Source organism: Sphingopyxis sp. 22461 (assembly GCF_052044915.1).
GTDB lineage: Bacteria > Pseudomonadota > Alphaproteobacteria > Sphingomonadales > Sphingomonadaceae > Sphingopyxis.
In genome coordinates this window covers 1-57,671 of record NZ_JBQENY010000006.1, presented here as the reverse complement: position 1 = coordinate 57,671, position 57,671 = coordinate 1, and the positions used below count along the sequence as shown (strand labels likewise).

The 57,671-nt window shown below is 65.5% G+C and carries 46 protein-coding genes (1 of these 46 running past the window's edge); 21 read left to right on the top strand and 25 right to left on the bottom strand.

Going from position 1 to position 57,671, the window contains the following annotated elements; genetic code table 11:
* Together ACTJI5_RS11230 and ACTJI5_RS11225 are read right to left on the bottom strand one after the other, a co-directional pair.
* Positions 1-108, bottom strand: partial view of a helix-turn-helix domain-containing protein gene (locus tag ACTJI5_RS11230; protein WP_082639728.1) — the start only. Its footprint begins 516 nt before the window's first position; only the first 108 of its 624 coding nucleotides appear in the window; the start codon lies at positions 106-108; its stop codon lies beyond the left edge, outside the window.
* A gap of 193 nt (positions 109-301) precedes the next feature.
* Positions 302-2,743: a TonB-dependent receptor plug domain-containing protein gene (locus tag ACTJI5_RS11225; RefSeq protein WP_440860366.1), complete on the bottom strand. Its 2,442-nt coding sequence runs from the start codon at positions 2,741-2,743 to the stop codon at positions 302-304.
* A 176-nt stretch (positions 2,744-2,919) separates the two neighbouring features.
* Here ACTJI5_RS11225 and ACTJI5_RS11220 point away from each other — a divergent pair, with 176 nt between their 5' ends.
* The 4 genes from ACTJI5_RS11220 (at position 2,920) to ACTJI5_RS11205 (ending at position 8,366) form a co-directional block, all read left to right on the top strand.
* A complete protein-coding gene (locus tag ACTJI5_RS11220; RefSeq protein ID WP_440860365.1) occupies positions 2,920-4,236 on the top strand; it encodes an amidohydrolase family protein in 1,317 nt (438 codons plus the stop codon).
* Between the two features lie 47 nt (positions 4,237-4,283).
* Entirely contained in the window at positions 4,284-5,852 is a 1,569-nt protein-coding gene (gene amaB / locus ACTJI5_RS11215) for an L-piperidine-6-carboxylate dehydrogenase (RefSeq protein ID WP_439512817.1), read from the top strand.
* A 33-nt stretch (positions 5,853-5,885) separates the two neighbouring features.
* On the top strand, positions 5,886-6,878 hold the full coding sequence (locus ACTJI5_RS11210; protein WP_440860364.1) for a tetratricopeptide repeat protein: 993 nt from the start codon (positions 5,886-5,888) through the stop codon (positions 6,876-6,878).
* Positions 6,879-6,953: 75 nt separating this feature from the next.
* Positions 6,954-8,366, top strand: coding sequence for an amino acid permease (locus ACTJI5_RS11205; protein WP_440860363.1), 1,413 nt, complete (start codon positions 6,954-6,956; stop codon positions 8,364-8,366).
* Between the two features lie 15 nt (positions 8,367-8,381).
* Here the strand turns inward: ACTJI5_RS11205 and ACTJI5_RS11200 are convergent, their stop codons facing one another.
* The 8 genes from ACTJI5_RS11200 to ACTJI5_RS11165 are packed head-to-tail and all read right to left on the bottom strand — an operon-like array spanning position 8,382 to position 16,018.
* Positions 8,382-10,058 carry a GMC family oxidoreductase gene (locus ACTJI5_RS11200; protein ID WP_440860362.1) on the bottom strand — a complete coding sequence of 559 codons (1,677 nt, stop codon included), beginning with the start codon at positions 10,056-10,058 and terminating at the stop codon, positions 8,382-8,384.
* 22 nt (positions 10,059-10,080) lie between these two features.
* Positions 10,081-10,920, bottom strand: a complete 840-nt coding sequence (locus ACTJI5_RS11195; RefSeq protein WP_440860361.1) for a sugar phosphate isomerase/epimerase family protein — start codon at positions 10,918-10,920, stop codon at positions 10,081-10,083.
* Complete coding sequence (locus ACTJI5_RS11190; RefSeq protein WP_405053444.1) at positions 10,917-11,477, bottom strand: gluconate 2-dehydrogenase subunit 3 family protein; 561 nt, start codon at positions 11,475-11,477, stop codon at positions 10,917-10,919. Before ACTJI5_RS11190 ends, ACTJI5_RS11195 begins: the two co-directional genes overlap by 4 nt.
* Positions 11,477-12,304 carry a 3-keto-disaccharide hydrolase gene (locus ACTJI5_RS11185; protein WP_440860360.1) on the bottom strand — a complete coding sequence of 276 codons (828 nt, stop codon included), beginning with the start codon at positions 12,302-12,304 and terminating at the stop codon, positions 11,477-11,479. The genes ACTJI5_RS11190 and ACTJI5_RS11185 overlap by 1 nt, the downstream gene beginning before the upstream one ends.
* Before the next feature lie 11 nt (positions 12,305-12,315).
* Positions 12,316-13,227: a hydroxypyruvate isomerase family protein gene (locus tag ACTJI5_RS11180; protein ID WP_440860359.1), complete on the bottom strand. Its 912-nt coding sequence runs from the start codon at positions 13,225-13,227 to the stop codon at positions 12,316-12,318.
* Positions 13,224-14,522, bottom strand: coding sequence for an MFS transporter (locus tag ACTJI5_RS11175; RefSeq protein ID WP_440860358.1), 1,299 nt, complete (start codon positions 14,520-14,522; stop codon positions 13,224-13,226). The genes ACTJI5_RS11180 and ACTJI5_RS11175 overlap by 4 nt, the downstream gene beginning before the upstream one ends.
* 46 nt (positions 14,523-14,568) lie before the next feature.
* Positions 14,569-15,612, bottom strand: a complete 1,044-nt coding sequence (locus ACTJI5_RS11170; protein WP_440860357.1) for a sugar phosphate isomerase/epimerase family protein — start codon at positions 15,610-15,612, stop codon at positions 14,569-14,571.
* A 16-nt stretch (positions 15,613-15,628) separates the two neighbouring features.
* On the bottom strand, positions 15,629-16,018 hold the full coding sequence (locus ACTJI5_RS11165) for a c-type cytochrome (protein ID WP_440860356.1): 390 nt from the start codon (positions 16,016-16,018) through the stop codon (positions 15,629-15,631).
* Between the two features lie 95 nt (positions 16,019-16,113).
* On the opposite strand from ACTJI5_RS11165, the gene ACTJI5_RS11160 reads away from it, so the two are divergent.
* The gene (locus tag ACTJI5_RS11160; RefSeq protein WP_440860355.1) at positions 16,114-17,316 is read left to right on the top strand and encodes a Gfo/Idh/MocA family protein; all 1,203 of its coding nucleotides are present in this window, start codon (positions 16,114-16,116) and stop codon (positions 17,314-17,316) included.
* A 55-nt stretch (positions 17,317-17,371) separates the two neighbouring features.
* Here ACTJI5_RS11160 and ACTJI5_RS11155 read toward each other — a convergent pair whose 3' ends face one another.
* Complete coding sequence (locus tag ACTJI5_RS11155; RefSeq protein ID WP_440860354.1) at positions 17,372-18,127, bottom strand: helix-turn-helix transcriptional regulator; 756 nt, start codon at positions 18,125-18,127, stop codon at positions 17,372-17,374.
* 183 nt (positions 18,128-18,310) lie between these two features.
* Here ACTJI5_RS11155 and ACTJI5_RS11150 point away from each other — a divergent pair, with 183 nt between their 5' ends.
* The 10 genes from ACTJI5_RS11150 to ACTJI5_RS11105 all read left to right on the top strand — a co-directional run bounded on the left by ACTJI5_RS11150 (position 18,311) and on the right by ACTJI5_RS11105 (position 32,083).
* Positions 18,311-18,976, top strand: coding sequence for a helix-turn-helix domain-containing protein (locus ACTJI5_RS11150; protein WP_197411491.1), 666 nt, complete (start codon positions 18,311-18,313; stop codon positions 18,974-18,976).
* 220 nt (positions 18,977-19,196) lie between these two features.
* Positions 19,197-21,176 (top strand): serine hydrolase domain-containing protein, encoded by a 1,980-nt coding sequence (locus ACTJI5_RS11145; protein ID WP_440860353.1) that lies wholly within the window; start codon positions 19,197-19,199, stop codon positions 21,174-21,176.
* Between the two features lie 181 nt (positions 21,177-21,357).
* The gene (locus tag ACTJI5_RS11140; RefSeq protein ID WP_439512122.1) at positions 21,358-22,404 is read left to right on the top strand and encodes a DUF1611 domain-containing protein; all 1,047 of its coding nucleotides are present in this window, start codon (positions 21,358-21,360) and stop codon (positions 22,402-22,404) included.
* Complete coding sequence (locus ACTJI5_RS11135; RefSeq protein ID WP_440860352.1) at positions 22,401-23,558, top strand: YkvI family membrane protein; 1,158 nt, start codon at positions 22,401-22,403, stop codon at positions 23,556-23,558. The genes ACTJI5_RS11140 and ACTJI5_RS11135 overlap by 4 nt, the downstream gene beginning before the upstream one ends.
* On the top strand, positions 23,555-24,634 hold the full coding sequence (locus tag ACTJI5_RS11130; protein ID WP_440860351.1) for an alpha/beta fold hydrolase: 1,080 nt from the start codon (positions 23,555-23,557) through the stop codon (positions 24,632-24,634). The genes ACTJI5_RS11135 and ACTJI5_RS11130 overlap by 4 nt, the downstream gene beginning before the upstream one ends.
* A gap of 44 nt (positions 24,635-24,678) precedes the next feature.
* Complete coding sequence (locus ACTJI5_RS11125) at positions 24,679-26,304, top strand: N-acyl-D-amino-acid deacylase family protein (protein ID WP_440860350.1); 1,626 nt, start codon at positions 24,679-24,681, stop codon at positions 26,302-26,304.
* A 4-nt stretch (positions 26,305-26,308) separates the two neighbouring features.
* Positions 26,309-27,748, top strand: coding sequence for a serine hydrolase domain-containing protein (locus ACTJI5_RS11120; RefSeq protein WP_440860349.1), 1,440 nt, complete (start codon positions 26,309-26,311; stop codon positions 27,746-27,748).
* Between the two features lie 21 nt (positions 27,749-27,769).
* On the top strand, positions 27,770-28,780 hold the full coding sequence (locus tag ACTJI5_RS11115) for a dipeptide epimerase (RefSeq protein WP_440860348.1): 1,011 nt from the start codon (positions 27,770-27,772) through the stop codon (positions 28,778-28,780).
* A 28-nt stretch (positions 28,781-28,808) separates the two neighbouring features.
* On the top strand, positions 28,809-30,095 hold the full coding sequence (locus ACTJI5_RS11110) for an amidohydrolase family protein (protein WP_440860347.1): 1,287 nt from the start codon (positions 28,809-28,811) through the stop codon (positions 30,093-30,095).
* 2 nt (positions 30,096-30,097) lie between these two features.
* Entirely contained in the window at positions 30,098-32,083 is a 1,986-nt protein-coding gene (locus tag ACTJI5_RS11105; protein WP_440860346.1) for a serine hydrolase domain-containing protein, read from the top strand.
* Between the two features lie 130 nt (positions 32,084-32,213).
* Here ACTJI5_RS11105 and pyrE read toward each other — a convergent pair whose 3' ends face one another.
* From pyrE to ACTJI5_RS11065, 8 genes are all read right to left on the bottom strand, one after another.
* Entirely contained in the window at positions 32,214-32,732 is a 519-nt protein-coding gene (gene pyrE / locus ACTJI5_RS11100) for an orotate phosphoribosyltransferase (protein WP_440860345.1), read from the bottom strand.
* Positions 32,733-32,864: 132 nt separating this feature from the next.
* Positions 32,865-35,573, bottom strand: coding sequence for a TonB-dependent receptor plug domain-containing protein (locus ACTJI5_RS11095; protein WP_440860344.1), 2,709 nt, complete (start codon positions 35,571-35,573; stop codon positions 32,865-32,867).
* A 382-nt stretch (positions 35,574-35,955) separates the two neighbouring features.
* On the bottom strand, positions 35,956-37,362 hold the full coding sequence (locus ACTJI5_RS11090) for an efflux transporter outer membrane subunit (RefSeq protein ID WP_440860343.1): 1,407 nt from the start codon (positions 37,360-37,362) through the stop codon (positions 35,956-35,958).
* Complete coding sequence (locus ACTJI5_RS11085) at positions 37,359-38,531, bottom strand: HlyD family secretion protein (protein WP_440860342.1); 1,173 nt, start codon at positions 38,529-38,531, stop codon at positions 37,359-37,361. Before ACTJI5_RS11085 ends, ACTJI5_RS11090 begins: the two co-directional genes overlap by 4 nt.
* A 1-nt stretch (position 38,532) precedes the next feature.
* On the bottom strand, positions 38,533-40,197 hold the full coding sequence (locus tag ACTJI5_RS11080; protein ID WP_058538955.1) for an MFS transporter: 1,665 nt from the start codon (positions 40,195-40,197) through the stop codon (positions 38,533-38,535).
* 149 nt (positions 40,198-40,346) lie between these two features.
* The gene (locus ACTJI5_RS11075; RefSeq protein ID WP_440860341.1) at positions 40,347-41,315 is read right to left on the bottom strand and encodes an ornithine cyclodeaminase family protein; all 969 of its coding nucleotides are present in this window, start codon (positions 41,313-41,315) and stop codon (positions 40,347-40,349) included.
* Complete coding sequence (locus ACTJI5_RS11070; protein ID WP_440860340.1) at positions 41,308-42,429, bottom strand: dipeptidase; 1,122 nt, start codon at positions 42,427-42,429, stop codon at positions 41,308-41,310. The genes ACTJI5_RS11075 and ACTJI5_RS11070 overlap by 8 nt, the downstream gene beginning before the upstream one ends.
* Positions 42,419-43,798, bottom strand: coding sequence for an amidohydrolase family protein (locus tag ACTJI5_RS11065; protein WP_310252616.1), 1,380 nt, complete (start codon positions 43,796-43,798; stop codon positions 42,419-42,421). The genes ACTJI5_RS11070 and ACTJI5_RS11065 overlap by 11 nt, the downstream gene beginning before the upstream one ends.
* Positions 43,799-44,019: 221 nt before the next feature.
* On the opposite strand from ACTJI5_RS11065, the gene paoA reads away from it, so the two are divergent.
* Genes paoA through paoC form a run of 3 tightly spaced genes read left to right on the top strand, consistent with a single transcriptional unit; the run spans position 44,020 to position 47,813 of the window.
* Positions 44,020-44,661 carry an aldehyde dehydrogenase iron-sulfur subunit PaoA gene (gene paoA / locus ACTJI5_RS11060; protein ID WP_440860339.1) on the top strand — a complete coding sequence of 214 codons (642 nt, stop codon included), beginning with the start codon at positions 44,020-44,022 and terminating at the stop codon, positions 44,659-44,661.
* The gene (locus ACTJI5_RS11055) at positions 44,658-45,608 is read left to right on the top strand and encodes an FAD binding domain-containing protein (RefSeq protein WP_440860338.1); all 951 of its coding nucleotides are present in this window, start codon (positions 44,658-44,660) and stop codon (positions 45,606-45,608) included. The genes paoA and ACTJI5_RS11055 overlap by 4 nt, the downstream gene beginning before the upstream one ends.
* Before the next feature lie 3 nt (positions 45,609-45,611).
* On the top strand, positions 45,612-47,813 hold the full coding sequence (paoC, locus tag ACTJI5_RS11050) for an aldehyde oxidoreductase molybdenum-binding subunit PaoC (RefSeq protein ID WP_440860337.1): 2,202 nt from the start codon (positions 45,612-45,614) through the stop codon (positions 47,811-47,813).
* Between the two features lie 22 nt (positions 47,814-47,835).
* On the opposite strand, the gene ACTJI5_RS11045 is transcribed toward paoC, so the two are convergent.
* A complete protein-coding gene (locus tag ACTJI5_RS11045) occupies positions 47,836-48,411 on the bottom strand; it encodes a nucleotidyltransferase family protein (protein ID WP_440860336.1) in 576 nt (191 codons plus the stop codon).
* A gap of 57 nt (positions 48,412-48,468) precedes the next feature.
* On the opposite strand from ACTJI5_RS11045, the gene ACTJI5_RS11040 reads away from it, so the two are divergent.
* The gene (locus tag ACTJI5_RS11040; RefSeq protein WP_440860335.1) at positions 48,469-49,464 is read left to right on the top strand and encodes an XdhC family protein; all 996 of its coding nucleotides are present in this window, start codon (positions 48,469-48,471) and stop codon (positions 49,462-49,464) included.
* Here ACTJI5_RS11040 and ACTJI5_RS11035 read toward each other — a convergent pair.
* The 5 genes from ACTJI5_RS11035 to ACTJI5_RS11015 all read right to left on the bottom strand — a co-directional run bounded on the left by ACTJI5_RS11035 (position 49,461) and on the right by ACTJI5_RS11015 (position 56,146).
* Positions 49,461-49,874 (bottom strand): tetratricopeptide repeat protein, encoded by a 414-nt coding sequence (locus tag ACTJI5_RS11035; protein ID WP_440860334.1) that lies wholly within the window; start codon positions 49,872-49,874, stop codon positions 49,461-49,463. The genes ACTJI5_RS11040 and ACTJI5_RS11035 overlap by 4 nt on opposite strands.
* An 843-nt stretch (positions 49,875-50,717) precedes the next feature.
* Positions 50,718-52,484, bottom strand: a complete 1,767-nt coding sequence (locus ACTJI5_RS11030; protein WP_231732745.1) for a vWA domain-containing protein — start codon at positions 52,482-52,484, stop codon at positions 50,718-50,720.
* 110 nt (positions 52,485-52,594) lie between these two features.
* The gene (locus ACTJI5_RS11025) at positions 52,595-53,131 is read right to left on the bottom strand and encodes an RNA polymerase sigma factor (protein ID WP_440860333.1); all 537 of its coding nucleotides are present in this window, start codon (positions 53,129-53,131) and stop codon (positions 52,595-52,597) included.
* A gap of 178 nt (positions 53,132-53,309) precedes the next feature.
* Positions 53,310-55,655, bottom strand: a complete 2,346-nt coding sequence (locus ACTJI5_RS11020; RefSeq protein ID WP_082639714.1) for an EAL domain-containing protein — start codon at positions 55,653-55,655, stop codon at positions 53,310-53,312.
* A gap of 77 nt (positions 55,656-55,732) precedes the next feature.
* Complete coding sequence (locus ACTJI5_RS11015; protein ID WP_058538946.1) at positions 55,733-56,146, bottom strand: cupin domain-containing protein; 414 nt, start codon at positions 56,144-56,146, stop codon at positions 55,733-55,735.
* On the opposite strand from ACTJI5_RS11015, the gene ACTJI5_RS11010 reads away from it, so the two are divergent.
* Both ACTJI5_RS11010 and ACTJI5_RS11005 read left to right on the top strand, forming a co-directional pair.
* Positions 56,145-56,357, top strand: coding sequence for a hypothetical protein (locus tag ACTJI5_RS11010; RefSeq protein ID WP_310252639.1), 213 nt, complete (start codon positions 56,145-56,147; stop codon positions 56,355-56,357). The two genes, ACTJI5_RS11015 and ACTJI5_RS11010, sit on opposite strands and share 2 nt — an antisense overlap.
* A partial coding sequence (locus tag ACTJI5_RS11005; RefSeq protein ID WP_440860332.1) for a phosphotransferase occupies positions 56,354-57,671 on the top strand: 1,318 nt, incomplete at its 3' end. The genes ACTJI5_RS11010 and ACTJI5_RS11005, both read left to right, overlap by 4 nt.

Here is a 57,671-nt window from a genome sequence, read left to right as displayed (position 1 = left end):
GCGCAATTGGCGCAAGCGCTCGCCCAGGTGAAAGCCTTCGGATCGAGGCCGCTTCGCGGTACGAACGGCACCCAAAACTTCCGGCTCGTCTCCATTTCTGGGCGGCATAAATCTCCAATCCTTCACTTGCTCGAGATCGCATGGCATCGGCCGATGGGGACGGCTGGGGGAAGAGGTCCGGCCAATCAGCCGCCGCCATCTATAAGGCACAAATTTCCGATAGGCTACGATATTGGCATATCCGCTATGCCAATGCCGTATGTGCCCACCGGAAATACGCGTCGATCTCTAACAGACGAGATCAGAATTTATACTTAGCATTCAAATAATAGAAGCCGCCGGCGACCCCGAATACACTGTGATTGTCATAGATCAGGCCGGCGCGGGCGCGCGCAGGGCCGCGACCCGGCGGGAAGATGTTGAAGATGTTGCGTGCGCCGACGCTCAGCTCGACATCCTGAATGCCCGAATAGGTCACTTCGGCGTCGAACAAAGTCACCGCCTTGCGCGGCAGGAAGGTCGCGCCATCGAGGCGGCGCCACGCGCCATAATGGATCGCGCGCGCCATGAAGCCGAAATCGCCGACCTTGGTCGTCGCCGAGAAATTGCCGCGCCAGCGCGGGGTGCCGCGTTCGAACTCGGTCACGATCGCTGGGCTGAACCCCGGAGGCGGCGCGCCGCGCAGATGCTGTTCATTATAGTTCACGGCAAGGCTGAAATCGGTCGAGGCATTGTCCGACCAGCTGTGGCGATAGGTGCTCACCAGGTCGAAACCGCGCACGCGCGTGTCCATTTCATTCTGGAAATAGCGCACCTGCTGGATGTCCGCGCCGTTCGGGAAATTGATCGCGGCCAGCGCGGCGCGCTCGGCGGCGGTGGTGTTCCGCGACGGCGTCAGCAACAGGCGATCGTCGACGTCGATCTGGTAGAAATCGAGCGTTGTCAGGAAACCGTCGAGGCCGGTGAAGACGACGCCCGCCGACATGTTGAACGAGGTTTCGGGCGTCAGCGCCTCCGAGCCGAAGACCCGCGCTGCGGGCGACCCCGGAACGAGTACGGCGTCGAGGATGAAGCCGCCGACGCCGTCGAGCTGCGAAGTCAGGCTGGTGCCGAAGACCTGTCCGGCGGCCGGCGCGCGGAAGCCGGTGCTGACCGAACCGCGAAGCGCAAAGGCATCGCTCAGCTCAAAGCGCGTCGAGGCCTTGTAGCTGAAATTGTCGCCGAACTGGTCATAATCCTCGTAGCGGGCGGCCGCCGACAGGTTCCACCAAGGCGTGATGTCGGCATCGATTTCGCCGAACACCGCATAGCTGTTCGAATCGAAGCTGCCGGCAAATTCGGGCGAGAAACCCTGGAAGCCGTTCGAGCCCGCGGGCAGGTCCCGCAGTGGACCCGTCGTATAGCTCGCGACGTCGCCCTCGCCGATGACATAGGTTTCCTTGCGGTGGCTGGCGCCGGCAAAGACGAGGATGTCGTTGCTTAGCTCATAGGAGACTTCGGCGTCGAACTGGATTTCGCGCTGGGTGAGCGAACCGGGCTTGAACGCGGTCGGCGACTTGACCCCCATCGACGCGTTGATCGTGCCGGTGATCGTGTAGTCGACGGTGTTCGTGCCGTAGCGCGCCGACAGGTCCCAGGTCAGCGGACCTTCCTGGTCGCGCAGCCCGACAAGGGCGCTGAAATCCTCGAGATGGCCGCGGAATTCCGGCGTGAAGCCGCCCGGATAGACGGCGGCAAGGTTGAACAATTCGGGGTGCGCGGGCGTCAGGTCGAACGCCGAATTGGCATAGGTGCCGTGGCGGTTCAGGCCGCCCGCCGTGACGGGCTGGCGCAGACCGAAGGTGACCGAGCTCTTGCCCGTCATATAGTTGCCGAAGCTATAGAGTTCGAGTTCGTCGCTGAGTTCGATGCCGGCGTTCCACACCGACTTGAACGCCATGTAGCGCGGATCGAGATTACCCTCGGGATGCTCGGGGATACCGGGAGTGCCCATCGCCCGCATCGCCTCGGCGCCCGAATGGGTGGCCTTCTTCGCATAGGCCTTCGCCTGGTCGGTATATTGGGCGGCGATGTTGAAATAGGCATTGTCGCCCACCGGGACGGCCAGATGACCCTGAATGTCATAGGTGCGGCCGCCGGACGTATAATATTCGCCAACCTGGCCGATGATCGAGCCGCCGCTCCTGGCCTTTTTCAGCTCCAGGTTGATCACGCCGGCGATTGCGTCCGAGCCATATTGGGACGACGCGCCGTCGCGGAGCACTTCGACGCTCGACAGCGCGATCGGCGGAATGACGTTGAAATCCTGACCCTGCGAACCCGAGGTCGAGGCATGGCCGGTGCCGATCTGCACGATCGAGGCGCGGTGGCGGCGCTTGCCGTTCATCAGCAGCAGGACATGATCGGCGGGCGAGCCGCGCAGCGTGACGGGGCGCACGAACGACGAGCCGTCATTGCCCTGAAGGCGCTGCGCGTTGAACGCGGGGACGAGCGTGCGCAGCGCGTCGTTCACGTCCGAATAGCCGGTCGTCGCGATCTGTTCGGGCGCGATGACGTCGATCGCGACCGAGCTATCGGTGATCGAGCGGTCCTTGCGGCGCGTACCGATGACGACGATGTCGCTGCCGCCGGCACTGGTCTCTGCGCCATCCTCTTCGGGCGGAGCCGACTGGGCATGCGCCATCGGCGTGATCGCGAAGGCGAGCGCGGACGACAACAACAGGCGTGACACGAACTTCGACATTTTTCCCTCCTTTTGGACCCGTTTCCCCACCGGAAATTCGTTGATTTCCGCAATGTGTCGTAATTTCCAGAATTTTCCTATCATAAAAATTCTTGCTCAACTAGCAAAAACTTCCTATGCAAATGGGGAGTGCTGCACGGGCGGCCTCGCGGCGTGGGCCGGCGGGAGAATTTCGCTTGAGCGGCATTGGGAAATGGGCGGCGCTGGCGATCGGCGTGTCGCTTTCGGGCATGGCCGTCGCGGCGCCTGCTGGCGCCGAGCTTGCCGATACGCTGGTAATCCACGCGGGCGCCGTCGTCGCAATTCCGGGCGAAAAGCCGCTGGGACCGAGCACGATCGTCGTCCGCGGCGGGCGCATCGCCGAAATCCAGCCGGGCTATCTGGAGCGCGCGGACGTGCGGGTGATCGACCTGAAGGACCGGACGCTGCTGCCCGGGCTGATCGACACGCATGTCCATTTCAGCTTCTCGCCCGAAACGAAACTATGGGCGGCGGCGGTCGATACGCCCGAGGATGTCGCGCTGTTCGCTTTTTCCAATGCGAAAAAGACCCTCGAGGCCGGGTTCACGACGGTTCGCGACGTCGGTTCCGACGGCACTTCGATCCACGCGCTGCGCGACGCGGTCAACGAAGGCACGGTCGTCGGCCCGCGCATCTTCCTGTCGGGCACGTCGCTGTCGATCGTCGGGGGGCATGGCGACATGTCGGGGCTCAACCGCAAGACGACCGAGGCGCTCTATCCCTATGACTATACCGGCGCCTGCACCGGCGGCGTCGAATGCGCGCTGCGCGTGCGCGAAGCCGCCAAATATGGCGCGGACCTGATCAAGGTCACCTCGACCGGCGGCATCATGTCGCAACAGGCGCGCGGACTGGGCCAGCACCTGACCGACGAGGAACTGACCGCGATCGTCACCACCGCGCACAGCCTCGGGCTCAAGGTCGCGGCGCACGCGCATGGCGGGGAGGGCGTTGCCGCCTCGGTGCGCGCGGGGGTCGATTCGATCGAGCATGGCACCTATCTCGACGAGGAAACCGCGAAGCTGATGGCGAAGCGCGGCACCTGGCTCGTGCCGACGCTCGGCCTGCTCGATTCGCGGAAAGAAAGCGAGGCCAGCCCCGCCGTGCAGGCGAAGATGACCGAAGCGCGCCGCGTCGCGGGGCGGAATATCCGGCTCGCGGTCCAGCATAAGGTCAAATTCGCCTTCGGCACCGACGCCGGCGTGTCGCCGCACGGACAGAATGCGCGGCAGTTTCGCCTGATGGTCGAGCAAGGTCCGATGACGCCGATGGCGGCGCTGCGGTCGGCGACCGTCGATGCCGCGGCGCTGCTGGATCAATCGGACAATATCGGCACGATCGAAGTCGGAAAATATGCCGACCTGATCGCGGTCGCGGGCGATCCTTATCGCGACATAACGGTGACCGAGCACGTCTCTACGGTGATCAAGGACGGCCGCGTCATCATCCACGATGGCCGCGCGAGCCCATGACGCAAACCTGCCAACAACCTGCATTTCCCCTTTCAACGGACAATTAGATGAACGCTCTTGATAAGATGATTTCTCCCGGTGCCGGCCACAGCGTACAGGGCGGCTTTTCCCGTTCGGTCGCCGATATATTCGGCGCGCTCGGGCTGTCGCTCGATGCCCATCTGGGTTCGGACCTCAAGGTTTTCTCGCCGGTCGACGGTTCGGAACTCGCGGCCCTGCGTACCGACAAGGCGTACGACATGGACGCGATGGTCGCGAATGCGCGGGCTGCTTTCGCGGTCTGGAAGGATGTGCCGGCGCCGCATCGCGGCGAACTCGTCCGGCGCTATGGCTTGCTGGTGCGCGAGCATAAGGAAGCGTTGTCGCACCTCCTGACCATCGAGAATGGCAAGATCCTGACCGAAGCGCGCGGCGAGGTGCAGGAAGTCATCGACATCTGCGAATATGCCGTCGGCCTGTCGCGTCAGCTCTTCGGGCTGACGATCGCGTCCGAACGCGCCGAGCACCGGCTCACCGAATATTGGCACCCGCTCGGCGTGCTGGGGTTGATCTCGGCGTTCAATTTCCCCGCCGCCGTCTGGGCTTGGGGCACCACCGTCGCGCTCGTCTGCGGCGACAGCGCGATCTGGAAGCCGTCGGAAAAGACCCCGCTCACCGCGCTCGCCTTCGCCGGGCTGCTGCAGAAGGCGGCGGCCGACTATGAGCTTGCGCCCGACCATCTGGTGCAGGTCGCGATCGGCGATGCCGCGTGCGGTACGATGCTCGCCGACCATCCCGACGTCGCAATCGTCAGCGCGACGGGCAGCGTTCGCATGGGGCAGGATGTCGGCGTGCGCGTCCAGCGCCGCTTCGGGCGCCCCGTCCTCGAACTCGGCGGCAACAACGCCGCGGTTGTCGCGCCGAGCGCCGATATCGGGCTCGCGCTGCGCGGAACGATCTTCGCTGCGACGGGCACGTGCGGCCAGCGCTGCACGACCTTGCGCCGCCTGATCGTCCACGAGGACATCCGCGCCGATTTCGTGAAGCGCCTGATTGCGGCGGTCGGCAGCCTCAACATCGGCAGTCCGCTCGACGACGCGACGCACGTCGGCCCGCTGATCGACAAGGCGGCCTTCGACGCGATGCAGCGCGCGCTCGAACAGGCGCGCCGCGACGGCGGCATCGTCCACGGCGGCGACCGGATCGAGGTCGCGGGGCCGGACGCCTATTATGTCCGCCCGGCGATCGTCGAGATGCCCGCGCAGAGCGAAATCGTCCGCGAGGAAACCTTTGCGCCGATCCTCTATGTCCTCGCCTACACCGGCTTCGACGAAGCGATTGCACTGCAGAACGGCGTCCCGCAGGGGCTGTCGTCGTGCGTCTTCACCAGCGACGTGCGCGAGGCCGAGAAATTCCAGTCGGCGCAGGGCAGCGACTGCGGCATCGTCAACGTCAATATCGGGACGAGCGGCGCCGAGATCGGCGGCGCGTTCGGCGGCGAGAAGGTCACGGGGGGCGGCCGCGTGTCGGGTTCCGACAGCTGGAAGAATTATATGCGCCGCGTTACCGCGACGGTGAATTACTCGACCTCGCTCCCGCTCGCGCAGGGTGTGAAGTTCGATCTCGATATCGATTGAAGACACAGGATCAGTTCGGAGAGGATGTTTATGATGAAGCCCAGGCATTTGAAATTGCTGGTGTCGGCCGGCCTGTTGCTGATCGCCGCGCCGGTGACGGCGACGGCGCAGGAAGGCAGCTTTCAGGGCATGTCGCTGCTCGGCGAGCGCATGGTCACCAGCCCCGCGCGCAACGCGAACGTGGCATCGACCGAAACGCTCGAACGCGCCGCGCGCGATGCGAAGGCGGCGTTCGAGGCCAATATGACCGTCGATAGCGCGACCTGGTACGGCCGCATCCTCTTCTATCAGGGCTATACGAAAGAATCGGCGGCGGTCTACGATCAGGCGCTGAAGCGCTTCCCCAATTCGGGCAAGCTGCTGCGCCACCGCGCGCATCGCGCCTTTTCGCTGCGCGAGTTCGACAAGTCGATCGAACTGGGGCTGAAAGCGGCGAAGCTTTATGAGAACCAGCCGCTCGAACGCGAAAAGCCGGGCCCCGACTATTTCCCGGGCGACCCCGATGTCGTGCAATATTATCTCTATTACCATCTGGGGCAGGCTTATTTCGGCAAGCATGATTTCGAAAATGCGGCGAAATGGTTCGCGAAATCGGCCGAGTCTGCCGCCTTCACCCATGACGTCGAGGCACGGACCGCGAACGGCTATTGGGAATATCTGTCGCTCGCCCGCGCCGGGAAGCTTCGTGAGGCACAGAAGCTGCTCGACGAGTATGATCTGACCTTGTTCGAAGTTCACCCGAAGGGCGGGTCGGACACCTATTTCGACGGGCTGCAGCTGTTCAAGGGCAACCGCGCGGCCGACAGTTTCTTCAGCGACAAGGACAGTGGCCGCGCTTTCGCGACCGCCGACGGGGTGGCGGCGTCGACCGCTTACAGCCTCGCCAACTATTATATCCTCCGCGGCGAGCCCGAAAAGGCGAAGCCCTGGCTGAAGCGGTCGATCGCCGTCGACAGCTGGAGCTTCTTTGCGCGCATCCAGGCCGAGGCCGACTGGCTGCTGCTGTTCCCGAACGAAAAGCCCTGAAGAGACGCATCGAACTGACGCATTTGGGGTGAGCGGCGGACCCGAACCATCGGGCCGGATATTGGGAGACGCATCGTGAAGAACTGGACCCGCCGCAAACCCATCGCACCGCCCGGCGAACGCAGCGCCGGGGCGCTGCCGCCCAGCCTGTCGTGGCCGCAACTGATGGCGATGGGCGTCGGCGCGATCATCGGCACGGGAATCCTGACGCTGATCGGCGTCGGCGTCGACCGCGCGGGCCCCGCGGTGCTGCTGTCTTTTGCCATCGCGGGCGCGGTCTGCGCCTGCGCGGCGCTCGCCTATGCCGAACTGTCGGCGATGATGCCCGCGGCGGGCAGCGCCTACAGCTATTCCTATGCGGGGCTCGGCGAGGCTTTCGCGTGGATCGTCGGCTGGAGCCTGATCCTCGAATATTCGCTCGTCGTCTCGACCGTCGCGGTGGGCTGGTCGGGTTATGCGTCGCCGCTCCTGATGGGGATCGGGTTTCCCGAGGTGCTGACGCGCGGGCCCGAACTCGGCGGGCTGATCAATCTTCCCGCGGTCGCGATCATCGCGGTCGTCGCGGGCCTGCTGCTGCTGGGGACGCGCGAGAGTGCGCGGATCAATTCGGTGCTCGTCGTCGTGAAGATCGTCACGCTGCTGCTCTTCGTCGGTTACACATTGCCCTATTTCGACGCCGCACACCTCGATCCGTTCATGCCCTATGGCTATGCCGCGCAGGTCGACAGCGACGGCGTCCAGCGCGGGGTCATGGCCGCCGCCGCGATCATCTTTTTCGCCTTCTACGGCTTCGATGCGATTTCGACCGCGGCTGAAGAAACAAAGCGCCCCGCGCGCGACTTGCCGATCGCGATCATCGGTTCGATGGCCGTCTGCACGCTCATCTACATGCTGGTCGCCGCTACGGCGGTCGGTGCGACGCCTTTCACGACCTTTGCCGACAGTCCAGAGCCTCTGGCGCTGATCCTGCGCTCGATAGGGCAGGGCGGCATCGCGCAGATCGTCGCGACAACCGCCGTTGTCGCGCTGCCGACGGTGTTGCTCGCCTTCCTCTACGGGCAAAGCCGCATTTTCCTTGCGATGGCGCGCGACGGTTTCCTGCCGCAGCGCCTCGCGCATATTTCAGGGCGCGGCACCCCGGCGCGCATCACGCTGCTGACGGCGGCGATTGTCGCGGTCCTCGCCGGGTTGCTGCCGATCGGAAAGGTCGCCGCACTCGCCAACGCCGGAACGCTGATCGCCTTCATCGCGGTCGGCGTCTGCCTGCTCGTCCTTCGTCGCCGCGCCCCCGATGCGCCCCGGCCCTTTCGCGTGCGCGCGGCATGGCTGGTCGGGCTTGGAACGATCGGCGGCTGCCTTTACCTGTTCCTCAGCCTGCCCGCCGAAACGCTCTTGTGGTGCCTCGTCTGGAATCTGATCGGTCTCGTCCTCTATGCGGCCTATGGGCAACACCGCAGCACCCTGGGCAAGGCAGCTCGCGGCGGATAATCCCCTTTGGCGCCCCTAGATCGTGCCGGCCTTGAGCAGCTTTACGGCGTGGTCGGCGGCTCGCGCCGTCAGTGCCATGAAGGTGAGCGACGGGTTGACGCACGAGATCGAGGCCATCTGCGCGCCGTCGGTGACGAACAGATTGGCGGCGTCGTGCGCCTGGCCCCATTTGTTGAGCACCGACTGGCGCGGATCGGCGCCCATGCGCGCGCCGCCCATTTCGTGGATCGCGTCGCCGGGGACATGTTCGCGGCGCTCGCTGGTGACGTTCTGCAGCCCCGCCTTGCGCAGCATCGCCTCGCCCTCGGTCCGCGCATCGTCCATCATGCGGATCTCGTTGTCGCGGAAGGTGACATCGAAGCGCATCAGCGGGATGCCGAACCGGTCGACCTTGTCGGCGTGCAGGCTGACGCGATTGTCCTCATAGGGCAGGCATTCGCCGAAGGCGCCCATGCCGAACTTCCACGGGCCATAGCCGCGCATGCCATGCTTCATCGCCGCGCCGAAGCCCTTGGGCGGTAGCGGATCGCGCCGCGCGCTGCCCTGATAGCCATAGCCGCGCTTGAAGCCGATCCCCTCTTCGCCGCCGACATTGCGGAAACGCGGGATATAGACGCCGCCCGGACGCCGGCCATATTCGATAAAGTCGGTCATGCCAGGTATCTCGCCCGAGATGTTCACGCGGAAGATATGGTCCATCACATAGCGGCCGAGCGTGCCGCTGGAATCGAAATGGCTCTTGGCCGTTCCGGGGATACGCGAGTTCATCAAGATCTGGGTCGAGGCCATCGCCGAGGCGCAGAGGAAGACGAGGCGCGCGGGGATCACCTCGGCCTGCTTCGTCTTCGTATCGATCACGCGCACGCCGGTGACCTTCTTCGTCTTCGGATCATATTCGAGATTGGAGACCACCGCGTCGGAACGCAGCGTCAGCCGTCCGGTGGCGCGCGCCGCGGGCAGGGTGACCGACTGCGTCGAGAAATAGGAGCCGAACGAGCAGCCGCGTCCGCACTGGTTGCGGAGCTGGCATTTGCTGCGGCCCTGATCCTCCTTGTCCTCGGTCATGTTCGACAGGCGGGTGTTGATCAGCTTGCGGCCCGGCGAGGTCGTCTCGAGCCGTTCCTTCACCCATTTTTCGGCGACGTTCATCTGCATCGGCGGCTGGAACGCGCTGTCGGGCAGCTGCGGCAGATTCTCGCGCGATCCCGACACACCGATATATTTCTCGACATAATCGTACCAGGGAACAAGGTCGTCATAGCGGATCGGCCAGTCGCCCCCGACATTCTCGCGCTTGTTCGCCTCGAAATCCTCCGGGCTCCAGCGGAAGCTCCAGCGCCCCCAGATCAGCGACTTGCCGCCGACCGCGGCGGGACGGATCCAGTAGAATTTCTCGCCCTCGTCATAGGCATAGGGGTTGAGCCGGTCGTTGTTGTAGAATTTCTGGTTCGACGGCGAGACATAGCCATGCGTGGCGATGAAATAGTCGTTCTTGACCAGCGCCGCGGGCATCCTGTCGCGCGCCGGAATCTCATAGGCCGGCTTGCCGTCATAATCATAATCCTCGCCATGCTCGACCATCACCCCGCGGTCGAGCATCAGGACCTTGAGGCCCTTTTCGGTCAGTTCCTTCGCGGCCCATCCGCCGCTCACTCCGGAGCCGATGACGATCGCATCGAACATGTCGGTCATATCTTGATCCTCGAATATCGGGTTAGGCGCGAAGGCGGCTGAGCGTGGTGAAACTGGTCTGAATGTCGGGAAGATAGGGGGCGGGCGACTGATCATTCTCGACATAGAAATGCTTCACGCCGGCAACAGCGTTGAGCGTGAAGATGTCGGCGAAATCGATGACGCCCTTGCCGACGCTCGTCATCTTGCCGTCGGCGGTGCGATCCTTGACGTGATAGGCATAGATGCGCCCCGGAAGACGTTTGATGATCGCCTTGGGATCCTCGCCCGCTGCGACCGCCCAGAACAGGTCGAGCTCAAGTCGGACGAGCGCCGGATCGGCGTCGGCGATCAGCGTGTCGAACAGGCTGGTTCCGCCGGGCTTCAATATGAACTCGAAATCATGATTGTGATAGGCAAAGCCCAGCCCGGCCTTTTTGAGCCGCTCGGCATAGCGGTTGAAATTGGCGACCGCCGCCTTCCAGCCCTCGGCAGTGCGATGTGCGTCGCCCATATAGGGAACGACCAGCGTGTCGGCGCCCAGCGCCTTGGTCATCGCGACCGCGCCGTCGAAATCGCTGGCGAGCGCCTCATAGGCGACATGGATCGAAGGCGACGTCAGGCCCAGCCGGTCCATCGTCTTGCGGAGCGCGGCATGGTCCATCTTGTCGTAGCCGCCGCCGCCATATTCGACCTCGCGATAACCGATCGCCGCGACCTTTTCGAGCGTTCCCATCGGGTCCTTCGAGAAGAGCTCGCGCACGGTGTAGAGCTGGATGCCGATGGGCTTTGATTTGAGGCTCTTTGCCATGAGCGGTCCCGCTGCCAGTGTCGCCCCGAGCGCGGTGCCGCCCGCCATCCATTGCCGCCTGCCAATCATCATGACGAAAACACCTTTTTGATCTCGGAATAGGGATAGGCACCGTCGTAGCGGCCGGGAACGGGCAGATATTCGCGCTCCTGCGTGATACCGACTTCCGACGTGAAATATCCGGTGAGCACGAGCTGGCGGAACTTGTCGAAGAAGTCCGCGCCGCCGGGCAGCTTGTCTTCCATCGCCAGCGTCAGCAGCGCGTCCTGCTGCGCGGGCGTCGCCTTGTCGGCGGCGATCTTGTAATCGGCCCGGCTGCGCGCCTCGATCGCGTCGAGCCCCGCGAGGATCGGTTTGCGATCGTCGGGCGACGCCCAATCGGCGAGCAGCTTTTCGATATATTCGGGGACGCCAGCGGTAATCGCGCCGGGGGTGTCGGTGGTCGGCATCACGCGCTCGCTGAGCGCGGTCATCAGCGCGCGCTGCTGCGCGGTGAACACCGGCGAGGAGGGCGGGCCGCTGCTGATGAGCGGGGGCGCTTCTGCCGCCGCGGCGCGCGCGATCGGCGCGAACAGGCTTGCGCCGAACATCGCGGCCATCCCGGCCAGCGCGTCTCTGCGGTCGATGATCATTTCACGGTCCCCTCGAAGTCATGGCTCGCCGCCGCTTCGGGCAAAGGGCGCACCCAGATGTTGCGGAACGAAACCGGCGAATTGTGGTCCTGGAGCTGGATCGGCGCGGCATCGCCATGCGCTTCATACTTCGCGACCTTGCGCCAGACGGTGCTGCCGAGCCACGGCTGGCGGTTCTGCACGAGCACGCCGTTCAGGAAGGCGGTGACATAGGCCGGGCGCAGCAGCTTGCCGTCGGGTCCGAAGTGCGGGCGCTCGAAGACGATGTCGTAACTCTGCCATTCGCCGGGCTTGCGCGATGCGTTCACCAGCGGCGGTTTCCAGGCGTAGATCGCGCCGACGGTGCCGTCGGCGTAGGTGGGGTTCTGATAGCCGTCGAGGATCTGGATCTCGTAGCGCTGCATGAACCAGATCCCGCTGTTGCCGCGATCCTGCGAGCTATGATCCGGCGGGTTCGGTGAGCGGAATTCGAGATGGAGCTGGACGTCGCCGAAGCTCGCCTTGCTGATCAGCGCATTCTCGCCGCGGCCGCCGAGCGGTGGGATCGACGTCATCGCGCCATCCTCGACGATCCATGGCCTTGCCTTCGCCCGCCACGCATCGAGCGACTTGCCATCGAACAGCACCACCGCGTCGGAGGGCGGGGCGCCGGGAACGGTGCCCGGGGTTACTACGGTCGGATAAGGGCGGTCGGAATCATGCACCTGCCATTTGCCGTCGGGCAACATCGGCGTGTCCTTGAATCCGGGCTTTTCCTGTGCGGTGGCGGGACTGCCCGCCGCGACAGCGACCGCGATCGCCGTAGCCCCGATGATATGCTTCACTTGTGTCTCCCTCATGCCGCGTCGATCGCGCGATAGGCGGCGATCAGCCGTTCCTCGCCCGCGCGCCCCTCGACCGAATTGCCATGTTCCATGCCGATCACGCCCGCGAAATTCTTCGCGCGCAGCCAGCGGACGATGTTGCGATAATTGATCTCGCCGCTCCCCGGCTCCTTGCGGCCGGGATTGTCGCCGAACTGGACGTAAGCGATCTCGTCCCAGCAGCTGTCCAGCGTGTTGATCAGGTTCCCGGCCTGGATCTGCTCGTGATACAGGTCCGCCAGCACCTTGATCGCGGGGCTGTTGACCGCGCGGGCCATCGCATAGCCTTGCGGGACGGTCGACATGAAGACGCCGGGATGGTTCACCAGCGTATTGAGCGGCTCCATCACCATGACCAGTCCGTGCGGTTCATAGATGTCGGCGGCGCGGCGCAGCACGTCGATCACGCGCGCGGTCTGGATGTCGACCGGCAGCTTGCGGTCCATAAAGCCCGTAACGATCGTCATGTGCTTGGAATTCAGCCGCTTGGCGACATCGACCGAGCTGCGAATATCGGCAAGGAAGCGCTCGCGATCGGCATCGTCGTTGCCGCCCAGCAGCGGCCGGAAATCGGCCCATCGCGGCATGCTCGCGACGAACACGCCCATCGTCATGCCGCGCTGCTGCAACGCGCGCGCCATCGCACTCTGGTCGGCGACCGAGCGCGTGGCCGCCTCATTATCCTCCCACGCAGTGAAGCCCTGATCGGCGGCAAAAGCGATCTGTTCGAGCCGGCCGCCGCGGCTCTTGAAGCTGCCTTCGTGCGGGGCATATTTCATCGAAAAGCGCGCCGCGTTCGACGGTGTCGCGCTATTCGCCACCGTCGCCGCGGCGGCCGCCGCGACGGCGCCCCCCGCCAGAACCGCCCGGCGCGATAGGCTCATGCCGTCTGACCCGCGAGCGCCGCGCGCGACTTGCCGCGCTCGCGCAGCCAGATGAAGCCAAACACCGCCAGGAGGATGACGGGCAGGATCGCCAGCCGCTGGAACGACAGCGACGCCGCCGCATCCTCGACCGCCAACTTCGCGGCGCCGGTCAGCGCCGCGAACGCTTCGGGACCGCCGGCGAACTCGATCTTGGCCTGGTCGAACATCGCGCCGAGTTGCGGCAGCACGAAGAAGCTGGCGAGCGCGCCCGCCGATCCGACCAGCCCCATCGCCCACGATCCACCGCGCGGATAGCGTTCGGCGACCGACGCGAGCATCGTCGGCCACATCACGCAGACGCCGAGCCCCCAGACGGTGGCGGCGACGATCGCCGTGACCGGCGATTGTGCCTGGCTCAGCATGAACAGGCCGATCGCGGCGAGCAGGCTCGAAACCCACAGCAGCCCCGGGTTCGAGATCTTGTTGGCGAGCCGCCCCGCAAAATGGCGGAAGACGAACATCAGCGCGTTGACATAGACGAGGAGCAAAATGCCGCGCATGCCAACGCGGTTCGACAGGGCGACGTCGATCCACTGCCCCGGTGCCAGTTCGGACGCCGCGGTCAGGAACATCGCGCCGAACCAGATGAAGAAGCTCGGCCGGCGAAACACCTCGCCCATCATCTCGCCGAAGCTGACGCCGCTTTGCTCACGCAGCGGCGGCGGGAAGGTCGTGGTCAGGGCGATCACGACCGTCGCCGCGGCGGGGATCATCACCAGCGCCATGATGCCCTGCCACGGCAAGGCGGCCGACAGGAAGAAGCCGGCAAGCCCGCCGACGATGATGCCGCCGGGGAACCAGGCGTGCAGCACGTTGAGCCGGTGCGTGGTATCGTCGGGGTATAGCTGCGCGGTCAGCGGATTGATCGCGGCTTCGGTCAGCCCCCAGCCGATGCCGCTGAGCAGCATGCCCGTCCAGACGAGCCAATAGATGGTCATGCCGGTCGCGAGATGGCCCGCGGTGACGATCATCAACGGGCCGAGGATGAAGCACAGCCCCGCGCCCGCGAGGCACCGTTTCATGCCGATCTGGTCGAGCAGCGCGCTGGCGACGAACAAGGTGATCGCAAAGCTGAGGAACGCCGCGCCCAGCGCAGCGGCGATCAACTCGCCCGCTTGCAAGGGAGCGATCGGGTCGATCCATTCGGCCTTGAGCCCGCTGGCGATCGCACCGCGGATCGCAAGGCTCGCCGCGGCGGTGAACAGCGCGAGCACGCCCAGCCAGAACAAGCGCCCCTTGTGCAATGTCGTCATCCTGCGTCCCCTTTGATTATTATTGTTTGGTTCGTCTGCCGCGTCGTCAGCTCAGCCCCAACATCGCGCGGTTGAGTGCGGGATCGCTGCCCCCTGCGAAATCGTCGAACGCCTTGTCGGCCTTGCGGATCATGTGCGCGGCGATGAACGGCGCACCCTCGCGCGCGCCGTCTTCGGGGTGCTTCAGGCAGCATTCCCATTCGAGCACCGCCCAGCCGGCATAGCCATATTGCGTCAGGCGCGAGAAGATGCCGCCGAAATCGACCTGGCCGTCGCCCAGCGAGCGGAAGCGGCCGGGACGGTCGACCCAGTCCTGGAACCCACCATAGACCCCCGATCGCCCGGTCGGATTGAGTTCCGCGTCCTTGACGTGGAACATGCGGATACGGTCGTGGTAAATGTCGATGAACTGCAGATAGTCGAGCGCCTGCAGCACATAGTGGCTGGGGTCGTAGAGGATGTTGGCGCGCGGATGATTGTCGACGCCGGCGAGGAAGCGCTCGAAGGTCACGCCGTCGTGCAGATCCTCGCCGGGATGGATTTCATAGGCGAGATCGATGCCCTGTTCGTCGAAGGCGTCGAGGATCGGCCGCCAGCGTTTCGCGAGTTCGGCGAAGGCTTCTTCGACCAGTCCCGCGGGGCGCTGCGGCCAAGGATAGAGATAGGGCCAGGCGAGGGCGCCCGAAAAGGTCGCATGCGCGTTCAGGCCCAGCCGCCGGCTCGCTTTGGCGGCAAGATGAAGCTGCTCGACCGCCCAGAGCTGACGCTCGGCCGGCTTGCCCTTCACCGCGTCGGGCGCGAAGGCGTCGAACTGGGTATCATAGGCAGGATGCACCGCGACCAGCTGGCCCTGCAGATGCGTCGACAATTCGGTGATCTCGACCCCCGCCTCGCGGCAGGTGCCCGCGAGCTCGTCGCAATAATCCTGGCTTTCGGCGGCTTTACGCAGGTCGATACAGCGGCTGTCCCACGTCGGGATCTGAATGCCGATATAGCCGGCATCGGCCATCCAGCGCGCCGCCGAGGGCAAAGTGTCGAAGGGCGCGGTGTCGCCCATGAACTGCGCAAGGAAAACAGCCGGCCCCTTCATGCGGATACCTTCCCGGTCATTTGGTTTCGGTCTTGAGCCAGGCGATCAGCGCCGCGCGCCGCGCAGGGTCGGCCACCTTGACGACCATGCGCGTGCCGGGGACCTTTTTGGTTGGCGCGGCGAGATATTCGTCGAGCGTCTTGTCGTTCCAGCGGATTTTCGATGCCTTGAGCGCCGGGCTGTAATTGAACCCGGCAACGGTGCCGGCTTGCCGGCCGAACAGGCCGTGCAGATTGGGACCCATCGTGCTTTTGCCGCCAGCCTCCAGCGTATGGCAGGCGCGGCATGCCGCGAAGGCCTGCGCGCCGGGACCTTGGGCCGGCGCCGCAACCACCGCTGGCGAAGGCGCGAGCATCAGCGCAATCAATATTGCTCCTGCCGGTGGCAGGGCGAACAGAAATTTCATTATCCTCTCCCGTCTGGCAACAGCCGGCGCGATCAGGTAACCGTTCGAAATCCTATTATGCAAACAATTTTGGAAATTCGGACCAAGGGAATGCGATGAATACGAATACGAGGTCAAAAACGCGCTACGGCATGGTCGGTGGCGGCGAAGGCGCCTTCATCGGCGCGGTACACCGGATGGCCGCGGCGCTCGACGGCGAGTTTGCGCTGGTGTGCGGGGCGTTCAGCAGCGACACCGAGCGTAATGGGCGGAGCGCCGCGGCGCTCGGGCTCGACCCCGCTCGCGCTTACGCGACGCTCGACGCCCTGCTCGCGGGCGAGGCCGCGCTGCCCGAGGATCAGCGGATGGAGGCGCTGGCGATCGTCACCCCGAATTATCTGCACGCCCCGATGGCGATCGCCGCGCTCGATGCCGGTTTCCACGTCCTGTCCGAAAAGCCGATGGCGCTGGACCTCGCCGAGGCGCGGGCAATTGACGCGGCGGTTGCCCGCAGCGGCAAGCTCTATGGCCTGGCATTCACCTATAGCGGCTATCCGCTGATCGAAGAGGCGCGCGTGCGTGTCGCGCGCGGCGATTTCGGCAAGATCCGGCTGGTGCAGGTCGAATATTCGCAAGGCTGGCTCAGCCGGCCGATCGACCGGGACGGCAACAAGCAGGCCGAATGGCGCACCGATCCCGCGCGCGCGGGGCTGGGCGGCTGCCTCGGCGACATCGGGACGCACGCCTTCCAGCTGGCCGAGCATGTCTCCGGGCTTGCGGTCGGCTCGCTCAGCGCGGATTTGACCACGCATGTTCCGGGGCGCCGCCTCGACGACGATGTGGCGGCGTTGCTGCGTTTCGACGGCGGCGCGCGCGGCGTATTGAAGGCCAGCCAGATCGCCGCGGGTGACGAAAACGGCCTGCGTCTGCGTATCCATGGCGAGGAAGGCGGCCTCGAATGGTCGCAGATGGAGCCGAACAGCCTGACGCTCCGCTGGCTGGACCGGCCGGTCGAAGTGATCCGCGCCGGCGGACCCGGTCTCGACCCATCGGCGCTGGCGCGGCTGCGTACCCCGGCGGGACATCCCGAGGGCTATGTCGAGGCGTTTGCCAACCTCTACCGCAGCTTCGGCCGTGTCCTTCGCGCGGGCGCCGCGACCCCGCCGCCGCCGGGTACGGCCGATTGGTTCCCGGGAATCGTCGATGGCCTGCGGACGATGGCCTTCGTCGAAGCGGTTATCGAAAACAGCGCCGGCGAAGCGAAATGGACCGCGCTCGCCGACATCTCGAACGATCGCCGGACGGCAGACGGCAATTAGCGCCGCGCTGTTTGCCAACCCTCCTTCGAGGGGTGCCGCTTTACGATCGCTCCGCTCAGGCGGTAGCCTCGCGCCCGCGCATTTTGGTCGGCGCCATGCCAAAGCGGCGCGCGAAGGCGCGCGTGAAGCTGGCATTGCTCATATAGCCGCAATTATAACCGATGCTCGATATCGGAAGATCGCTTTGCGCGAGCAACTGGCGCGCGCGTTGTAGCCGTCGCTCGCTCACCGCCTCGGCGACGCTGCATTGGTAAAGCTCGCGAAAGCCCCGCGTCAGCTTGGCCTTGCTGAGGCCGCAGCGCCGCGCGACGCTCCCGACGGTCAGCTTTTCCTGCCACTTCTCGTTGACCAGCTGATGCGCGGCGGCGACGCGGGTGATGTCGAGTTCGCTGAGCGACGTGCTGCCCCCCACCTCGACCATGCGGTCGGCGGCGAGCTCGGCGAAAAGCTGGCAGAGCAGTTCCTGGCTGCGCGCGCTGCGCAACATGTCGTCGACTTCGCTGTCGCCTTCGACCGCGACCACCGCGCGGCCGAGACCGCGAAGATTGGCGGGGAGATACCAGCGTCCATCGGCCTTCGGGCGGCGTCCGAACAGCCGGTCGCACGCCGCGCGGCTGATCGCGAACACGACCAGATGATCGTCGGCGAGGCCCGCAATATCGCCGGGAAGGAGCATCGAGACGGCGGGCTCGCCAATATCGCCAAAGCCGAAGATGAGCGCGTCGTTCGGCAGGAACGCGGCGTCACAGGGGCCGCGGCCGACGAAGCTCGTAAACTCCGGAGAAATGCGAATGGATAGCTTGTTTGTCATCCTGTCATCCCAGCGAATCGGGGCATCAGTGGCGGCGCCATGCCGTATGTGCAATCATCTTGGTCCTATCCGATACGCAAATTTTCTTTGCCGATTGTTCCGACAGATTGTGCCGTTCGGCTTGATCGATGCGATAAATGCGCAAATATATGCTAGATGAGAAAATCGATTGAAAGGACACCGATGCCGGCAACGCGTCAGCCCATTCCGACCAGCGGCGACCGGCGGACCGCCGTTGACGGCAATCCGGGCGTATTCCTGCGCGAACTGCGGACCGAAAAGGGATGGACGCTCGCCGAGGTGAGCGAACGCACGCGCATTCCGGTTTCAACTTTGTCAAAGATTGAAACCGGCAAGATGTCGCTCAGCTACGAAAAGCTGCTGCGGCTGAGCCAGGGGCTCGAAATCGATATCACGCAGCTCTTCGCCGCGGCGACCTCGATCCCGGCCGCCACGCATACCGCCACGGGCCGGCGCAGCATCACCCCCGCCGGCGAGGGGCCTTCGATCAAGACGGCGACGTATAACTACACCTATCCGTCGGCGGATTTGCTCAACAAGACGCTCAATCCGATGATCATCGACATCAAAGTGCGGTCGATCGACGATTTCGGCGATCTGATGCGCCACTCGGGCGAGGAATATGTCCTCGTTCTGGAAGGCGAATGCGAGTTTCACACGGACATGTACGCGCCATCGCACCTGAAAACGGGCGATTCGGCCTATTTCGACGCGTCGATGGGGCATGGCTATGTCGCGGTTGGCGACGGGCCGTGCCGTATCCTGTCGGTCTGCTCGGCAACTGACGCCGATCTGAAATCGGCGCTTCATCCCGTCGACGCCGAATAATCGTTTAGCACCGCGTCCTCCGGTAATCGGCCTTCGCGGCCGCTTCGGAGAAAATTCTTCCACCTTGAAATCACGCCCCCCCGCACTGCGGGCGCGGCGCCGCGTCCCCCATTGACAAATTTCCATTCAGGATGCCTATATCCAGAATTGAAAATATTTCAAAATGTGAAATTTCGGTGACGCGACCGTGGGGTCGGCCAAATCGGAAAGGGGAGGATGAATGCGGTTCATAGGTTCATGCGCAGCGCTGGCTGCGGCGGTGCTGGCCGGGTTGATGGCGCCGCCGATGACCGGAGCCGCGGCGCAAACGGCAGTCAAGCCGGTCGCGGAGACGCGCGGCGGCGGTGGCCTGCTCCCCGCTCCCGATATGGTGAAGAGCGACGTCGACGCGTGGCTCGACGGCTATATGCCCTATGCGCTCAAGCGCGGCGATGCGGCGGGTGCGGTCGTGGTGGTGGTCAAGGACGGCAAGGTCCTGACGCAGCGCGGCTTCGGATATGCCGATGTCGGAACGCGCCGGCCGGTCGATCCCGAAACCACGCTTTTCAAGCAGGCATCGGTGTCGAAACTGATCACCTGGACCGCGGTGATGCAGCTCGTCGAGCAGGGTAAGATCGACCTCGACCGCGACATCAACGCTTATCTCGATTTCAAGATTCCGGCCTTCGGCGGCAAGCCGGTCACGATGCGCAACCTGATGACGCACACCGGCGGCTTCGACGAAGTGCAGCGCGGGCTCAACAGCTATGACCCGAAGAAAATCCCGTCGCTTGGCGATGCGCTGAAGCGGCAAGTGCCGCACCGCATTTACGCGCCCGGAACGACGCCGGCCTATTCCAATTATGGCACGTCGCTGGCGGGCTATATCGTCGAGCGCGTGTCGGGCCTTTCCTACGACGATTATGTCGAGCGGCACGTCTTTGCGCCCGCGGGCATGACGCGATCGACCTTCCGCCAGCCGCTTCCCGCGGCGCTCCGGCCGCTGATGGCGAGCGGATATATGCTGGGATCGGGCAAGCCGGGGCGGTTCGAGCTCAGCAGTCTCGCGCCGTCGGGCGCGATGACCGCGTCGGGTGCCGACATGGGGCGCTTTATGATTGCGAACCTCGCCGACGGCGGGGCGCTGATGAAGCCCGCGACCGCGGCGCAGATGCAAAACACGATCCTGCGCCTGATCCCGCCGCTTAACGGCATGGCGCTCGGCTTCTACGAACAGAATATCAACGGCCGCAAGGCGCTCTCGCACGCCGGCGACAGCCTCAATTTCCACAGCCAGCTCTGGATATTCCCCGAGGAGAAGGTCGGCATCTATATGTCGATGAACGCCTCGGGCACGCAGAATGTCTCGGGGCCGATCCGCGCCCATTTGTTCGAAGCCTTCGCCGATCGCTATTTTCCGTTCGAGCAGCGCGACGGCCGCGTCGATGCCGCCACCGCGCGCGAACATGCGCGGATGATGGTCGGGACGTATAACAAGACGCGGCGGCTGGAGACGAGCTTCCTGAAGGCGTTGGAATTGACCGGGCAGACGAAGGTCTCGCTCGATAGCGACGGGGGCATCCGGCTCAATACGGTGTCGGGCATCGGAGGACAGCCGCGCAAGTGGGTGGAAATCGCGCCTTTCGTATGGCGGGAAGCGGGAGGCAAGATGCGCCTTGCCGCCAAGGTGGAAAATGGTCGCATCGTGCGTTTCAGCGTTGATTCGGCGTCGCCCTATCTCGCTTTCGATCGCGTGCCCTGGCATCTGTCGGGTGCCTGGCTAACCCCCGCGATGCTCGTCGGTCTCGGCGCGCTCCTGCTGACCGCGGTTGCTTGGCCGGTCTCCGCGCTGGCCCGTCGCCGTTATGGCGTCAAAGCCGACCTCGCGCCCGCGGCGCTCAAAAGCTACCGGCTGACGCGCAGCTTTGCGGCGCTGGCCGTCGCGGTGATGGTTGGGTGGTTGTTGTTCGCGACTAAGCTGCTCGCCGATTTCTCGTCGCTCGGCGGTGAACTCGACTGGGCGCTCGTCATGCTCCAGATCGCAACGCCGGTCATTTTCCTCGGCCTGCTCGCCAGCGCGATCTGGAATATCCGGCATGTCTGGACGTCCAAGCGCGGCCGGTTCGCGAAATTCTGGAGCCTCGTGCTGCTGATGAGCGCGGTGGTCCTCCTATGGATTGGCGTCGGTTTCCACCTGATCGGCTTTGGAACGCGCTTCTGATCGGGGCGGGCGGGACGCATGCCGGGGTGTGCGCCGGCTTGCCAGCAAAGAAACTTCTCTAATCGTATTGCAATTATCAAATTTTGAAAATAATGTCTCAAACAGGTCAACAGGAGCAGATGCAGGATCGGCGCCGCGACGGCGCCGGATTCTGCCTCGCTTCGGATTTTTGGTGAAAGACGTGAACATTCAAACTTCCCTCGATATCGCCGCCGGCGCATTGCAATTGCCCCAGCCCTATCTGCTGTTCCTCGGGGACACGACGGTGCGCGGCTATGCGAAGACCGCTTTCGGTCTTCGCGACTGGGCGCCCGAGAAATGCGTGGGCGAATATGCCCTGCCGGGCGCGACGGTCAGTGCGGGGCTGGAGCAGCTCGCGCCGGCAGAGGCGCAGGCGCGGGGTGCGCGTTCGCTGCTCATCGGCGTCGCGAACAGCGGCGGCGTGATTCCCGAGAGCTGGATGCCCGCGCTCTTCGAGGCGCTCGATGCGGGGCTCGATATCGTCAGCGGCATGCACATGCGGCTGGCCGATATGCCCGAACTCGCCGCCAAGGCGCAGCGCCTCGGTCGCCAGCTGATCGACGTGCGCCATCCGCCCAAGGGGCTGCCTGTCGGCACGGGGCGCAAGCGGAGCGGCAAGCGGCTGCTCACCGTCGGAACCGACTGCGCGCTGGGCAAGAAATATACGGCGCTGGCCCTCGCACGCGCCTTTGCCGAGCGCGGTGTCGACGCCGATTTCCGCGCGACGGGGCAGACCGGCATCATGATCGCCGGCGGCGGCGTGCCGATGGACGCGGTCGTCTCGGATTTCGAGGCGGGTGCGGCGGAAACGGTAAGCCCCGACGCGGCGCCCGATCACTGGGATGTCGTTGAAGGGCAGGGGTCGCTGTTTCACCCCGCCTATGCCGCGGTCTCGCTCGGCCTGCTGCATGGAAGCCAGCCCGACGTGATCGTCGTGTGCCACGAACCCGGCCGCGAAGAGATTTTGGGCTCCCCTGGCTACCGCTTGCCGAGCATCGAGGAAACGATCGATCTCAACCTGCGGCTTGGCGCGCGGACCAATCCGGCGATCCGCTGCGCGGGCCTGTCGTACAACACGTCGCATCTGGGCGAGGAAGAGGCGCTCGCGCTGATGGCGGCCGAAAGCGAACGGCTCGGACTTCCCGTTGCCGACCCGATCCGCGGCGGCGAAGCCTTCGCGCGTCTGGTGGATAGCTGCCTCGCATGAGCGCAGCGGCCACCCCGGCAGCCGCGGCTGGATCCTCGTGGTTCCAGCGTTTCCTGCTGCCGGGTTTCGCCTTCAAGGCCGTGGTGATCGGCGGCGGTTATGCCACCGGGCGCGAGCTCGCGGAATTTTTCCTGCCGAGCGGGCCGTGGGGCGGGTTGGCCGCGATGGTGCTGGCGATGGTGCTCTGGAGCATCATCTGCGCAACCACCTTCGCGTTCGCGCGGGCGATCGGCGCGTTCGATTATCGCAGCTTTTTTGAAGGTCTGCTTGGCCGCGCGTGGATCCTGTTCGAGATCGGCTACGTCCTCCTTGTGACGCTGGTCCTCGCGGTCTTCGGTGCCGCGGCGGGCGAGATTGGCGCGTCGATCTTCGGCTGGCCGCCGCTCGCCGGAACCGCGTTCCTCGCGGCGTCGATCGCGCTGTTCGTGACCTTCGGAAACGCGTCGGTCGAGGGGCTGTTCAAATATGTCTCCTTCCTGCTTTACGGCGTCTACGCGCTGTTCATGGTCTTTGCGCTGAGCAGTTTCGGTGACGAGATTGCGGCACGTTTCGCCATTCCCGCGCCGTCTGACGGCTGGATTCTCGGCGGACTGACTTACACGGGGTACAACGTCATCGGCGCGGTGGTGATCCTGCCGGTGATCCGCCACCTTACCAGCCAGCGCGACGCGGTGACCGCCGGCCTGATCGCCGGCCCGCTCGCGATGGCGCCCGCGATCCTGTTCTTTGTTGCGATGATCGCTTTCTATCCGGGCATCATGGGCGAGACCTTGCCGTCCGATTTCATGCTGCGGCAGCTCGACATGCCGTTGTTCCACTTGCTGTTCCAGTTCATGATCTTTGCGGCGCTGCTCGAAAGCGGGGCGGGGTCGGTGCACGCGATCAACGAGCGGGTCGATGCGGCGCGCCGGTCGCGCGGTCATGCGCCGCTCGGTAAGCGGGCGCGCGCCGGCATCGCAGGCGCGCTGCTCGTCGGCTGCATGTTCCTTGCCGACCGTTTCGGGCTCGTGACGCTGATCGCCAGCGGTTACCGCTTTCTGTCCTGGGTATTCCTCGCCGTCTATGTCGCGCCATTGCTGACGGTCGGTCTGTACCGGCTGGTTCGCAGCCAGAAACAAGAGCTTCAACCTGCCGTCGAGGGGAATATGACGTGACGAAAGTGACTGGCTGGGCGCGGGTTCGGCGCTGGGTGAAGCGCATCTTGCTGGGGCTGCTCGTGCTGTTGGTCCTGCTCGTTGTCGTGGGCGCGATCTACGAGGCGCTGGGACGCAAGAATGCTGCGGCGAACTATCCGCCCCCTGGCAAGCTCGTCGATATCGGCGGACGCAAGATGCACATCGATTGCCGCGGCACCGGATCGCCGACGGTCATTCTGGAATCGGGGCTCGGTACGGGCGGGTCGACCGACTGGACGCTGGTCCATGACGAGATTTCCGGATTTACCCGCACCTGCGCCTATGACCGCGCGGGCATCATGTGGAGCGACGCCAAGGATACGCCGCAGGACGCCGCGGCTGTGACCGAGGACCTGCACAAGCTCCTGGAGGGCGCAGGAATATCTGACCCGCTTGTGCTCGTCGGCCACTCAATCGGCGGTCCCTACACACGGGCCTATGTCGGCAAATATGGCGAACAGGTTGCCGGGCTGGTGATGGTCGATCCGTCGCACCCCGACCAGATCGCGCGGCTCGGGAAAGTCGTAAGCATCGACGTTCACCCGAAACGCGCGTCGACGCTGATCCACACGGCCAAGGCGCTGGCGTGGACCGGCATCGTCCGCTTCGTCATCTCGCTTGGCGACAAGCCGCAGCTTCGCACGCCGGCCGAAACCAAGAGGCTCGGCGACGCGCTGGTCAAAGCGGCCGCCTATGCCAGCACGTCGATACGGGGGTCGGCATCCGAACTCGACGGCTTCGATCGCACGATGGATCAGGCGCGCGCGGTTCACAGCTTCGGAAACCGGCCGCTGATCGTGCTGACCGCGATGGCTCCGATGAAGCCCGAGCAGCTGAAAGGATTGAGCCTGAAGGCCGAAGACGGCGCGCGCTTCAAGCAGGAATGGAAGACGCTCCACACCGAGCAGGCCGCATTTTCGACGCGCGGCCGCCAGCAGATCGTGCCCGACGCGACCCACTATATCCAGGTCGACCGCCCCGAAGTCGTGATCGCCGCGGTCCGCGAGGTCGTGGACGAAGTGCGCGCCGATGCGCAGGCCACCGCAAAGAAATGAAAGCAAAACCGTCAGTCCCCCGGCTGGCGACAGGGAGATGAATGATGAAGCGTAAGATCCTCTTGGGTGCCATGTCGATGCTGCCGCTGCTGCTCGCCGCGAACACCCCGGCGCCCGAATATGATATCGTGATCCGCGGCGGCCGCGTGCTCGACGGTGCGGGCAGCCCGTGGGTCAGCGCCGATGTTGCGGTCAAGGACGGCCGCGTCGTGCGTATCGGCCGCGTTGCAGGGCGTGGCGCCAAGGAAATCGACGCGAAGGGCCGCTACGTCTCGCCCGGCTTCATCGACATGATGGACCAGTCGGGGCGCGTGCTCGTCAAGAATGGCGCCGCCGAGAACAAGCTGCTGATGGGCGTGACCACCGTCATCGCCGGCGAAGGCGGCCCGCCCGCCGAGGCGGCCGAGATTCCGGCGCATTTCAGCCAGCTCGAAAAGCAGGGCATATCAGTCAACTACGGCACCTATTATTCGGCGACGCAGGCGCGCGTGAAGGTGATGGGTGACGGCGCCGGGCAGCCGACGCCGGCGCAGCTCGAGGCGATGGGCCGCGAGGTCAAGATCGCGATGGACAATGGCGCTTTCGGCATCACCAGCGCGCTGATCTATCCGCCGAGCAGCTTCCAGACGACATCCGACCTCGTCACGCTCGCGAAGGTCGCGGCGCAGTGCGACGGTTTCTACGCCACGCACATGCGCGACGAGAGCGAAGGGCTGGTCAAGGCGATCGAGGAAGCGATCGAGATCGGCGAAAAGGGCGGGGTGAAGGTCGAGATCTTCCACCTGAAGGCCGCATACGCCCCCGGCTGGGGCAAGCTGATGCCGCAGGCGGTGGCGACGATCAATGCGGCGCGCGCGCGCGGCGTCGATGTCGCGGCGGACCTCTATCCCTATACAGCGGGCGGTACGGGGCTCGAGATCATCGCGCCGAGCTGGGTGTGGGCCGACGGGGTCCAGAAGGGGATCGAGCGGCTACGCGATCCGAAGGTGCGCGAGCGGATGAAGAAGGAAGTCGCCGCGGGATCGATGCCCGGCTGGTCGAACCTCGTCCACGCGTCGGGCGGCTTCGCCAATGTCCGCCTCGCCAACGGATTCAGCGACAAATACCGGCCCTATCACGGCAAGAGCCTCGCCGATATCGGCAAGGCGCTTAACCGCGACCCGGCCGACGTGGCGTGGGATATCCTGCTCGAAGGTCTGCCGAACCGCTCGGTCGCGCTCTATTTCATGATGAGCGAGCAGGACATCGAGACCGCGATCAAGCAGCCGTGGGTCAGCATCGGCAGCGACGCCGCGGCGTCGGAAAAGGCGGGCGAGATGGACGCGCTCGGCCTGCCGCATCCGCGCGCCTATGGCACCTTCCCGCGCATCATCGCCGAATATGTGAAGCGCCGCCCGGTCCTCTCGCTCGAGGATGCAGTGCGCAAGATGACCGGCTGGCCGGCGCAGCGCATGGGGCTCACCGACCGCGGGCTGATCCGCGACGGGATGCGCGCCGATATCGTCGTGTTCGATCTCGACAAGCTCGACGATGTCGCGAGCTGGGAAAAGCCCACCGCGTCGCCGACGGGGATCGAGACGGTGATCGTCAACGGTGTCGTCACGATCGCGAACGGCAAGCACACCGGCGCCAAGGCCGGCGCGGTGCTGCGGCATAGCTGCGGCGTCTGAGGATATGGCCCGGAAAGTTTCGAGCCTTTGCTTCACCGGTCTTGCGCTCGCCGTTTCGGCTCCGGCCTTTGCCGCGGCTCCGGCAATTTCGAAGCCGGAAGATCTCGGCACCGCGGTGTCGGCGCAGATTGCGTGCGCCAGCATCTTCGTGGCGGAGCGCGCGGAGGCTGATGTCCTGCGCGACGACATCCACGCGTTCGCGCCGTTCATGACGGCGGTGACGCTGGCGGTCGACCGCAAGGCGCGGACCGTCACCGCATCGGCGCCCGGTGCCGCCACGCGCACCGCGCTGTACCGCCCGGTCGCCGGATGCACGCTGCTGACGGGCGATGTCCCGAACGCTGTGCTTGACGCACAGGCGGCGAAGCTCAAGCCGACACGAGGGAATGCCGCGAAGCCTTGGCCGATCGGCGACGCCCCGGTGCCCAAGCTTGCGGCGGCCGCCGAAGCCAGGCTCGACCGCGCCGCACTCGACAAGGCAGTGAGCGCCGCCTTCGACGAACAGAATAAGGGCGGTTATCCCGACACGCGCGCGATCGTCGTCGTGCAGGGCGGGGCGATCGTTGCCGAACGCTATGCGCCGGGGTTCGATCGGAACACTGAACTGCTCGGCTGGTCGGCGTCGAAGAGCATCTTGGGAACGCTGGTCGGCCTGCTGGTCGATGATGGCACCCTCAAACTCGACGAACCCGCGCCCGTCCCCGAATGGCAAGGCGCGGGCGATCCGCGCGCGAAAATCACGCTGCGCCAGCTGCTCACCATGTCGAGCGGGCTGACCTTCAGCGAAAGCTATGTTCCCGGCAATGACTCGATCAAGATGCTGTTCGAGGCGGGCGACATGGGCGCGATGGCGGCGGCAAAGCCGCTGAAGGATGCGCCCGGCACGAACTGGAGCTATTCGTCGGGGACGACCAACATATTGTCGCGTATCGTGTTCCACGCGACCGGCGGCACGCTCGAAGGCATGACGCGCTTTGCGCAGCAGCGATTGTTCGAGCCCACGGGCATGACGAGCGCGCTGATCGAGCCCGACGAGGCGGGGGTGCAGGTCGGCAGCTCCTACGCCTACGCCACCGCACGCGACTGGGCGAGATATGGCCTGCTGCATCTCAACAAGGGCAGGGTGGGTGGTAAGCAATTGCTCTCGAAGGAATGGCTCGATTTCGCGGTCACGCCGATCAAAGCCGCGCCGCGTCCCGTCTATGGCGCGCAGCTCTGGCTGAACCATGCCGAAACCGACGGCGAGCGCCGCAAGCTCTACCCCGACCTGCCCGAAGATACCGTGATGGCGCGCGGGCACAGCTTCCAGATCGTCGCGGCGATCCCGTCGCAGGACGCGGTGATCGTCCGCCTCGGCTGGACGCCCGAGGGACATACATTCGACTGGAACAAATATCTCTCGCAGATCGCGGCGGCGCTCGCGCCCGCCGCCCCTGCGCCCTGAACCGACCGAAGGACAATTTCGATGACGACGCTTACCCCTCTCTCGCTCGACCTCGCGATTGAATCGCTCCCGCTGGCCAAGCCGTTCCGCATCTCGGGGCATGTCTTCACCGACACCCCCGTGGTCCTCGTAACGCTTTCGGACGGCGAGCACAGCGGGCGCGGCGAAGCGTCGGGGGTCTATTATCTCGGCGACGATGTGCCCGCGATGGCGGCGGCGATCGAAAGCGTGCGCGGCGCAATCGAGGCCGGGGTGACGCGCGACCAGCTGCAGACGCTGCTCCCCGCGGGCGGCGCGCGCAACGCGCTCGATTGTGCGCTGTGGGAGCTTGAAGCCCGGCGCAGCGGAGTCTCGGTATGGGAACTCGCCGGTCTCGGTGAACCGCGCCCGCTCCGCACCACCTTCACGCTCGGCGCCGACGATCCCGACGTGATGGCCGAGGGCGCACGTTATTACGCGCAGGCGCGCGCGCTCAAGCTCAAGCTCACCGGCGACCTTCAGGTCGATATCGCGCGGGTGCAGGCGGTGCGCGCGGCGCGGCCCGAATGCTGGATCGGCGTCGACGCCAACCAGGGATTCGCGATCGGGGATCTTGACGCGCTGGTGGCAGCGCTGGTCGCCGCTGACGTGAAACTGCTTGAACAGCCTTTGGCGCGCGGTCGCGAAGCCGACCTCACCGGCTACCAATGCCCGATCCCGATTGCGGCGGATGAAAGCGCGCTGACGCTCGGGGATATCGACGGGCTCGTCGGCCGCTTCGACGTGGTGAACATCAAGCTCGATAAATGCGGCGGGCTGACCGAGGGGCTGGCGATCGCCAAACGCGCGCGCGAACTCGGGCTGGGCGTGATGGTCGGCAATATGGTCGGCTCCAGTCTCGCGATGGCGCCGGCGTTCATCGTCGGACAGCTCTGCGACATCGTCGATCTCGACGGCCCGATCTTCCTTGCGGACGATCGCAAGCCGTCAATCGAATATACCGACGGCGATGCATGGTGCGGCGAGGCGATCTGGGGCCGCGAAGTCAGCTGAGAGCGATATCGGGACAGGGAGAGACAGGGTGAAAAAAGCAATATTCGCAGGCTTGGCGCTGGTCGCGCTGATCCAGCCCGCCGCCGCACAAGAACCGGCGACGACATACATCCACGCCGGCCGCCTGCTCGCCGATCCCGCGAGCGGCCGGGTCGAAACGAACAAGACGATTGTCGTCACCGCCGGAAAGATCGCCGAAATCCGCGACGGTTTCGTCGGCGAGGGCAATGTCGTCGACCTTCGCGACCAGTTCGTCATGCCGGGCTTTATCGACAGCCATGTCCACCTGACCTTTGAATCGAGCCCGACGAGCCGCCTCGACGCGGTGACCAAGTCGACGGTCGAACAGGCATTCGACGGCGTCGTCTTCGCCAAGCGCACGGTGCGCGCAGGGTTTACGACTGTGGTCGATCTCGGCTCCGATCCGCAGGCGATCAACGCGCTGCGCGATGCGACCGCGACAGGCAAGGTCGTCGGGCCGCGGATCATCGCCGCGGGCGGCGTCGCGGCGCACGGCGGGCACGGTGACGTTCACGGTTATCGTCAGGAAATCATCGACCTGTTCCGTTCGCCGACGCTCTGCTCGGGCGCCGACGATTGCGCGCGCGCGGTGCGGCTCGCGGTGCAGCAGGGCGCCGACGTGATCAAGACCGCCTCGACCGGCGGCGTGATGTCAAACACTGCGGCGGGGCTGGGCCAACAGATGAGCGACGCCGAACTCGTCGCGATCGTCGACACCGCGCACCGCCTCGGGCGCAAGGTGGCGGCGCATGCGCACGGCACCGACGGGGTCAATGCCGCGCTGCGCGCCGGCGTCGATTCGGTCGAGCATGGGACTTATCTGGACGCGGAATCGATCCGGCTGTTCAAGGCAAAGGGAAGCTATCTGGTTCCCACCCTGCTCGCCGGCGACACCGTCGCGCGGCAAGCCGAAACCGCCGACTGGATGCCTCCGCCGGTTCGCGCCAAGGCGCGCACCGTCGGCCCGCTGATGGTCGATGCCCTCCGCCGCGCGCATCAGGGCGGCGTTCGCATCGCGTTCGGGACCGACAGCGCCGTGTCGAAGCATGGCGAGAATGCCCGCGAATTCGCGCTGATGGTAAAGGCGGGGCTGACCCCGCTGGAGACGATCAAATCTGCAACGGTATGGGCGGCAACGCATGCCGGCCTCGAAACCGAAATCGGCACGCTCGCCGCGGGCAAGTCGGCCGATATCGTCGCGGTGAAGGGCGATCCGCTGACCGATGTACGCAGCCTCGAAACCATGGGCTTCGTCATGGCGCGCGGCGTCGTCGTGCGGGCGGCAGGGGAATGAATATGCGCTCGATCAAGCTGTTCGCGCTGTTGCCGCTCGTCATGATGCTCGGCACCGCGGCAACGAAACCGGCAACGCCGCTGGCGCCCGCCATCGCGCCCAAACCGGCGGCCGAGGCACAAAAGACGGCGCCGCCGGTTACGACCTCGCTCGCCTCGTCGGCAACGCTGACCAAGCAGGACGTCGACAGCTGGCTCGACGGCTTCGTCCCGTTCGCGCTCAAGCGCGGCGATCTCGCCGGTGCGGTGATTGTCGTGGTCAAGGACGGGCAGGTGCTGACGCAGCGCGGCTTCGGTTATGCCGACGCCGCCAAGCGCACGCCGGTCGACCCCGCCCGCACCCTGTTCCGCCCCGGATCGGTGTCGAAGCTGTTCACCTGGACCGCGGTGATGCAGCAGGTCGAGGCGGGCAAGATCAACCTCGACGCCGACGTCAACACCTACCTCGATTTCAAGATCCCGCTGAAAGACGGCAAGCCGGTGACGATGCGCCAGTTGATGACGCACACCGCGGGCTTCGAGGAACATGGCAAGCTCACCATGTTCGAGGACAAGAAGTTTCAGATCCCGCTCGGTGATCTTGTGAAGGGCGGCATTCCGAACCGCATCTACACGCCGGGGACGACGCCCTCCTATTCGAATTACGGCACCGCGCTCGCGGGCTATATCGTCGAGCGCGTGACGAAAATGTCGTTCGACGACTATGTCGAGCAGCGGATTTTCCAGCCGCTCGGCATGGCGCAATCGACCTTCCGCCAGCCGCTGCCCAAGGCGTTCGCGCCGTGGATGGCGACGGGCTATCGCCAGCTTTCGGCCGGTCCGTCGAAGTTCGAAATCGTCGGCCCGTCACCCGCCGGGGGCCTCTCCTCGACCGGCGCCGACATGGCGAAGTTCATGATCGCGCATCTGGGTCAGGGCGCGGGGCTGATGAAGTCCGAAACCGCGCGGATGATGCACGATACGCCGCTGACGATCCTGCCGCCGCTCAACCGCATGGAGCTCGGCTTTTTCGAAACCAACATCAACGGGCGGCAGGTGATCGCGCATCTCGGCGATACGCAGCTGTTCCACACCGCACTCCACCTCTTCACCAACGAAAATGTCGGCATCTATATGTCGTTCAACGCAACCGGCGAGCAGGCGTCGGTCGGTCCGGTGCGCCGTGCGCTGTTCGAGGATTTCGCCGATCGCTATCTTCCGGGCAACGAAATGCCCGCGACGCGCGTCGATGCGAAAACCTCGGCCGAACATGCCAGAATGCTGGCGGGTAACTGGCTCAACAGCCGCCGCGCGGAAACGAACTTCTACGCGATCGCCTCGCTGTTCGGTCAGGTGAAGATCAGCGTCGGTCCCAAGGGCGAACTGATCGTCCCCGCCGCGCGCGACCTCAACGGAAAGCCCGCGAAATGGATCGAGACCGCGCCCTTCGTCTGGCACAATGCCGACGGCCACGGCCGGCTCGCCGCGCAGGTGGTCAATGGCAAGGTCGTGCGCTGGAGCATCGACGGCATCTCGCCCTTCATGGTGTTCGACCGGGCGCCAGCATCGAAATCGGCGGGGTGGATCATGCCCGCGATGTATCTCAGCCTCGGCGTCCTGCTGATCACCTTGCTCCAATGGCCGATCGCTGCGCTGATCCGCCGCCATTACAAGGCGCCGCTTACGCTCGATCGCCGGTCGCTGCGAGTCTATCGCGGCGTTCGCGTCGGCGCGGGGCTGGTGCTCGCGCTGGTCGCGGCATGGGTGATCAGCATGTCGAAACTGAAGGCGCTGCCCTCCTATGACCCGTGGCTGTGGTTCCTCCAGATTGCCGGACTGATCGTGCTTGTCGGCGGCGTCGTGCTGGCGGCCTGGAATCTTCGCATCGTACGCCGGGAAAAACGCGGCTGGTTCCGCACCCTCTGGGCGCTGCTCCTGCTCTTCGCGACGATCATGCCGCTGTATGTCGCATGGACCTTTGGCCTGATCGCGATGACGGTGAATTACTGACGCTCTCCCTGAAGACGGAGGGGCCCTGCGGGCCTCTCCGTCGGCGAGGCGCGCTGCCACCTCCCCATCCCAATATCGGCCATCCGCGACGTTGCGCTCTCGAACGGCAGAAACGATCGATTGCTGTCGTTCAGGAGAGCAGGTCGTCCTTGGTCATAGCGGCAAACACCGGTAACTCTGGCAGGGCCGCGATCTGCGGCAACCCATTTCCGCGCCATATTGCGCACACGACGCCAATGACTTCCGCGCCAGCATCTTCGACAAGCCCTGCAGCGTCTGCCACGGCACCTCCCGTCGTTATGACATCTTCGATGAGAACGACGCGTTTGCCTTCGACGCCGCCCCCTTCGACAGCCAAACAAGTGCCATATTCCTTGGCCTCCTTCCTCACGAAGGCCGCGGGCAAATCTGTCGCCAGAGAGATTGCCGTAGCGATCGGTATGCCCCCAAGCTCTAACCCCGCAAGAACCTCGGTGTCCTTGGGCAGTAATGGGATCATCTCCGCCGCAACTCGCCGCAGCAGGGCCGGATCAGCTTCAAAACGATATTTGTCGAAATATGTTTCGGAAATTTGACCGGAGCGAAGATGGAACTCGCCTTTTAACGAAGCGATGGCTTTGACGGCGGCCGCCAGTGTCGGATCAATCATGCATCCTCATGTCACAAACTGATGGCAGCTTTCCACCCAAAGCGGAGGTCTACCATTCCTTCGGTCAAGCGGCAAAAAAAGGGCGGCGGTATCGTCGATACCGCCGCCTCCGGGACTAGCTGTTGAGACGGGTTAGAAGCTCAGCTTCACGCCCCCCGAAATATAGCGGCCGATCACGTCGAAATTGGGACTGGTGTACGGCGTGATCGGCGGATCGCGGTCGAACAGGTTGTTGACGTTGCCGAACAGCGTGAACGGGCCCGCTTTGAACTGGGCGCCCAGATCGACATAGGTACGGCTGCCCACCTTGTTGTTCACGATCGGCACCGCGACCCCGTTCACGACCGTCAGGGGGCGGTCGAGGCCGCCGTCGACGTAGCGGACGCGCAGGTTCGCGCCGAAGCTGTCGTTCTCGAAGGCGATCGTGCCCGTGCCGCGCCATTTGGGGGTCGAGAAGGCGGTGTCGCCGCCGACGTAACCCGACACGTCCGCGCCATTGATCTTCAGGTTGAAGACATGGTTGGCCAGCGCGCGGAACGACAGGTTTCCGTCGCCGAGCGGCATGCGGTACGATGCCTCGATGTCGAGACCCTGCGTGCGGTAATTGGCCAGATTGCGATACCCGTTCGTGATCGATCCGATGGTGCCGTTGGCTTCGCGGACGATGATGCCATTGCAGGTCGGATCGGTCGGAGCGGTGGCGAAGCACTGCTTGAGCAGATCGTTCGCGGTGACCGTCGTGATCACATTGTCGATGTCGATATCATAATAATCGACCGACAGGCGGAGGCCGGACGCAAAGGACGGGGAGTAAGACCCGCCGAGCGTCAGCGTGTGCGAAATTTCGGGCGTCAGATTGGCGTTACCGCCGCCATAGACGACCACATTGTTCTGCACCGTGCCGTTCTGACCCTGGAACGGATCAAAGACGGTGCCGATGTTGGTCGAGCGGTTGAGGAAATATTCGGTGATGCTGGGCGACCGGATGTCGCGCGAATAGACGGCGCGCAGCAACAAGTCGTTGACGACGCGCAGCGTGCCGCCGGTCTTCCACGACCAGATCCCGCCGCTGGTGCTGTAATCCGAATAGCGCGCCGCGCCGTTGACTTCGAGCTTCAGCGCGTCGGTGATGTCGAGCAACGGCACGTTCACTTCGGCGAAGACTTCCTTGACGTTGAAGCTGCCGTTCGTCGCCGACGAATTGAGCGTGCCGAGCGCATTGGCGAGCGACAGCGGGTCGACGAAGTTGGTGACCTGCTTTTCCCAGCGGACGTCGGTGCCGAACGCGATGTCGACGGGGCCGGCCCAGGTCGAGAAGGGCTGGCCCGACACGCTGGCGCCCGCCGCATCGAGCTTGATCGTGTAAATCAGCTGCGAACCGCCGAACGCCCACGCTGCCGCTTCGTCCGAAATGCTGCCATTGCCGAACAGGTTGATCGGCACGCAATTGGGGTCGTTGTTGGTCGTCGAGGCATCGGCGTTGATGCGGCACGTCGGCGTGCCGTTCACCAGGACCGAATCGACGCCATTGTTGAAGCGCGATTTGATCCGCTGGTTGTTGAGCTGCTGATTGAGCCGGATTTCGCCATGATTATAATAGGCGTCATATTTCCAGCCGTCGCCGAAGCTCCCGTCGAGCCCGATCGCGCCCTCGAGGTTGCGGCGGCTGTATTTGAACTTCATCACCCCGTCGGCGCCGACATCGTCCATGACGCGGCCGAGGAGGAACGGACCCGCGACGCCGGCGGCGGCGAGCTGATTGCGGTTCGCCTGCGTCAGAAAGGCGTTGTCGGGCATGATGACCACGGCGGGCGTTTCGGGGAAGAAGCTATAGTTGGCCGACATGCGGTGATAGCTGAAATTGGCCCAGACCTTCAGCGAGTCGGTGAGGTCATAGCTGGCGCGGGCGAAGAGGTTGACGCGCTCATAGGGCGTGCTGACCGCGACATAGTCGAAGATGTTCTGGCCGCCGCCGCCGATCGTCGTGACGCCGTTCGTCACGCTGCCGAGCGGGAAGGCGCCGATATTGCCGTCGGGATTGAACACCAGATTGCGGGGCGCGCCGGTGAGGCCGAGGATCGAGCCGCCGTTGTAAAGCTGGGTCGAATTGGGATCGCGCACGAGTTCGAGCTTGTTGTCGGCGCGCTGGAACAGCCCGGCTTCCAGATTGGGGCGGTCGTCGCGGCTGAGCGCGCCGCGTTCGTTCATATATTCGCCCGCGACCATGAAATGGCCGCGCCCGCCCGCGAAATCGGTGCCCCACGCAATGTCGGCGCCATAACGCGCCGCGTCGCCGCGCGACGAGATGCCGCTCTGGACGCCCATGCGCCAGCCGGTGAAATCATCGTCGAGGATGATGTTGACGACGCCCGCGACCGCGCCTGAGCCCCAGGCCGCCGATGCGCCGCCGGTGACGACGTCGATCCGCTTGACCAGGCTTTGCGGCACGATGTTGAGATCGTTGGCGCCGGCAAAGCGGTGCCCGTTGAGCAGGGTGAGGGTGCGGACCGACCCGAGGCCGCGCATGTCGGCGGTCGAGACGCCGCTGCTCGTGTTGCCGGGCGTCGTCGACGGCGTCGAAGTTGCGCGGAACTGGGGGGTGTCGTTCAGCACCTGCGCGATGCTCGGGCGGTTGCCCAGCGCCAGCTCAGCCTCGCCGATCACCGTCGTCGGGGTCGGTGCATCGAAGCCTTCGCGTTGAATGCGCGATCCGCTGACCACGATTTCCTCGTTTGAAACCACGTCGGTCGCGGTGTCGGCGGACTGCGCATAGGCCGGGTTCAGGCTGACCAGCATCGACAGGGCGGTGCCCGCATACAAGCCGGATTGAACGAACTTCATAATTATCCCCTTCGCCTGTGGACGGCAATTTCGCTGTCCGGTGCTCGCTTATGTTTTTTACCGCGAGGCTCCTGCGATCCTCGGGTTTGCGATTTTCTATAAAGTCGGAATTTTTTGAAAAATCAACCCCAATCAAGACATAATTTTCAATAATAGAAAATATGTCGTGGGAAAGTCGAACGACTTGGGTCGATAATCCTATGAATCAGCGCGTTTTTGCGCCAAAAGCCATGTTTCAAAAATCCGGATTCTTCAACCGGCATCTTTTCGGATCTTAATGATCCATTTCGCTGGCTGCCCCGTTCGGGCGAGCGGCGGGGCGCAGCAACACCGCGCGGCGCGCGCGCGTTAGCGGCCGTTTCGATTCAAACGAGACGAGGCGTCAAGGCGCCGGAGGGCAGGGCGATTCGGACGCCCTGCAGTTCGTCCAACCGCCACCCATCGCCTGAAACAGCTGGATGCGCGCGGCGAGCGCGTCGGCGCGGAGCTGGATCAGCGACAGTTCGGCACCGAGCAGGCCGCGCTGGGCGTCGAGCTGTTCCAGATAGGGTGAATAGCCTTCGCGATAGCGATTGGTCGCGAGCCGCAGGCCCTCGGCCAGCGCATCGCGCTGCGACTGCGCGAACGCGATCTGCGCGTCGATCCGGCTGACCGCGGCGAGCGCATCCTCGACTTCGCGAAATGCGGTCAGCGCGGTGCGGCGATAGACGAACGCTGCCTGATCGCGCTGCGCGCCCGCGGCTTCAGCCTGCGCGGTCAGCCTGCCGCCCTGAAAGATCGGGGCAAGGATGCTGCCGCCGACCGACCAGATCGAAATCGGGTCGCCGATCAGCGTCGAAAAGGCCGCGCCCGCTGCCGAGGTCAGCCGGACCTGCGGCAGGAAGCGCTTGCGCGCCGCGGCGAGATTCTTGTCCGACGCCGCGAGTTGATATTCGGCCTGCGCGACGTCGGGACGGCGGCGCAGCAGTTCGGACGGCAGGCCGTCGGGAACCGCGGGCACCGCGAGCCGGTCGAGCGCCGAGCCGCGCTCGATCGCGCGGGGTGTGTCGCCGACCAGCAGGCTGAGGCCGTCCTCGGTTCGCGCGATGGCGAGCTCGATCTGCGGGACGATCTGCGCCGTCGCGTCATATTCGGCTTGCGCCTGCTGAAGCTCGAGCTTGGGCGAATAGCCCCGTCCGACGCGCGATTTCGCAATCCGCAGCGATTCCGACCGCGCGCGCACCGTCTCGCGCGCGACCTCCAGCCGCGCATCGAGGCTGCGCAGCGTGACATAGCTACTTGCCACCGCGGCGGCGATCGACAGCTGCACCGCATCGCGTGCCGCTTCGCTCGCGAACCAGCTATCGCGCGCCGCCGATTTCTGGTCGGCGAGGCGGCCGAACAGATCGACTTCATAAGCGACCTGGATCTGCGGCTGCGCGAAATTCTGTTCGGACGGCTGGCCGAACGGACTGACCGAGCGCGACCGCCCGCCGCTGATCGCCGCATCGATCGTCGGCAGCGTCTGTGCCCGCGCGAGCGCGAAATTGGCGCGCGCTTCGCGCACGCGCGCCGCCGCGACGCCGATGTCGCTGTTATTGGCCAGCGCCTTGTCGACCAGCGCGGCGAGCGTCGGATCGCCGAACGAGCGCCACCAGTCGCGCGGCAACGGCGCGGCGGGATTGGCATCGGTTCGCCATGCCACCGGCGGCGTGACGGGCGCCACGCCGGTCGTCGCGACGTTCGGACCGGCGCAGGCGGCGAGCGCAGCCGCCAGCCCGGCCGTCAGCGCGAGCCGCGCGAGCTTCATCGCTTTGACCCGCCGCTTGTGTCGATGCGGACCTCGACCGACATGCCGGGCCGCAGCCGCGCCGCCAGCGGTTGTTTCTCGTCGATCTTGATCCGCACCGCGATGCGCTGCGCGACCTTGACGAAATTGCCCGTGGCGTTGTCGGCCTTGAGCACCGCGAATTCGGACCCCGCCGCCGGCGACAGATTTTCGATCCGCCCGGTCAGTTCGGTGCCGCCCAGCGCATCGACGCTGAACCGCGCGCGCTGGCCGATCGCCATATCGCCGGTCTGAGCTTCCTTGAAGTTCGCGATGACCCAGACATGGTGCGGGACGACCGACAGCAATTGCGTGCCTGCAGTGACATAGGCGCCCACGCGCACGCCGATTTCGGACAGCTGGCCGTCGGCGGGCGCGCGGATGACCGTGTTGTCGAGGTCGATCTGCGCGAGGCGAAGCTGTGCTTTCGCCGATTCGACCGCGGCTTCGAGCCCGGCGCGCCCGACGACGACGGTGCGGACGTCCTGCGTCCCGATCGCGCGGCTGGCGCGCGCCTGTTGTAGCGCCGCCTGCGCCGCGAGCAGCGCCGCGCGCGTCTGGTCGAACTCGCGCGTCGAGATTGAGCCGTCGGCGACGAGCGCGCGGGCGCGGCGCATGTCGGCGTCGGCTTTGGTCAATTGCGCCTGCGCGTTGGCGATCCCGGCATTCTGGCTGTCGGTAGCGACCTCGCGCGAGCGCTGCGCCTGCGCCGAATTGGCGAGCGCGGCCTGCTGCGCCGCGACATTGGCTTCGGCCTGCGCGACGCGCGCGCGATAGATGCGGTCGTCGATCGTCGCGAGGATCTGGCCCGCCTTGACCTCGGCGAAATCCTGCACGGGCACGCGCGTGACATAGCCGCTGACCTGCGGGCTGATGATCGTCACGCGCCCGCGTACATAGGCATTGTCGGTCTCTTCCGAGGCGCCGGCGAAAGGCGGCAGGTCCCAGGCGTAGAGGATGGCGAGGATCGCCAGTACCGCGGCGGCGATGATGACAATCACCGTCGTGCGCGTCTTGTCGGGCGGCCGCCAGGAGGATGGCGGCGCGTCGATCTGCGGATCGGAGGGAGGCGCGGCGTCCGCCGCTTCGGCAGGCTGCGTTACCGTTTCCGGTTCGGGTTTCGGCGTGTTCGCCTTGGGCTTGTCGCTCATCCTATTGCCCCTGTCGAGCTTGTGCCTGCGCCTGCAGACGCTGGGCCAACAATATCACCGGCGACGGTTCGTTTCGCCGCCGGATAGACCAGCTGATCATGAAACCCCATAGTGCCGTCAAGATCGCGAGCACCCCGACCAGCAGGAATACGTCATTATACGCAAGGATATGCGCCTCGCGCGTGACTTGCTGGCTCAGCAGCGCGGCGCCCTCGGCGGTGCGTAGTACCGGGTCGCCGACCGTCCCGGCAACCACGCGGCTGCCCGCGCCGAGCCGTGCCGCGACCAGCGGGTCGCTCGCGACGATGTTCTGGACAAGTTCGTGCGAGTGATATTTCTCGCGGACCGTCTGGAACGTCCCGAGCAGGGTGCCGCCGGCGAGACCGCCGATGCTCTGGCTCATGCTGAAGATCACGACGAAGCTGATGAAATTCTTGCCGCCCGCGAGCAGGGTCCGGGCGATGCCGATCACCATCGCCTGCGCAAGGAAGAGCAGCGAGGCAAAGCCGATCAGCGCCTGGCTGAGATAGAAATGGCTTGGCCGGGTAAGGTTGGTCGTATGGGCATCCATGAAGGATGCGATCACGATCAATATCACCGCGATGATGATCGGCCGCGAGAGATTGTCGGGACGAAAGGTCAACACCGCGGTCACGAGGCCGGCGATCGACGCGAAGACGACGATGAGGTTCAGCGTGACCATCTGATCGTTGATCATGCCCACGGTGCTGAGGAATCCGACCGAGCCGAACGCCTGTTCGGACAGCAGGATGCGGACCGATGCGGCGACGGCGATCAGCCGGAGCATCTCGCGCGTGCCGAGCCAGCGTGTGTTGATGAGCGGGTTCCGGCGATGATGTTCGACGAGCACCGCGGCGGCGATCAGCGCGACACTCGCCGCCAGCGACCAGCCGATCCACGGCCGTTCGGTCCACCATTGGATCCGCCCTTGCGACAGCACCGCGATCAGCAGCCATAGTCCCGGCGCGAGGAGGAAGAAGGTCAGGAAGTCGAGCGGCTCGAACACTTTTTCGCGCTCGCTCGGCGGCAGCGGCTGCGCCATCACCGCGGCCAGCGTCGCCAGCGCGAGCCCGAATTCGAACCAGTAGAGATTGTGCCAGTCGCCCCAGATGAGCAGCCCCGGCGACAGCACGCGCGCGAGCGGCGTCGCGATCTGCGGGATACAGATGCCGATCATCACCGCGGCAAGCCGCTTCGATGCCGGAAGCGCCTGGAAGAAATAGAGGATGGTCAGCGTCGAGAGGCCGCTCGCCGCAATCCCGCTCATCGCGCGCACCGCGACCGACGTCCAGAAATCATGGATGAACAGGTGCATCAAGGTCGTCACGGCATAGGCGACGAGCGTGTAGCGGATGAACGGCTGCAGCCCGAACTGCTGGCGATATTTGACCAGCAGCAGGTTCGCGGTGACATTGGTCATGAAATAGGCGGCGGTCAGCCACGCCGCTTCGTCGCTGTTGAGCCCGAGCGTCCCTTGCGCGAAGTTGAGGTTGACCGTGACCAGCGCGTTGCCGAGCCCGCCGGTGATCCCGATCAGGCAGCCGATCAGGAAATGGCGCACCATGCGCGCGGTCGGATGATCGGGATTGGCGGGCGATCCCGGAAGCGTCGGCCGCTCGTGGGGTTTGAAGACATATTCCGCCATAGCGGGTCAGGCCGGCTTCGCGGTCATGGACGCGCCACGAGCGGAGCGAGTCGGTTCGGTAATCATGATTTTCCTTACCGCATCGACGGGGCGCATGCAGCCTATTCGGTGGAATAGGAGTCCCACGATGCTGACATAGAAGCGGCCGGTTATGCCCCGGATACGCGATCGCGGTGCGTCTTCCAAAGCCAGGCGGCGCAGGCCAGATCCTGTACGATCGAGCCCAGCGATTTATAGATGGTGACGTCCGATGCCGTCAGGCGGCCCGGCGCGGAACCCGAAAAGACGTGCCCGATCTCGGGCAGGACATGTGCTTCGGTGACCAGCCCCGCGTCGCGCGCGCGCAGATATTCCGCGCCCTGCGCCAGTACCCCATCGCGATGATCGGGCACGAAACGCGCCCGCGCTACAAGCGCTTCGTCGATTTCGGTCGGTCCCGCGCGGCTGGAGCCGACGGCGTTGATATGCGTTCCGTCCGCGACGTGCGCGTCGAGCAGGAATGGTTCGGCCGCCCCGGTCAGCGTGCAAATGATATCGGCGCCCTCCGCCGCCTCGGCCACCGAGGCCACCTCATAGGCAGCAAAACCGAAGTCGTCGGCGATCCGGCCGGCAAGCTCGCCCGCCTTTTCAGGCGCGCGTCCCCAAATTCGCACTTCGTCGAGCGCCCGCACGTGGCGGATGGCGGCGACATGATGCCATGCCTGTTCGCCCGTCCCCATGATCGCGAGACGGCGGGGGCCGGGCCGTGCGAGCGCGTCGGTCGCGGCTGCGGAGGTGGCGGCGGTGCGGATCGCGGTGACCTCGCTGGCGTCGATCACGCACACCGGCGCGCCGCTCGTGCGATCGAACAGGATGATGACGCCTTGATGCGAGCTGCCGTGCGCGGCGGCGGCCGGGAAGATGCTGATGATCTTCGCGCCGAAGCCGGCGCCGTCGAGCGCGCCGGGCATCACGCCGAACAGATCGCCGCCGTCGAGGTCGATGATGCCGCGCAGCAACTGCCGGCTGCGTCCTTCGGCAAGCGCGATCATCGCGGGGCGCATCAGGTCGATGCACGTCCGGTGGTCGAGCCGCTTGCGGACTTCGTCCGCATCGATGAAGCGGATCGGATCAGCCACCCCAGACGCTTTCGGCGTGGCGCAGGAAATTGAGCCCCATGATCTTCTCGATCCGGCCACTCGAATAGCCGCGCACGGCGAGCAGACCGATAAGTTTGCGGAACTGGTCGGGCCCGCGCAGGTCGACGACGAAGGGATAGGTGTCGGGGCGCTCGCCCGCGGCGCTGATCCCCGCGGCGCGGCGCTCGGCGATCTCCTTGGCGAGCACGGCTTCGTAGGCCTGGAGATCGTCGATCTGGCCGACGGTGCCGTCGGTGCCGATCCCGACGTGATCCTCGCCGCAGATGTTCACCGCATGGTCGATATGCGCCACGACATCCTCGGCGCGCGCGTGACCCGACACATTCAGGAAGGGCATGAAATAGATGCCGACGAAGCCGCCCTTTTCGGCGACCAGTCGCAGTTCGGCGTCGGTCTTGTTGCGCGGCAGGTCGGTGACCGCGCGGCAACCGGTGTGGTTGATCGAGATCGGCGCCTTCGACGCGCGCGCGGCCTCGAGGCAGGTCTTCTCGCCGCTGTGCGACAGGTCGACGATCATTCGCTGCGCATTGAGCCGCTCGATCACTTCGCGACCGAACGGCGTCAGTCCGCGATTGTCGGGTGCCATCGACCCGTCGCCGAGCTGGTTCGCCGGATTATAGGTGAGCTGGAAGATGCGCACGCCCATGTTGGCGAAGATATCGACCCGGCCCGCATCCTTTCCCATCATCGCGCCATTCTGGAATCCGTAGATGATCCCGATCTTCTTTTCGGCCTTGGCGCGGCGGATGTCGGCGGCGCTCAAAATCTTGACGAGGTCGCGCGGATAGCGGCGCAGCAACATGTCCATCTTTGCGACGTCGGCGACGCTCTTTTCGAACGGTTCGGCCGGACCCGCGACATAGCCGAGGGTGCAGTTGATCGCGGTGACGCCCGACGCATGCGCCTCGGCCAGCACGCGCGGCGAGAACGGGTCGGGGGCATCGCGTATATTCGGATCGGCGAGCCCGCCGAGCGCATTGACGATCACCCATTTGCGGCCATCGGGCACCGCGGCGCGGCTCGCTCCGGGAAGCAGCGATGTTGCGGCCAGCCCCGCCGCACCCGCCAGCATTGCGCGCCGGTCAATCGTCATTTCCAAGCTCCTTCGCGGTCGGCGCGATATAGTCGGCGCGCCGGTATTCGCGGCCGCGTTTCACCGTCATTTCGATCTTTTCGATATTGTCGATGTCGGCGAGCGGGTCGGCCGCGAGCACGACGAAGTTTGCGAGCTTGCCGGGCTCGATCGATCCCATCTCCTTGTCCTGCCCCGCGGCGCGCGCGCCGACGAGCGTCGCCGAATGGATGACCGCGAGCGGGGGCATGCCGACGTCTTTCGCCAGATAGCGAAGCTCGGCGTGGACTTCGGGCCAGGCGTCGCCGGCGGGATTGACGAAATCGGTGCCGGTCGAAATCGGCAACCCTGCGCGCCACGCCTGCTGCGTCAGGCGTATCGTGCGGGCGCCGCTGCAACGCAGCGGCTTGGCCCCTGGGTCGGCCTTGCGGGAGGCCTCGAACTTCACGAACAGGCTGCCGGTCGCGTCGAGGATCGTGCCGCGCGTCCGCATCGCGTCGAAGAGGCGGGCGACCACCGGATCGTCGCCGGTCGCGGCAAGGCGCGCCTCGTCGACCGGGGTGCGGTCCTGATAGGCGGCGAGCATTTCGGGCTGCGCTTCATAGCCGAGATAACAAACATGGCTGACCGAATCGACGCCCGCCGCGATCACCTCGGCGGGGCGGGCAGGGAAGACCGCGCTGTGCGCCCAGATCATCAGCTTCTGGCGGTGCGCCTCGGCGGTGATCGCCGCGACGCGTTCGGCCGGCAGGTTCGCGTAGATCTTGATCGCGCTCGCGGAGGTGCCGCGCGCTAACGTGACCGCGGTGCGGAGGTCGGTCTTTTTGTCGATCGCCTGCATCCACGGCGCGGTGCCGGGCGTGAAGCCGCGGCTGACCGCGAGCACGCGGGGATCCTCGAAAAAGGACGGCCCGGCCATCAATGCGGCATAATGGATGTCGGGCGCGGGAATCTCGCCGACCAGCGACGCACGCGAAAGCTCGCCCACCGCGCGCAGATCGTCCGCCATGTCGCGCACTGCGGTCACACCCCCATAAAGCTGGCGGCGCAGGATCGCTTCGGCGCGCGCGCGGTTCGGCGGGGTGGCGAGATGGACGTGGCTGTCGATCAGCCCCGGGATCACGAAGCGCCCGGTCAGGTCGACCCGGCGCGCGCTCCCCGCCTGCGACGCCAATGTATCATGCGCGCCGATCGCTATGATCCGTTCGCCATCGATCAGGATGTCCTGATGGCCGCGCGCCGGACCACCGGTGCCGTCGATAACCGACGCATCGGTATAAAGCACCCGTTCGGCCGCGTACGAGGGCGCCGCCGCCATCAGCGATGCGGCGATACCAAGCGACTGAAAGGCAGCGACGAGCGCGGGCGGACGTGAGCGAACCGATGTCATGGCCCGTCGCTAGCGCCCTCATTTCATGTCCGCAATCGACTTGCCACGCGATCGCATGGACCAGCGTCTATTCCCCGGTCCCGCACTATGATACCGGTGTATCAGGAATCCGAATTTTCTGTGCCGACGCGGTCCCAATAAGCCGTGCGGTATCGACTGCCTGAACCTTCCCCGTGGGCCTTCGCGTCCATTGGCAAACAGAACAGAAACGGACGAATGCGATGCAAACTCCCGAAGAATATGAGCTGTCCCGGCGCGGCGTGCTCGTGGGCGGCGCGGCCTCGGTCGCGACGGTGACGATGGTCCCGATCGGGGCCGCGGCCGCCGCCACGCCTGCTGCCAAATCTCCGCCGACCGCCAAAGTGGCCTTCGAGGTGAATGGCACGGCGCGCGAGCTGGAACTCGACACGCGAACGTCGCTGCTCGACGCGCTGCGCGAGCATCTGCATCTGACCGGGACCAAGAAGGGGTGCGATCACGGCCAGTGCGGCGCGTGCACCGTGATCGTCGACGGGCGGCGGATCAACAGCTGCCTGACCTTGGCGGTGATGCACGAGGGCGAGAAGATCACAACGATCGAAGGGCTTGGCACCCCCGACAAGATGCACGCAATGCAGGACGCCTTCGTGACGCACGACGGTTATCAATGCGGCTATTGCACCCCGGGCCAGATTTGTTCGGCGGTCGCGGTGCTCGACGAGATCAAGGCAGGGGTTCCGAGCCATGTCACCGCCGACCTCGGCGCCGCGCCCGCGGTGACGAAGGTCGAGCTGCGCGAGCGGATGAGCGGCAATATCTGCCGCTGCGGCGCCTATTCGAACATCATCGATGCGATCACCGATGTGGCGGGAGTGAAGGCATGAAAAGCTTCACCTACGAACGCGTCGATAGCGCGGCGGCGGCGACCGCGACCTTTGCCCGGACCCCCGGCGCGCGCTTCATCGCGGGCGGCACCAACCTGCTCGACCTGATGAAGCTCGAGATCGAAACGCCGAGCCACTTGATCGATGTCAGCCGCCTCGCGCTCGACAAGATCGAGGCGACGCCCGAAGGCGGCCTTCGCATCGGCGCGATGGTCCGCAACACCGATTTGGCGAGCGACGCGCGCGTGCGGCGCGACTATGGTCTTTTGACCCGTGCGCTCGTCGCGGGCGCATCGGGGCAACTCCGCAACAAGGCGACGACTGCGGGCAATCTGCTCCAGCGGACGCGCTGCCCCTATTTTTACGACACCAACCAGCCGTGCAACAAGCGCAAGCCGGGCAGCGGCTGCGCCGCGATCGGCGGCTTCAACCGGCTGCACGCGGTGGTTGGCGCCAGCGACGCGTGTATCGCGACGCATCCCAGCGACATGGCGGTTGCGATGCGCGCACTCGACGCCGCGATCGAGACGGTCGACGCGGCGGGCAAGGCGCGCGCGATCCCCATCGCCGATTTCTACCGCGCGCCAGCGAAGACCCCGCATCTCGAGACGGTGCTGGCGCCGGGTGAGCTGATCACCGCGGTCACTTTGCCGAAGCCCGTCGGCGGTACGCACATCTATCACAAGGTCCGCGACCGCGCCTCCTATGCCTTCGCGCTGATCGCGGTCGGCGCGATCGTCCAGCGCGACGGAACCGGCCGGGTGGCACTCGGCGGGGTCGGCTACAAGCCGTGGCGCGTCGAAGCGGCCGAGGCGGCGCTGCCGCGCGGCGCGAAGGGGGTCGCCGACGGCCTGCTCGCGGGCGCGAAGACCACGCACGAAAACGCCTATAAGCTACCCCTCGTCGAGCGCACGCTCGCCGGGGTGCTGGCGCAAGCGAAGGGCTGAACCATGAAATTCGACACGCCCGCCACCACCAATCCGATCGATCAGATGAAGATCGTCGGCAAACCCACCAACCGCATCGAAGGGCCGCTCAAGACGACGGGCACCGCGCCCTATGCCTATGAACGGCACGATGTCGCGGCGAACCAGGCTTATGGCTATGTCGTCGGATCGGCGATCGCCAAGGGGCGGATCGCGTCGATGAACCTCGACGCAGCAAGGGCGGCACCGGGCGTCATCGCGATCGTCACCGCGGACAATGCGGGCAAGCTGGCGAAGGGCGATTTCAACACCGCCAAATTGCTCGGCGGCCCCGATATCGAACATTATCATCAGGCGATCGCGCTCGTTGTCGCCGACAGTTTCGAACAGGCGCGCGCTGCCGCCTCGCTCGTTCGTGTCGAATATACCCGCGGCAAGGGTGCCTATGATCTTGCCGCCGCGATCGACACCGCGATCAAGCCGAAAGCATCGTTCGGAACCGAGCCCGACAGCGCCGTCGGCAATTTCGCCGCCGCCTTCGCCGCAGCGCCCGTGCGGCTTGATGCGCGCTATACGACCCCCGACCACAGCCACGCGATGATGGAGCCGCACGCGACGATCGCCGCGTGGGAAGGCGACAAGCTGACCGTCTGGACATCGAACCAGATGATCGCCTGGTCGGTCGGCGACATGGCGAAGACGCTGGGCATTCCAAAGGAGAATATCCGCTTCGACTCGCCCTATATTGGTGGCGGATTCGGCGGGAAATTGTTCAATCGCGCCGATGTGCTGCTGGCCGCGCTGGGGGCGAAGGCGGCGAAGCGGCCGGTCAAGGTCGCACTGCCCCGGCCGTTGATGATCAACAACACGACGCACCGCCCGGCGACGATCCAGCGCGTCCGCCTTGGCGCAACCGCCGACGGCAAGCTCACCGCGATCGGGCACGAAAGCTGGTCGGGCGACCTGCCCGGCGGCGGGCCCGAAACCGCGGTGGCGCAGACGCGCCTGCTCTATGCCGGTGAAAATCGCATGACCGCGATGCGCCTTGCCGTGCTCGACCTGCCCGAAGGCAATGCGATGCGCGCGCCCGGCGAGGCGCCGGGGCTGATGGCGCTCGAGATCGCGGTCGACGAACTGGCCGAGAAGCTCGGCATCGACCCTGTCGCCTTGCGTGTCCTCAACGACACGCAGGTCGACCCCGAAAAGCCAAGCCGGCCCTTTTCGCAGCGCCAGCTCAACAAATGTCTCGAGACCGGCGCCGACAAGTTCGGCTGGAGTAAGCGCGCCAAGCCCGGCGCCATCCGCGACGGGCGCTGGCTGGTCGGGATGGGGGTCGCCGCGGCGTTCCGCAACAACCTCAACGGGCCATCGGCCGCACGCGTTCGCCTCGCCAAATCGGGGGTCGTGACGGTCGAGACCGACATGACCGACATCGGCACCGGCACCTATACGATCATCGCGCAGACCGCCGCCGAAATGATGGGCGTGCCGCTCGACAAGGTCGTCGTGAAGCTCGGTGATTCAGCGTTTCCGGTGTCGGCGGGTTCGGGCGGGCAGTGGGGCGCCAACAGCTCGACCGCCGGCGTCTATGCCGCGTGCGTCAAGCTGCGCGAGGCGGTGGTGCAGAAGCTCGGCCTAGCGTCGGATGCGGTCTTTGCCGATGGCAAGGTCAAGGCCGGACGCCGCAGCGTCGCGCTCGGTGATGCGGCCGCCGACGGCGAACTCGTCGCCGAGGACAATATGGAATATGGCGACCTCGCCGAGAAATTTCAGCAATCGACCTTTGGCGCGCATTTCGTCGAGGTCGGCGTCGATGCGATGACGGGCGAAATTCGCGTCCGCCGGATGCTCGCGGTCTGCGCTGCCGGGCGCATCCTCAATCCCAAGGCGGCGCGCAGCCAGGTGATCGGCGCGATGACGATGGGCGCGGGCGCGGCGTTGATGGAGGATCTCGCGGTCGACAAGCGCTTCGGCTTTTTCGTCAATCACGATCTCGCGGGTTATGAAGTCCCCGTCCATGCCGACATTCCGCATCAGGACGTCATCTTCCTCGACGAAGCCGATCCGACGACGTCGCCGATGAAGGCAAAGGGTGTCGGCGAACTCGGCATTTGCGGCGTCGCGGCGGCGGTCGCCAACGCGGTCTACAACGCGACCGGCGTGCGCGTCCGCAATTACCCGATTACGCTCGACAAGCTGCTTGGCAAGCTGCCGGACATGGTGTGATCGCCAGCGTGAAAGCGGCGTTTCATTTGGGCAAATCGCCCGGCCGGTCGATGTCCATCAGCTCGTTCGCGTCGGCGTGGACAAGTGCGGCATTCGCCAGCAAAGCCTTGCCGCCCCGATCGCCTTCGCCGCTGCGCAGCTTTTCGAACAGCCCGCGGGCGAACAGCGCCGGGGGCATCGTCGCGTCCCCGTTCGTCGACGCCACCACGGGCGCTGCCACCGGATCGAACCGGGCGATGAGTTTGCGCAAATGGCCGGTGCCGACAAAGGGCATGTCGGCGAGGCAGACCATCGCCGCGACGTCCGGCCCGCGTGCCGCTTCGGCAATGCCGCACGAGAGGGATCGCGACAGCCCGTGCTCGGGATGCGGATTGGCGACAATCTCGAAGCCGTGCGCCGCCAGCAACTGTGCGAGCGCGCCACGGTCATCGCGGCAGACGGCGATGCGCCGCCGCGGCGTCAGCAGGGCGATGTGCCTGGCTGCGTGCAGCGCCAGCGGTTCGCCCGCGAGCGGGGCGAGCAGCTTGTCGTCGGTCCCGAACCGCTGCGATGTGCCCGCGGCGAGCAGGATGACGGCGATGTTCGCGGCTTCGACCATGGCTCTCGTCCCTTCAGACGCCCTTTGCGCGTCGGCTGACTTCAAAGCAAATCGCAGATGATAGCAACCACGCCGGCCGACATATTGCGCTTTGTTCTGGCGCGCACCGCAGAGGGTGCCGGGACGATCCTCGTCACGCTCACCGCGATCGAGGGATCGTCGCCGCGCGCGATCGGCGCGCAGATGGCGGTGGCCGAGGACGGGCGATATGCAGGTTCCTTCTCGGGCGGCTGCATCGAGGCGGCGGTCGTCGCCGAGGCGATCGGAACACTGGAGCACGGGCGCGCTAAGCTCGTACGCTTCGGCGCGGGATCGCCCTATTTCGACATCCGGCTTCCGTGCGGCGGCGGGATTGACCTGCTGTTCAACCCGCGCCCCGATCCCGATGCGATCGGACAGGCGCTCGCGCAGCACGATCGCCGGCAAATCACGGCGCTGCGGCTGGCCGACGATGGCGTGCATGTCGATACGATCACCGATGCGCACGCGCGGGCTGGCTGGGAGGATGGAAGCTTCCGCCTCGGCTATGTTCCGAAGCTTCGTATCGTCGCGATGGGGCAGGGCGAGGAGCTCACGGCGCTGGCGCGTCTCGCCGCCGCCTTCGGGGCCGAGGTCAGCGTCCTCTCCCCCGACGAACGGGCTTTGGCCGATCTCGATGCCGAGGGTTTCGACACGGTTCGGCTGACTTCGCGCACAAACTTGCGGCCGCTCGTCACCGATCCGTGGACCGCGATCATTTCGGTCTTCCACGACCGCGACTGGGAGGAGGAGTTGCTGCCGCGCGCGCTCCAGCTTCCTTCCTTTTACGTCGGGGCGATCGGGAGCCAGCGGACGCAGGATGTCCGGCGGAACGCCTTGCGCGATGCCGGCGTGCGCGAGGACCTTCGGGAAAAGCTCCGCACATCGGTTGGGCTGATCCCCGCGACGCGCGATCCGGCGACGCTGGCGCTGTCGGCGCTGTCGCAGATTGTGCAGGACTATCACCAGCTCGGGGGTACGGACGCGGATGTCGACCGCCTGCCTATGGTTCGCAGCCTGACCAGCCCGGTCTAATCGCGCTCGCGCGGCTGCCGTATCGCCTGATACCGGGCGTCGAGGTTGACCGCGCGCTGCTCATCGACGTCGGCGCGCTTCGTATCGCCCTGTTTTCGCAGCAGAAGGCTGCGATTATAATAAGCGCGCGCCGACTGCGGCGCGTGCCGGACCGCCCGGTCGAGATCGGCGATCGCGCGCGCGCTTTCGCCCTGACGGTCGTAAGCGAGGCCTCGATTGAGATAAGCGACCGACAGGTCGGGCGCGACGGCAATCGCCTGATCGAAGGCCGTGATCGCGCCGTCGAGATCGCCCTCCCACGCCTGTTTCAGCCCATCGGAAAGATGCGCGTCGGCTTGCGCCCGAACGGCTTTCGCTCCCCCGCTTGCCAGCTTTTTGCACCGCGACAGCGCCCGGCTCGGATCGTTCACCGTGCAGGCGTTCCAGTCGCCGCGCCGGGGCGCGCCGCGCGGCNNNCGACGCGTGTTCCCGTGACGACGACCGACTCCTCGGCGACTTCGCTCGATGAATAGGCCGAAATGGCGGAGGGTGAATCCTGCACAGGGCGTGCCACGCGCTGCGCCGAGACGATGATCCCCTCGCGTTCCTCGGCTTTTGCGGCGGGCGCGGCGGGCGGCGCCTGCGCCAGTTCCACTCGCTTCGCCACCGGCGCGGAAACGGCAAGCGGCGCCGCCGCGACTTGCTCGGCGGCAGGGCTGTTCTTTGCGGATGGCGGTGCCGCGATCGCGGCGGGAGCGGGCACTTCGGCCTGGTTGTCCACGACCGTTGCCGGCTCGCCCGTCTCGCGCGCAATCTGTTCGTCGGCGGCGGGTGCGCCCGGAACCAATGCCGTCCATGCAAAGGGCAGGCTGATCGCGGCGACCAGCGCGGCGGTCGCGAACAGCCCGGCCTGCGGACGCCGAAGATTGGCCCACCAGGATGCTCGCGCTGGTGGAGGCGCGACCTCAGGTGCGGGGGCGCCGTCGAAGCGGGCAAGCGCGCCGGCAATCGCCGCCTCGCGCCGCTTCGGGGCGGGCGGCGGCGGTTCGGGCAGAAAGGCTTTCAGCTCGTCATCGCCCGCCATGGCTACGATGCCCCCGGCGCGGCGCGGCGCGATTTCGAACCCGGTCGAGATGGCAGGCGCGAGAGAAAGGGCATGGGCATCGTCTGGCCTTATACGCACAATATCGCGGCGGTCGAATATCTCGATCGACCGGCCGAAACGGGCGGGGCGGATGCGGCGGCGCTTCGCAGGAACCGCCGCCGCACCATGATCAGCGTTCCAGCTTTGCCATCGATCCCGCCGTCTTCGCGGCGCGGACCATCTGGACCAGTTCCATGCGATATCCGAAATCGTCGGTGCCGCGCGCTGCGCCGACGATTTGCAGCACATCGTCATAGGTCATCGATCCGCTGTAGCGCCCGCCGCGGAGCAGTTCGGCAAAGGCCGCGACCCCGGTTGCGAAGCGCGCATCCTGCGGCGCGTCGGCGAAGCGGGCGAATTCGACGCGCCGATCGATCGGCGTCGAAATCAGCTGGCTGCGATCCGATTTCGGCAGTTTGTAGCGGATCTTCACAAAGCCATATTCGCTCGATGGCGCCGCGACCGCCCGCGGGGCGGGCTTGCTGTACCTGAGGTCACCCATCGTACGCGGCCCGCCGACGGGGACGATCTCGTAGATCGCGGTCACGGTCTGTCCCGAACCGACATCGCCCGCGTCGACCTTGTCATTGTCGAAATCGTCGCGATTGAGCATCCGCGTCTCATAGCCGATCAGCCGATATTCGGCGACGGTGGCGGGGTTGAATTCGACCTGGATCTTCACATCCTTCGCGATCGGGAAGAGCGTCGAGGTGGCCTCATCGACCAATGTTTTGCGCGCTTCACCGAGCGTGTCGATATAAGCGGCGGCGCCATTGCCGTTCTGGGCGAGCGTCTGCATCAGCGCGTCATTGTAATTGCCCATCCCGAAGCCGAGGACGGAGAGGAAAATGCCCTTGCCGCGCTCGCGCTCGATATAGCCTTTCAGCTCATCCTGATTGGTGATGCCGACGTTGAAATCGCCGTCGGTGGCGAGGACGACGCGGTTGACGCCGTTCGGGTCGAGATTGCGCTCGGCCAGCGCATAGGCCTGGCGGATGCCTTCGGCGCCCGCGGTGCTGCCGCCCGCGCCGAGCTGGTCGATCACCGCGAGGATCTTGCCTTTCTGGCTCGCCGGCGTCGGCTCAAGCGCGGTGCCCGCATTGCCCGCATAAGTTACGATCGACACACGGTCGTTGCGATCGAGCTGATCGAGCAGCAGGCCGAGCGATTTCTTGACCAACGGCAGTTTGTTCGGCGCGTCCATCGACCCCGACGTGTCGATCAGGAAAACGAGGTTCGCGCGCGGCCGCGTCGCACGTTCGATCGTATAGCCCTTGATGCCGATGCGAACGAGCTTGCGGCCCACGGTGAATGGGCTCGGGAAGACGGCGACATTCGAGGAAAAGGGCTGCTGCGCGCTGCGCGGCGCCGCATAATCATAGGGGAAATAATTGACCAGTTCCTCGGTCCGCACCGCGGCGGGCTGTGGCAGGGCATTATTGTTCAGCGACGCGCGGACAAAGGAATAAGAGGCGGTGTCGACGTCGATCGAAAAGGTCGACACGGGCTCGTCGCGCGCGATCTTGAACGCATTCTCCTGCGTCGAGGTAAATTTGTCGCGGCCGACGTCCTGATACCAGGGCATCATCCGATCGGGATAGGGCGCGCGAATGGCGCTGCCCGTCACGACCATTTTGCGGGCCTGTGCCGGCGGCGGCGGCGATGCGATGTGTTGCGAACCGATCGCCGACATCGCCACCGGCGCGTCCATCACGTGCGGGGCGACCCGCTGTCCGGTGACGACGATGTCCGAAGCATGCTCTTCCAGCTCGGTCTTTGGGGTCGGCGCGGTCGCCTCCGACGACGGCGACGCAATGTCGGCTTCGTTCGATTGCGAGCAGGCGGTGACGAGCGTGATCGAGAGGCCCGCGGTAAGCGTCAGATAGAAACGGGACATGACATGTCTCCCTGGCAACAGCGGCGCACAATCGCCCGCATGTCCCTGGGACGCGTGGGCGCGGGAAATCCTTGGCGGCCTTTGCGAAAAAAATCCGGGGCGCCTCGTTGTCAGTCGCCGGGGTCGGGATTCGCCGCGAGCTGGCGCCGGATTTCGTGCATTCGCCACGACACCGTCGCTTCGGCTACTCCTAAGATTTGCGCGGCTTCGGCGTGCGACAGCTGCTGCCCCGCGATCAGCACCGCGGTGTCGCGAAGGTCGGGTTTCAGCCGCGCGATCGCGCTTTCGATCCAGACCGCGTCGTACAGGTCGCGGCCGTCGGGACCCCGCGCCAGCCCGGCCATGATACTCAGCCGCCCGGTGAAGCGCGTAAAGGCCGACCGCCGCCGATGGAAATCGCGGCAGGCGTTGTAAACAATGCTGCACAGCCAGGTCGTGAATTTGGCGTCGCCGCGAAAGGCGGAGAGCTTTTCGGCGAGAATGCAGCAGACATCCTGCGCGATATCGTCGGCATCGGCGCGCGATCCGGTCAATTGCCACGCGAGGCCGTGGATGCGGTCATAGTGGCGCCGCAGCAAGGCTTCGAAGGCGTGGCGGTCGCCCGCGATCGCCGCCGCAAGAATATCGGGTTCGTCGGCGTCGGCCATGCGTCAGCCTCGCACGCGCGGCGCGCGCCGATGGCATTCGGCTGTGGAATCAGGCTCGCCGGCGGACCGAAGGTCCCGCGCCGGCCAAATCGATCCCCCATATCCTGCCATCGCAAGGCTTGTGCCCCATTCGCCGCGCGAAGGCTATCGCTGACTTTCGCAGGGGCGCGTCGCGGCCTCAGCCCTCGGCGTCGCGCTTTTCCAAGTCGGACCAGGACTCCCCTTGGAATGGATCGGCGGCGGGGCGGCCGAAATAATAGCCTTGCGCCTGCGGGCAGCCCTCGTCGAGCAGCATCTGGCGCTGTTCCTGCGTTTCGACCCCTTCGGCGACGATCGGCATGTTGAAACTGCGGCCGAGCCCGATGATCGCGCGCACGATCGATCGCGCTGCTTCATCGTCCGAAATCGAGGCGACGAAGCTCTTGTCGATCTTGATCTTGTCGAACGGGAAGGCTTTGAGGTTGCTCAGCGACGAATAGCCGGTGCCGAAATCGTCCATCGCGATCCGGACCCCGAGCGCGCGGATTTCGTGGAGCGCCTTCAGCGCGCTGTGCTTGTTGCGCAGGAAGGCGGTCTCGGTGATTTCGAGCTCGAGCCGATGCGCCTCGAGCCCCGATTGCGACAGCGCGTCGCGAACGACGGCGGGCAGGTTCGGCACCTGGAACTGGATCGTTGACACGTTGACGGCGACCGAGACATTCTTGGGCCAGCCCGCCGCTGCTCGGCAAGCCTCGCGCAGCACCCATTCGCCGATCGTAACGATGGCGCCGATTTCCTCGGCAACGGGGATGAAATCGTCGGGCGCGATCTCGCCGCGTTCGGGATGGTTCCAGCGGAGCAGGGCTTCATACCCGATCACCGACGCAAAGGCCGTCGCGACGAGCGGCTGGTACACGACATAAAGCTGATCGCGGGCGATCGCGTGGCGCAGATCATGTTCGAGCGCGCGGCGTTCCTGCGCCAGCTCGTCCATCTCCTGATCGAAGAAGGCGGCGTTGCCTCTTCCGTTATTCTTCGCGCGATAGAGCGCCGTGTCGGCGTTGCGCTGCAGCATTTCGGCGTTGGTTCCGTCCTCGGGAAAGAGCGCGACGCCGATGCTGACCCCGACCGCCATCGGATCGCGCGCGACGTCCATTTCGATCGCCAGCGTGTCGAGGATGCGTGCCGACAGCTTGCGCGCGTCGTCGGGCCCCGAAACGCCGGTCTGGATGACGAGGAATTCGTCGCCGCCGATGCGCGCGACAATGTCGTCGGCGCGCACGACGGAGCGGAGAATGTCGGCGATGCGGCACAATATCTCGTCGCCGGCACCATGGCCGAAGATGTCGTTCACCGCCTTGAACCGGTCGAGGTCGAGCGCGAGCAGGGCGAACGGCGCCTTCGCTTCGATCGCCGCGTCGAGCGCGCGCGCGAAGTGGGCGCGGTTCGACAGATCGGTCAGCGCATCGTGCGACGCGAGATGCTCGATCGCCCGCTGCGCGCGTTTCCGGTCGGACAGGTCGCGGATCGCCAGGACCTGACAGCTTCGCCCGCGATATTCGATCGTCTGAGTCGCAATCTCCAAAATATGGTCTTCGTCGAAGCTGCTGCGGAGGCGCGCCTCGGCGGAATGGCCGTCGGGCGGTTCGAACGAGCCGCCGTCGCCCGCGACGAACCAGTCGGATGGCGTGCTGCCGACGATCGCGCCGCTGCTGACGCCGAGCAGAGCGCAAAGCCGCGCATTCACTTCGATGATCCGCCCGTCGTGCGTGATCGCGAGCGCCTCGAGCGTCGCATCGGCCAGCCCGTGCGCATCGGTGAGCCAGCGGTCGACGAGCGAGCCGGTGAGGGCGAGCGCGACCAGCGCGACATTGGCGATCACGATCGCGGGGACGAGCCAGTCGCGGCTGCTCGCCGTTCCCAATATGTCGCCGCGCGTCGGATCGGGGACGAGCGTGGTGGCCGACATCGCGGTAAAGTGCAGGATGACGATCGCAAGCACCGCGAAGCCCGCGGGCAGGGCGACCTTCTTCCAGCCCTGCGTCTTTGCGAAGGCGAGGAAGGCGGCGAAAAAGCACAGCCCCGATAGCAGCAGCGAAACGAGGATCGGCGCGAGGTCATAGGTCACGCGGGCGGGCGCGATGATCGACGCCATGCCGGTGAAATGCATCGCCGCGACCCCGACGGCCGCGCCGGCCGCCGCGGCGGCGCAGCGCCCCACATTCGGCGCCTTGCCGAGCAATCGAAAGCTGCACCAGAAGAAGCCGATCGCGATGGCGACCGACAAAATGGTCAGGCCGACGTCGAAACGGATCGGCATCGATCCGCGATAGGCGAGCATCGCGACGAAATGCGTCGCCCACACGCCGACGCCTTCGGCCACCGCTGCGACCATGAGCCAGTGACGCCGGCGGGCGTCGACGCAGTGCGTCGATCGGCCCAGGACGACGAAAAGGCTGATATTTCCGAGGATGCAGACGAGCGCGGCAATCAGGACGAATCGCAGATCGTGCTGATAAACGACGCATTCGAGGACGCTGAACATGCATTCCCTCCCTGGTCCCCGTCGTCCTTCTACCTCCCAATTCTAAATATTGCCTTATCGGATGGCCGGCGGGCGCGTCAGCGCGCCTCGATTACTTCGGCCGGGACAAGTAATGGTTTGCCCTTTTCGACGATATAGGTTGCGAGTTCGGCGCCGTTCGCGGCCGTGCGATTGCGCGCCTTGTGGGCGACGCCTGCCGGCACGAACAGCACTTCGCCGGCTTTCAGCGTTACGGGCGCCTGACCCTCAAGCTGATATTCGAGCGTTCCTTCGATGATGTAGATCACCTCTTCGCCGGGGTGGCGGTGCCACGGCGCGACCGCGCCGGGCGCGATGTCGATGCGCGCCTGGACCGTCTCGCGGCCGGGCGCCGAAAGATCGTGGCGCTGAAGGTCGGTCCGGCTGAGGCCTTCGGGCGCGGGCATCGCCGCGATGGCGGGGCTCGCGAGCAGGAGTGCGCCGGTAAACAAGGCACGGATATGTCGGGTCATGATGGCCTCCTTTGGCGTGGCTGGAATGGCGGTTCTGCTCGCTTGGGAAGAGTTTCGCCGTCGCGGCTCCGAAGGTTACTTGCCGCAAAATGATTCATCGCATATAGTTAGCATACTAAGTAAAATGATGGACGAGAAGGCGCGGGCGATGCGGGGATGGAATGCAAAATATCTGCGGATGACCGCCGTGCACGGGACGTTGTTCGCATGACCGATATTTCCGCGTTGCTCCCAGCGATAATGACCCGCGTTGTCGGTGCTGGCGTTTTGTCGGGCCTGACGCGTTTGTCGGGCGGCGCGAACATGGAGAGCTTTGCGTTCGATTGGGCGAGGGAGGCCTATGTCCTGCGGCGCGCGCCGTCGGCGGATTATATGGCGGACCGTCCGTTCGGGCATGTCGACGAGGCGGCGCTGGTGATGGCGGCGTTTGATGCGGGGGTGAAGGCGCCCGAGGTTGTGGGCGTGCTGACGGACGCCGACGGCCTAGGCACGGGCTATGTGATGCGGCGGGTGCTGGCGGAGGTGTCGCCGGCGAAGATATTGGCGGGTCCGCCGCCGTCGCTGCTGGAGGATCTCGGCCGCGAGCTGGCGCGCATCCACAGCATCCCGCTGGACCGCGTGCCCGCTGCGATCCCGCTGATGGACACGGCGACGGCGCTGGCGGAGCTGCGCGCGCGCTTCCTGTCGTACGGCGGCGACCGCCCGGTGATCGCGTTGGCGATCAGATGGTGCGAGGAGCATCTGCCCGCGCCCGCCGATCCGGTGCTCGTCCATGGTGATTATCGCATGGGCAATGTCATGGTCGATGCGGACGGGCTGGCGGCGGTGCTCGACTGGGAGCTGGCGCACCGCGGCGATGCGCATGAGGACCTCGCGTTCGGCTGCATGACGGTGTGGCGCTTCGGCGCGCTCGATAAACCGGCGTTCGGGGTCGGCAGCCTCGAGGAGTATTTTGCGGCCTATGAGGCGGCGGGCGGGGTGACGGTCGACAGGGGCCGCTTCCGCTTCTGGCTGATCTATCGCACCTTGTGGTGGGCGCTCGGCTGCCTGCAGATGGGGCAGATGTGGCGGAGCGGCGCCGACCGGACGGTCGAGCGCGTCGTCATCGGCCGGCGCACGGCGGAGCAGGAGCTCGATCTGGTGTGCCTGCTCGAAGACGAGGCGCCCGAGGCCGAGCGGGCGCGGGACTTGCCACCGTCGAAGCCGGTCGTACCGGAACCCGCTGGCGAGCCAACGAACCGCGAGATCGTGCAGGCGGTGCGCGACTGGATCGAAGGATCGATCAAGCCGCAGGCTGAGGGGCACGCCAAGTTCGAGGCGGTGGTCGCGATGAACGCGCTCGGCATCGTGCTGCGCGACCTCGATGCCGGGGTGCGCGCCGAGGATGCCGAGCTTGCTGCCGCGCTGCTGTCGGGAACCACGACGCTCGCCGAGCCGGGCCTGCTCGCGAAGCTGCGCCGCGCCGTGCTCGACAAATGCGCGATCGACAGCCCCAAATATGCCGCGCTCGCTGCGGCGCGCGCCG

Excerpts from the sequence above, each read along its gene's own strand:
- ACTJI5_RS11010 (WP_310252639.1), top strand. The coding sequence starts at position 56,145 with ATGATGGCCTCCTTTGGCGTGGCTGGAATGGCGGTTCTGCTCGCTTGG.
- ACTJI5_RS11115 (WP_440860348.1), top strand. The coding sequence starts at position 27,770 with ATGACGACGCTTACCCCTCTCTCGCTCGACCTCGCGATTGAATCGCTC.
- ACTJI5_RS11105 (WP_440860346.1), top strand. The coding sequence starts at position 30,098 with ATGCGCTCGATCAAGCTGTTCGCGCTGTTGCCGCTCGTCATGATGCTC.
- paoC (WP_440860337.1), top strand. The coding sequence starts at position 45,612 with ATGAAATTCGACACGCCCGCCACCACCAATCCGATCGATCAGATGAAG.
- ACTJI5_RS11160 (WP_440860355.1), top strand. The coding sequence starts at position 16,114 with ATGAATACGAATACGAGGTCAAAAACGCGCTACGGCATGGTCGGTGGC.
- ACTJI5_RS11045 (WP_440860336.1), bottom strand. The coding sequence starts at position 48,411 with ATGGTCGAAGCCGCGAACATCGCCGTCATCCTGCTCGCCGCGGGCACA.
- ACTJI5_RS11090 (WP_440860343.1), bottom strand. The coding sequence starts at position 37,362 with ATGAAGCTCGCGCGGCTCGCGCTGACGGCCGGGCTGGCGGCTGCGCTC.
- ACTJI5_RS11070 (WP_440860340.1), bottom strand. The coding sequence starts at position 42,429 with ATGACGATTGACCGGCGCGCAATGCTGGCGGGTGCGGCGGGGCTGGCC.
- ACTJI5_RS11055 (WP_440860338.1), top strand. The coding sequence starts at position 44,658 with ATGAAAAGCTTCACCTACGAACGCGTCGATAGCGCGGCGGCGGCGACC.
- ACTJI5_RS11200 (WP_440860362.1), bottom strand. The coding sequence starts at position 10,058 with ATGACCGACATGTTCGATGCGATCGTCATCGGCTCCGGAGTGAGCGGC.
- ACTJI5_RS11225 (WP_440860366.1), bottom strand. The coding sequence starts at position 2,743 with ATGTCGAAGTTCGTGTCACGCCTGTTGTTGTCGTCCGCGCTCGCCTTC.
- ACTJI5_RS11085 (WP_440860342.1), bottom strand. The coding sequence starts at position 38,531 with ATGAGCGACAAGCCCAAGGCGAACACGCCGAAACCCGAACCGGAAACG.
- ACTJI5_RS11020 (WP_082639714.1), bottom strand. The coding sequence starts at position 55,655 with ATGTTCAGCGTCCTCGAATGCGTCGTTTATCAGCACGATCTGCGATTC.
- ACTJI5_RS11145 (WP_440860353.1), top strand. The coding sequence starts at position 19,197 with ATGCGGTTCATAGGTTCATGCGCAGCGCTGGCTGCGGCGGTGCTGGCC.
- ACTJI5_RS11165 (WP_440860356.1), bottom strand. The coding sequence starts at position 16,018 with ATGAAATTTCTGTTCGCCCTGCCACCGGCAGGAGCAATATTGATTGCG.
- ACTJI5_RS11195 (WP_440860361.1), bottom strand. The coding sequence starts at position 10,920 with ATGATGATTGGCAGGCGGCAATGGATGGCGGGCGGCACCGCGCTCGGG.
- ACTJI5_RS11170 (WP_440860357.1), bottom strand. The coding sequence starts at position 15,612 with ATGAAGGGGCCGGCTGTTTTCCTTGCGCAGTTCATGGGCGACACCGCG.
- ACTJI5_RS11065 (WP_310252616.1), bottom strand. The coding sequence starts at position 43,798 with ATGACATCGGTTCGCTCACGTCCGCCCGCGCTCGTCGCTGCCTTTCAG.
- paoA (WP_440860339.1), top strand. The coding sequence starts at position 44,020 with ATGCAAACTCCCGAAGAATATGAGCTGTCCCGGCGCGGCGTGCTCGTG.
- pyrE (WP_440860345.1), bottom strand. The coding sequence starts at position 32,732 with ATGATTGATCCGACACTGGCGGCCGCCGTCAAAGCCATCGCTTCGTTA.
- ACTJI5_RS11080 (WP_058538955.1), bottom strand. The coding sequence starts at position 40,197 with ATGGCGGAATATGTCTTCAAACCCCACGAGCGGCCGACGCTTCCGGGA.
- ACTJI5_RS11015 (WP_058538946.1), bottom strand. The coding sequence starts at position 56,146 with ATGACCCGACATATCCGTGCCTTGTTTACCGGCGCACTCCTGCTCGCG.
- ACTJI5_RS11120 (WP_440860349.1), top strand. The coding sequence starts at position 26,309 with ATGGCCCGGAAAGTTTCGAGCCTTTGCTTCACCGGTCTTGCGCTCGCC.
- ACTJI5_RS11210 (WP_440860364.1), top strand. The coding sequence starts at position 5,886 with ATGAAGCCCAGGCATTTGAAATTGCTGGTGTCGGCCGGCCTGTTGCTG.
- ACTJI5_RS11025 (WP_440860333.1), bottom strand. The coding sequence starts at position 53,131 with ATGGCCGACGCCGACGAACCCGATATTCTTGCGGCGGCGATCGCGGGC.
- ACTJI5_RS11150 (WP_197411491.1), top strand. The coding sequence starts at position 18,311 with ATGCCGGCAACGCGTCAGCCCATTCCGACCAGCGGCGACCGGCGGACC.
- amaB (WP_439512817.1), top strand. The coding sequence starts at position 4,284 with ATGAACGCTCTTGATAAGATGATTTCTCCCGGTGCCGGCCACAGCGTA.
- ACTJI5_RS11030 (WP_231732745.1), bottom strand. The coding sequence starts at position 52,484 with ATGTCCCGTTTCTATCTGACGCTTACCGCGGGCCTCTCGATCACGCTC.
- ACTJI5_RS11040 (WP_440860335.1), top strand. The coding sequence starts at position 48,469 with ATGATAGCAACCACGCCGGCCGACATATTGCGCTTTGTTCTGGCGCGC.
- ACTJI5_RS11095 (WP_440860344.1), bottom strand. The coding sequence starts at position 35,573 with ATGAAGTTCGTTCAATCCGGCTTGTATGCGGGCACCGCCCTGTCGATG.
- ACTJI5_RS11125 (WP_440860350.1), top strand. The coding sequence starts at position 24,679 with ATGAAGCGTAAGATCCTCTTGGGTGCCATGTCGATGCTGCCGCTGCTG.
- ACTJI5_RS11135 (WP_440860352.1), top strand. The coding sequence starts at position 22,401 with ATGAGCGCAGCGGCCACCCCGGCAGCCGCGGCTGGATCCTCGTGGTTC.
- ACTJI5_RS11175 (WP_440860358.1), bottom strand. The coding sequence starts at position 14,522 with ATGACGACATTGCACAAGGGGCGCTTGTTCTGGCTGGGCGTGCTCGCG.
- ACTJI5_RS11155 (WP_440860354.1), bottom strand. The coding sequence starts at position 18,127 with ATGACAAACAAGCTATCCATTCGCATTTCTCCGGAGTTTACGAGCTTC.
- ACTJI5_RS11180 (WP_440860359.1), bottom strand. The coding sequence starts at position 13,227 with ATGAGCCTATCGCGCCGGGCGGTTCTGGCGGGGGGCGCCGTCGCGGCG.